This is a genomic window from Emticicia aquatica (assembly GCF_923079645.1).
Classification (GTDB): Bacteria; Bacteroidota; Bacteroidia; order Cytophagales; family Spirosomataceae; genus Emticicia; species Emticicia aquatica.
In genome coordinates, this window is sequence record NZ_CAKLPY010000001.1 from 1952055 (window position 1) to 2009725 (window position 57671).

Genomic DNA, 57671 nt, shown 5'->3' on the forward strand with positions numbered 1-57671 from the left:
TGCACTTGCAACTGGCCATGCAGCAGCATCTCCAAGTGGGCAAATAGTATTTCCTTCTATTTTTTTGGATACATCAACCAATAAGTCAATATCACTCATATTACCTTTTCCATGTTCGATTCGGTTCAATACTTTCTGCATCCAGCCTGTTCCTTCTCGGCATGGTGAACATTGTCCACAAGATTCATGCTCATAAAATCGAGAAAAATTCCAAGTATTTCTCACAATACAAGCAGTTTCATCAAATGCAATAAATCCACCAGAACCAAGCATTGTACCACTTACAAAACCACCATCTGAAAGCGATTCATAAGACATTAATCGGTCCTCCCCATTAGCTGTCTTTAGAAATAAAGCTCCTGGCACAATTGGAACAGAAGAACCACCTGCAACAACAGCTTTTAAACGATGACCAGCTCTAACACCACCACAATATTCATCTGAATTCAGAAATTCATCACAAGAAAGGCCCAAAGTAATTTCATAAACTCCTGGGTTTTTGATATGGCCAGAAGCAGAAATTAATTTTGTACCTGTACTTTTACCAACTCCAACAGCGGCATAAGCTTCGCCACCATTGTTGATAATCCATGAAACCGTTGCAATTGACTCAACGTTGTTTACAACAGTTGGCGATTGATAAAGTCCTTTAACAGCAGGAAATGGCGGTTTATTTCTTGGATTTCCACGTTTCCCTTCTAATGACTCTAGCAAGGCGGTTTCTTCTCCACATATATATGCACCACCACCTGGATGAACCACTAATTCGAGGTCATAGCCGCTACCTAGAATATTTTTACCAAGAAAGCCAGCTGCTTTTGCTTCTTCAATGGCTTTTTCAAGAATGCGAATCACATACATTAATTCACCACGAACATAAATAAATGATTTATTTGCTCCTAAAGCATAGCTTGAAATAATCATTCCCTCAATCAATAAATGAGGCATATTTTTCATCAAGTAATGATCTTTGAATGTACCAGGTTCAGATTCATCGGCATTACAAACCAAATAACGGGGAATTCCTTCTGGCTTAGCTAAGAAAGACCATTTCATTCCCATTGGAAATCCTGCTCCTCCTCTACCACGGACACCTGATTTTTTTACTTCTTCTACGACCTCGTCGGGAGTCATTTTTTTAATGGCTTTCTCGACAGCAGTATAACCACCTTTTTTACGATAAACTTCAAAGGTTTCAATACCAGGGGTACTTATATGTTCGGTTAAGATTTTTGTTGCCATTTTTTTACTTGGAAAGTTCTTCAATTATCTCGTCAACTTTCTGATTATTCAAGTGCATATAATATTTTTCACGAATTTGGAAACATGGTCCCCATCCACAAGCAGCTAAACATTCTACTTCTTTTAAAGTAAAAAGTCCATCAGCAGTAGTTTCACCTTTTTTTATACCCAATTTATTTTTTAAATGGCTGAAAACCTCTTCTCCACCCATCAAAACGCACGGACCAGTACGGCAGTATTCAATCACATGTTTACCAACAGGTTCTAGATGAAACATTGTATAAAAAGTAGCAACTTCATATACTTCAATTGGAGTAATATCTAGCAAAGAAGCTACATAATCCATTACATCTTGGCTCATCCAAGCAAATTGCTCCTGGGCCAAGTGCATAATTGGCATAATTGCTGACTTTTGTTTACCGTCAGGATAACGAGCAATCATTTCTTTGGCTTTAGCCAAACGTTCGGGAGTAAAACTTATTTTGGTATTAGTATCAGTCATTTTATAATCAAATTATTAGGCATCTAATTCACCTGCAATTACATTTAAACTACTCATAATCGCAATTGCATCCGAAATCGCAACTCCTTTACACATTTCTGGATATGCTTGATAGTATATAAAGCTTGGACGACGGAAATGTAAACGATAAGGAGCTCTTCCTCCATCACTCACTAAATAAAAACCTAATTCGCCATTTCCACCTTCAACTGCATGATATACTTCTCCAGCAGGTGCATCAATTTCACCCATGACAATTTTGAAGTGATAGATTAATGCTTCCATGTTTTTATAAACATCTTGTTTTGGAGGCAAATAGTAGTGGTCTTCATTAGCATAATATGGTCCTTCGGGAAGATTTTCAAGGGCTTGCTTGATAATCTTCATACTTTCCCACATTTCTTGGTTACGAACCATAAAACGGTCATACGTATCTCCATTATGCCCAATCGGAATATCAAATTCGAAGTCTTCGTAAGATGAATAAGGCTCCATCACTCGAACATCATAATCAATGCCAGCTGCTCTAAGATTTGGCCCGGTAAAACCGTACTCTAATGCACGTTCTCCTGTGATTGGACCAACATTTACAACTCTATCAATAAAGATTCTATTACGATTAAAGAGTTTTTCAAATTCTGCCAATGTTTTTGGCAAATCATTATAAATTAAATCTTTGATTTTCTTGATTGCGGTTGGAGAAAGGTCTCTTTCCATTCCACCGATACGACCCATGTTTGTCGTAAGCCTTGCCCCACACATTTCTTCATAGATTTCGTATATTTTCTCACGCTCCTGAAACAAATATAAAAAGCCAGAGTAAGCTCCTGTATCAACACCTAAAATAGAGTTACAAATCAAGTGGTCAGCAATACGTGCTAATTCCATCATAATAACACGAATATATTGAGCACGTTTTGGGACTGTAACACCCAAAAGTTTCTCAACTGTCATGTGCCAACCCATATTGTTAATTGGCGATGAACAGTAATTCATTCGGTCTGTAAGCGTAGTAATTTGATAGAATGGACGACGTTCAGCAATTTTTTCAAAAGCTCTATGAATGTAGCCAATTGTTTGCTCACCAGAAACAATTTTTTCTCCATCCATTTTCAAGATATTCTGAAAAATACCGTGAGTGGCTGGGTGAGTTGGCCCAAGATTTAGGGTTGTATATTCTACATCTTCAACAATCGGCCTATTAAACGCCAATGCATCAGTGGTATTTTTTGGTATTATTACGTTTTCCATACCTCTATTCCCAAGAAGGGAATTATATTGAAATAACTTTATTAATATAACTTGTTACCCTTTTAGTTTGGGTAAATTATCTTCCAAACAAAGCATCAACTTTATCTTGGCGTGTTGCATCTTCTAATGGATATTCTTTTCTCATCGGGAAATAATCCATTTCTTCGATATTTAAAATTCTGATTAATTTTGGATGACTATCGAAAATGATTCCAAAGAAATCGTATGTCTCTCTTTCCATCCAATTCGCAGAAGCATGAACTGGTATGGCCGTTGGAATATGCAAATCATCCTGAGAAAGAAATACTTTGATTCTCACCCTAACGTTATTTTCAAGGCTGTGAAGGTGATATATAACTCCAAATTCAGCTCCTTCATTATCAGGAAGATGAATACCTGTTAAGTCTGTTAAAAAGTTAAAACGAAAAGTTTCATGTTTTTTGAGATATTCAAGCAACGAGATGATGTTTTGACGATTGGTTGTAAAAGTCAGTAGCCCCCAAGGTTCTTCAAAACTATTTACATTTTCGCCATACTTGACTAATAAATCTTCCGCTATTTGTTGATTTGTCATTCCAATTTTGAAATTTGAAAATTTGAAATTATAATAGTTACTTCCAAATTGACTTATTGAATATTGTACGATTCTAATAAAGCTTGATACTCATCGGTATTTCTTCTACGAAGCGATTCGTTAACTGCAAGCTTCTGAATTTCCATCAGTCCGTCTAAAATTTGTTCTGGGCGAGGTGGGCAACCTGGCACATAAACATCAACTGGAATTACACGGTCAATACCTTGTAAAACGGAATATGTATCAAAAATACCACCGCTTGAAGCACAAGCACCAACCGCAATTACCCAACGTGGTTCAGCCATTTGTAAATAAACTTGCTTTACAATTGGAGCCATTTTTTTAGCGATTGTACCCATCACCATCAACAAATCAGCTTGGCGAGGAGAAAAACTTGGTCGTTCCGAGCCAAAACGTGAAATATCATAATGAGAACCCATTGATGCCATGAATTCGATACCACAACAAGAAGTGGCAAAAGGCAATGGCCAAAGTGATTTGCTTCGAGCAATACCTATTACATTTTCAAAAGAAGTTGCAAAAAAGCCAGAACCTTCAAATCCTTCTGGTGCGTCTATTAATTTTACTGGATTGCTCATATTTTTAAAATATCAATCAATAACTGCTATTACAATTATTATTATTTCAACTATGTGTTTGGATAAATTGTTTTTTTTTAATTTTATCGAAAAAAACTTATTTTCGATAAAACAGGTTTCAATCTTTATCCCAAGCTAACACTCCTTTACGAATAACATAATAAAACCCTGCCATCAAAAGCCCTAAAAATAAGACCATTTCAACAAATCCGAACCAGCCTAATTTCATAAAGTTTACAGCCCAAGGATACATAAATATTACCTCTACATCAAAAAGTACAAATAATATGGCAGTCAGAAAATATTTAATTGATATTGGTGTCCGTGCATCACCTTCGGAGTCAATTCCACATTCAAAAGGAGCATCTTTTAGTTCACTATTTCTTTTAGGACCAATCGAATGGGTTACAATCATTGTAACAACAATAAAACCAATGGCAGCACCTAGCTGCACCAAAATAGGGAGAAAATCTGAAGGCAAAAATTCTTTCATAAATCAATAATTAACAGTAGCACGAATATGAGTTAAATATACATTTGATAACTTTTAACTAATCTCCTACTTTTCTGTTTCAAAATTACTACTGTTATGTTTAGAAACAAAATAAAAAAGGGGTGAAAATATTTAGAATCTCTTAGTATTTGAGATTTACTCTTGCGGATTCACTAAATGAGCCGCTTGACACTCTAATTATATAAGTTCCAGATTCGAGCATTCTCAAATCTACAATTCTTTTTTCTTTAAAATCTGTAATTTTTCCAGTAAAAAGTACCTTTCCTGCCAATGTGTAAACAGAAACTATCGATTCTGGATTATCTTTTATTGTTTCGATTGTAAAAATACCTGAAGTATTTGGATTTGGATACACTCTTAAACCTTTATCCAGATAAGGAATAAATAAATTGGTTATATTCGAAAAAGGCGAATAACAAATTAATTCTTTATTATTTGGAACAGAATATTTTAAAACTGTACGAACCGAAAAGTTTCCACTTTCACTTGCTTTATAGAAAGATGAGACAGTTGAGAGTAATTGTTCATCTTTTTTCCAGTTAAAATACTGTCCAGGTAAACTCGAAGCAGGAATTGCTTCCAATTGAAAAGCTCCATCAATATTTATTGAGGGCTTTTGAGGACTATTTTTCACAAATACATCAAAAAAAACAGGTTTGGACTCACAGTTTTTTTCATCTTTTATCTTCAAACTATATGTTCCTGCTTTACTAACAGAAAGCTCTTTGGAAACTGATCCATCATTCCACAAGTAATTAAGGCTGCTATTAGCATTTAATACGATTGTTTCTCCTTCACAAATTGTGTTTATATTATCAATTGTTGAAATAGATGCTAATGGTGATGGGATATAAGATAATTTAATAGTGTCAGGTATTGACTCACACCCATTTTTGTCTTTTATTTTCAAGGAATAAATCCCTTCTTTCTCAATTTTAACCACTTTTGTTGATTCTCCTGTGCTCCATTTATAAGCTACTGCCGAATCAAAATCGGTGGATAAAGTTACTACATTTCCCTCGCAAAACTTATCAACATCTGTTGCTTGAATTTTGATTGCGGGTAAAGCATTTACTACTATATTTTTACTAATTGTTTCTGAGAAACAACCAAAATTATCTTTTACTTTCAGGCTATAAGTTCCTGTTTCTGTTACCTTTATTTTATTTTCTGTCAATCCATTGCTCCAAATGTACGATTGAAATACGCCATTAGCAGATAAATTAACGCTTCTGCCTAAACAAAAGCTAGTTGGTCCATCTGATATAATTGAAGTTGTTGGCCGATTTCTAAAAGTTACATCAAAAAATGATTGAGATTCACATCCATTATTTCCTTTTAGTGTCAGACTATAAGAACCTGAATTTTGAACCACGATTTTTTGCGAAGTTTCATTTGTATTCCATCTATAACTTACTACATCAGTATTTGATGAAAATAACTCTAATGTTTCATCAGGACAAATAGGCAAAACTTTTGATGACTGAATGATATTTAATGGAGATTGTTTTACATCTATATTTATTACCGAAGAACTTGGTGACTGACAGCCGTTTAATGAATAATTGACGACACTGTAATTTCCACTATTTCTAACCACAATTGATTGCCCTCGTTCGCCATTATTCCAAACATTTCCTCCATTTATATTAGAAGTTAATTTTATCGTTTCACCATCGCAAAAACTTGTATTGCCACTGGCAGTTATTGAAGGTTGTGAAACATTATTATTGGTTGAAATTGTGAATGGTTGAGAGAAAACGGTATTTCCTGCATCATCAATAGCCTTAAATGAAAATGTTCCATTACTAACAGTAATCACATTTGAAGTTCCACCATTACTCCATTTATAAAAAGGATAACCTCCAGTAGTTATGGTAAATTTATTGGTTGTATTATTGGGATTACAAGCAATATTTACGCTTGGTAACGAACGTGCTTGAAGTGGTTGTGAATTGGCAAAAAACTCATTATTTAACGAAAAACTCCAAAAATCAGCAGCAGCATTAAGTCCATCGTTATGAAAATGAATACCATCAGCTCTAAAATTTGCTCCAACAATTTCATCCGTAGTTGGGCCTGCAAAAACATTTGGTACACGCTGTATTGTAAAATTTTGTCCTGCAATAACATTATTTAGAATAAGAGGATTTCTCGAAGAACGAGCAACAACCCAAGCTAAATCGCCTTTTCGGGCATCAGAACGAGTTTTTTCAATAACAGTTTTTAAATTATTATAATATGTTTCCGAACTATATTCTCCATCACTTTCTCCTTGTTGCCATAAAATCGCCCTCACACCAGTTCTTGTAACATAATGTTGTAAAGTGGCTTTCATACTCCGATAAGGCATGCCAGGAACTTTGATAAACAAAGGAAATTCTTGTCTTAAATCTTGTCCTTCAACTGAGCGTCGCCAAACATCACAGCTTATTCCACCCAAAGAAGCACCATAAAATAAAACTGGAACGTTCAATCTTTGTACAAGTCTGTCTCCTAATTTAGCCCAAAACCAAGGAACATAATTATAAGGTGACATCTTAGTATTATTAGCCATCTGTGAAAACTGAAAAGGCAGATTGTCTTCATTCAGTAATGGTTCATAATAATTTATTGTAGAAACTCGGTCTTCGGTGGCACCGATATGACCACCCGAATAGACAGCATCTCCCTGAGCATTTGATTGACCGGCAACAATGAAAACTTCACCGACCCCTACTCTTTCAAGGGTTGAAGTTGTAGCGACAATGCCATTAGAATATCCTCTAACCTCAATATTATACCAACCGCCAGTCAAAAGCATAGTTCCGCTAAAAATCCCATTATTGTGAAATTCTTGGGCATCATTCCAGCCTGTTTCAGTTCCTTGGCCTTCATTCACAGGAACCGCTCTCATCTCAATTCGGTCAAGTTGCTGAAAATAGCTGCCAGCAATTGTTACATTAGCTTGATTTTGGTTATTCCGTTGGAATACAATCCGTGAAACCGGGAAGGTAATTTGTATTTGTGAGTAGCATTCAAATAAGATTGTACTCATCAACAAAATTAACCCATTCCTAAAATAATTCATTCTAATTTGGATTATGGTTTATCGAATTTTACAAAAATACAACAGTGTCAATCGATTAACAATAATCATTAACTTATTATTAATAAAAATGTTATTTAGTGGAAAAAATCTACGTTTTATTCAATATAAACCCGTTTTATTACATTAAAATCTTTTGCTTTAACTCCAACTAGAAAATTTCCTTTTGGAAAATCTGATAAATTAAAACTCTTTCGTGAGTCAAAAACATCCACTAAATATTCTCGAATTAATAATCCTTTCAAATCATAAATACTCACAGACGCATCTTTTAAATCATCGAGTGTTTCGATGTTAAGAATTCCTTTTGGCACAGGATTTGGAAAAATGGTTACTCCTTTATTTGATAAATCTATATTAAATTTATAAGGCATTGACGGTTCAGAATAACACCTTAGCGATTTCCCATCTTTCAATTGATAAAGAAGTGAACCCTTTACTTTATATACACCAGCCTCTTTTGCCTTAATTAAATTATTTTCATTTGATAGTTTTATATCATCTTTAAACCATTCAAATTGATTATCAAACAAACCATTCGTAATGCTTTCGAGGGTATAAGTGCCTGACTGTAAGATACTTAATCCTTGTGGATTAGGCTTAACTATTACCTCTACTGCATCAGATAATGGTGAAATACAGCCATTTTGGTCAATTGTTTTAACAGAAAATAACCCAGAAGTATTTACTATTTGTGTTTGTGTAGTTTTAGCATTACTCCATTGAAATGCTTTATTTTCTGTTGCAGCCAAAGTTACATTTTGACCATCGCAAAAAAATGTAGGGCCGTTTGCCGTTATAATTGGTTTTTCTGGAAGCGGATTTACAGTCACTTTTACCTCATCCGACACCGTCTCACACCCAAATTCATTCTTAGCTCTAACAAAAAAAACACCACTATTGGCAACTTTTAGACTATTATTTTGTTCTCCTGTATTCCATTTTATTCCATTTTCAACATTCGATAATAGTGTTAAACTTTTATCTGCACAAAATTCTGTTGGTCCATCCGGTGTAATAATTGGCTTTTGGGGCAGAGGATTCACTGTAATTGCAATCTTTGATGATGTATTTTCGCATCCAAATTCATTTTTTGCAGTAACAAAATAGTCTCCACTTTGGGTTACGGTAATTTCTTTGCTCAATTCTCCATTATTCCATTTATTCCCATTATCTCTATTTGATGATAGTGTTACGGATTTATCCGCACAAAAAATCGTTTCTCCTAATGCAGCTACTTTTATTTCTGGTTTAGGCAAAATTTGCACTTCAATCCCATTTGATGAAGTGAAACACCCTAAATAGTTAACTTGACTAACTGTATAATTTCCTTGTTGAGAAACTACGATTGTTTTACTACTTTCTCCAGTATTCCAAAATATGTCTTGGTCAACATCAGAAGTTAGTCGTACACTTTCTCCTTCACAAAAAGTAGTATTTCCTTCGGCTGAAACTTTTGGTTTATCACGGATACCCAATGAGGTGTAATTTGCAGTTGGAGTATAATAAACATTCCCTAAATAATCAATGGCACGCCCTCTATAAAAACCAGTAGTCGTTTCGATTGAGGCAGATTTAGCGATATCACTAAAACCATTTGTCCAATAATATTCTTTAAAACCATCAGGCATGAATATTCTGATTGGAGTTTTGGTATTTTCTGGGCTGCATCGTAAATCAAAAAATAGCGGAATTGAAGGTGGAATTGGACTTGAACGAGAGAAAAAACTGCTATTTAGCTTATCATTCCACGCTCGGGCTAACTCAATCAATCCATTGCCAAAAAAATGAACACCATCTGACCTTTCTCTAATCTCATCAGTCGCTGGGCCTTCAAAAGCGTTAGAATAATTTTGAATGACAAGATTTTGAGCGTCAATTACAGGTTGATATGTTCCCGAACTTACCCTACTCGCTCTACTAATCATCCAATTTATTTCTTTCCCAGTATCAATTCTGCTTCTATAAATTACATATTCAAGGTCTTGTCGGTATTTTTCAGTACTTGTTCGTTTATCATTATCAGTTTCTCCTTGATGCCATAGAACAGTTCTAAGCCCAAACATATTGATATAATAATGTAATGATTTTTTAAGGTTTTCATAAGGATAACCAGGTAACGCAAAATTACCTGAATAAAAATCTTGACCTCTTTCTCCATCAGCACTTTTACGCCAAGCTTCAATCCCCATGGCTTCAAATCCCGAATTTATAAACAAGATTGGAACGTTAAGTTTCTCAACAAGTAAATCTCCAAGTTTGCCCCAGCACCACGAACCATTACCAAATGGAGCAATTTTTACATTTTCAGAAATTTGAGAAATGACAGGAAAAGGCGGTTCGGTGGTCTGACCGTAAGAATAAAAGTTTGTTATACAATTAACTCTGTCATCGATAGCTGGCGGATTTCCTCTACCTTCGTAACCTTGAGCATTTGATTGACCCGAAATAACAAATACTTCACCAACACCAACTTTTTCTAAAGATGTAGTGCCAACAATATTTTCGCCTCGCAATGCTCTTATTTCAAGCTTATACCAGCCAGCTTGTGCATAAAGTCCACCAATGAAAGTGCCAAAATTAGGATTAATTGCAATTGGAGTCCAATCAACAAAAGTACCACCATTAATAGGAGTTAGTCGTGCATCAATTCTCTCTACTCGTGCTTGAAAAGTTCCGCCAATAGGAATCAGTCCTGTATTAGATGCATTTCTTTGAAAAATTGCTCTATTTACAGGAAATGAAATCGAAACTTGGGCAAAAACTGTAACATGCACCAGCAAAGATAAACTTAAAAAAGCTTTCTTCATGGCGAAAAATTTTATAATAAAAGTTCACTCTAAGCTAAATACTTGTCAATCTTATCATGTCAAGTAAGTTTAGATTTACATTGTATAATCTAATCTTAATAATAAAATAGATTTACAAATTTTGCCAAATCAAATCTTTCAAATCATCAATACCTTCATTGGTTACTGCTGAAAAGAAAACAAATGGTAAATCTTCAGGAATCTTAGTTTTAATTTTCTTGATCTGTTTTTCATCAATCAAATCAATTTTTGAAATCCCTAGCACTCTTTTTTTGTCTAATAACTCTGGGTTAAATAATTTTAATTCTTTGAGAAGGGTTTTGTATTCTTTCATTGGATTCTCAGCATCAGCAGAAACTACAAACAGCAAAATTGAGTTTCGTTCGATGTGTCTTAGGAAGCGTAAACCAAGACCTTTGCCTTCAGAAGCTCCTTCAATAATTCCAGGAATGTCCGCCATTACGAACGACCTAAAATCACGGTATGCTACTACGCCAAGGTTTGGAGTAAGTGTTGTAAAGGGGTAATCGGCAATTTCAGGTTTTGCAGCCGATACCGCAGAAAGCAGTGTTGATTTGCCAGCATTTGGGAATCCGACAAGACCCACATCTGCTAGTACTTTTAATTCTAATATTATCCAAGATTCTTGACCTGCATCACCTGTTTGATGATACTCCGGAGCTTGGTTCGTTGGGTTTCTAAAATGCCAGTTGCCGAGGCCGCCTCTTCCACCAGGTAATAAAATTACTTGTTGTCCATCTTCGGTAACTTCGCCAATAACTTCTCCAGTTTCTGCATCTCTCGCAATCGTTCCGAGTGGCACTTCAATCATTTCATCTTCGCCTTGTTTTCCAGAACGTTTCCCTCCCTCGCCAGCAATTCCATGTTGAGCTTTTATATGCTTCTGATATTTTAGATGCAAAAGTGTCCAGTATTGAGCATTTCCTCGCAAAACAATGTGTCCACCTCTTCCACCATCGCCACCGTCAGGCCCACCATTCGGAACGTGTTTTTCACGCCTAAAATGTCTTGACCCTGCTCCTCCATTTCCCGAAACACAATTTATTTTAACGTAATCAATAAAGTTACTTGTCATAGCTAATTTCAATATCTCAATGTACAATATAATCGCTAATGCGATTTTAAGCCTTAAAAATAGTATACTTAGTCTAATACATCTTTTTAAGATGAAAATTAGACTAAATAATATAAAAAAGGCTTAAATTCTGAATTTTTCAGAATTTTTTACTCAATTACTTAAAAACTGACTTAGCTTTTTGCTTCATCAATTGCGGCACAAATCATGCCAAAAATTGCTTCAACTTCACCAATACCATTGATTTTAACCACTTTACCTTGACTTTGGTAATAAGGTAATACATGGATTGTTTTAGTGAAATATTCATCAATTCGTTTAATCAATTTATCTTCATCATCATCCGCTCTTCCACTTACTTTTTTACGTTCAGCAATACGATTTTTTATTTCTGATTCTGTAACATCAAGTTGAAGAACCAAATCAATTTTTTCATTTTTACTTTCCAAAAAAGTATCTAACGCTTCTGCCTGTGGAACAGTCCTTGGAAATCCATCAAAAATAAAACCAGTTGCATCAGGGTTTCTTTGCACTTCTTCTTCAAGCATTTCAATCGTAATTGAATCAGGGACTAATAAACCATCAGCCAAAATTTGTTTAACTTTTTGTCCTAAAGCTGTATTTTGGCTGATATGCATTCTAAACATATCACCAGTCGAAATATGAGCTAATTTATAATTATCAATAATTTTGGCAGATTGAGTCCCTTTTCCTGCACCTGGAGGTCCGAATATTACTAGATTAAACATATTTTTTAGTTCTTAACAAATCAGGTTTACCTTGATTGCTTAAAATAACTTAGTTAGTAGTTAAAATTACGTTAAATGGCAAAAATAAAAGCAATTTTTAGAATTAACATCTTTTAAAGAAAATAATTTATTTGGTGGCTAATAAAAAAGCCTAACTTAATTGAAGTTAGGCTTTTTTATTACTAGGATATTATTAATTTTTTGGTTGAATACCTCCACCTGATGCTCCATTTGGGGCATTATTATTAGGCGGTGTTGTTGTTCCTGGCGTGGCTGGTGTTGCTCCCGACATGCTCTGTAATACTTGTTGAGCTTTCGTATTAGTTGGGTCAAACTTCAAAGCCATGTTCATATATTCAGTTGCTTTTACTGTATCCTTCTCAATCAGTAAAGCTCTATAACCTAAATATCCATAAGCTTCTGAGAAATACTTGGCATTTTTCACATCAGCTTTCATTGCGTCAGTTGACAATTTAATATATTTGTCATAGTATGGAGCAGCTGAAAAAGTCGTATCAGTTGGGTTTCCATACTGTCTTGCACGAGCCTTTTGCATATAAGGAAATAACCAAGAATCTTTATATAATTCAATAGCTTTTGAATAAACAGTATCCGCTTTAACATAATCTCTAGAACGCATATAAGCATCAGCTAAATTATAATAATCAGGAGCTGTACCACCTTTTTTTGATGAGGCAATATTTTTCTCATAAGCTCCAGCCAATTTTATCCAGTTTTTGCTAGCTCTATAAATATTAGCAATTGCGGTTGAATAATCAAAAGTAGAATCACCTTTTTCAATTGCAATCTCCATGTTTGATACTGCTAAAGAGTCATTCAATTTTTTAGCTGCATCATCTTTAATACAAGCATAAGCACGGCCTAACATTCCCCAGTCAGAAGCTAAATGACGCTCTTTTGATGCTTGACCTAAAAACTCTAAAATATTCTTTGCTCCGTCAGCACATTCACCTTTTTCAGTTTGAATATACCCTTTCAAACGAAATTTAATTGGGTCTTTCTCTGTATCAAAAATTTGATTTAATATATTCAATGCTCCGTCATAATCCTTACTAGCAGTTGCTAATTTGATATAACGCAATTTTGCTGCTGGCGTTGCTTCGCTTTTATTTAAAGCTTGTTTTGCATTTTCAGCAGCTTGTGGAAATTTACCAAAAGTTGTAAATAATGAACTAAGGTAATAATATGCGGGAGCGTATTCTGGGTCAGCTTTAATTGCCTCGTTAAATTCAGTTTGTGCCTTCGGATAATTTTTACCTTGATACCAAACTCGACCCATCAATGTACGAATTTTAGCGGTTTTTTGACCCATATTCAAGGCATTTTCCAATGCTGTCATTGCAGCACCACCATCGTTTTTAATCAAATTAGCCATTGCTATTGCAATGTAATAATCAGGATTATTTTTAACTTTTTGGATGTCTAAACCAGCTTGAATATTAATTACAGCTTCTGCGGGGTCGTTGATTTTATCAGAAAGCGTATAAGCTTCTCCAATTCTAAATAATACGTCTGCGTTTTTATTTTTTGTGTCTTTTTTGATTAGGTCAAAATCAACTTTTGCACCAGCTCTATCACCCGAAAGTAATTTTACTGTTGCTAAACCTACACGGCAAAGTGGGTCAGGCTTCTTTGCATCAAGTGCAGTACCCTTGGCAAAAGCCTCTTTAGCCTGAACTAAATCAACTTGACCATCTTGCAAATTCAGGTAATAATAACCTAGATAAAAATAATTTTCTGCTGTGGGAGCAATAGATGCCAATTGCTTGAAAGTTGTCTCCGCAGCGTTGTATCGCTCAGCATCCAAATTTCTCAGTCCATCCTGCACAGTTTGTGCCATTGTTTGGAACGACAACGCCAGTATCGCAACCGCTGATACCGACAAAGATTTCAAAATCTTGTTCATTTTCACTCTAAAAGTTAGGTTTACAGATTCTTATGTTAATAAAAATTAAGCAAAGTTAAATAAAATGTCGTTTAGATAAAAAAATATTTTAACTTAGGATACTTTTATTCTTTTGCCGTTCATTCATTGAGACAAATTTTCACCCAAAAAGTAAATAAAATAAATGTTAATGTTTCGTTAATTGATGTATTTACTTACAAAATGCATTTAATTGAAATCAAGGTAATTTACCAATTGGTTTCTTTTCGAGATAAATTTCTCTATTATAAATATAGTATGGTAACAGACCCGATTTTTCGACAACTAGCTGACCAATTTGAGCACAACAAAAACGAATAAATGCACTCGCAAGCCCATAACCTTTTCTTGTGTGCAATATAATTTTTCTTTCAAATGGGTATTTTCTAGCTTTTAATGACGCTGTTGTAGGAGTATAATAATCCGCTGCTGTAGCATTTTCTTTGTTTGAAATACCAATAACTTTTACACTATTTATAAAATTTTGGCTTTTCGAATCATCAATATCACTAATCCAGTTTCCTCCAATAATTCCTATTGCATTCGTATTTTTCTTGATATATTCAATTACATCTTTATTACCATTCGCTGCAAAAATATTCGCTTTTTTAACATCTTTTATACCTAATTTTTGAATCATATAGTTCAAATTACTTGAACTGCTATTGTCAAAAACTAATTTCAAATCTGAATTACTTTTCCCTTCAAAAATATTTTTAAGCTCAGTTACAGTAAGCCGAGAAATAGTATTATCCAAATTAGTAATCAGTGCTACACCATCAAGAGCCATTTTTGCAGGCAAATATGGTATATTATTAGTTGTATAAAACTCTTTTTCACCGGCAGTTGCTTCTCTAGTAACAATTGCAATATTAGCTGAATCATTCATCATCTTTGCCATAGCTTTTTGCTCTGGAACATAGATTACATTTATTTTGGCTTTGGGATAATGGGCATTATAAGCCATCACTTCGGCTTCGACAATTGGTTGAAGAGATTCATCAGCGGCAATCGTGATTTCACCATCATTAGGTAAGTCTTGTTTTTCTTGTTGAGTACACTGCCATAAAGACATAGAAAAAAACAGTAAAAGAAATGATTTCTTCATTGAAGTAATTTTTATAGTTTAAGTTTGAACCTTTTGAATGAATATTGTCAGTTTATCATTCCAAGATAATCATTGAACGAAAATTTATCATAAAAAGTTGAGTGTAGCTATAAAAAATATGCCACCTCGTCCAAACGAAGTGGCATATTTTTATATTTTCGTTCAGTCTTGAGACGATTCTGATAAAGCTTGATACGCCCGCCAACCTCTAAATGCCCCATAAATCATAAGTAAAATACCCATGGCATAAGACATAACTTCAGTTAAAGGGACTAATAACCACTGTCTTTTAATGACAAAACCACCCATTACAATGTATGCAAGGCCAGTAAATGCCATTACATACGGTGTAATCTGACTAAATCTATTAGGTTTACGCTTTGGTAACATTATTCAAGAACGAATGAAATTGGCATCGTAAAGAAAACCCTTACACTACGTCCATTTTGTTTTCCAGGATTCCATTTTGGCATTGATTTCAATACACGCTGTGCTTCTTCATCACAACCAAAGCCGATTCCTTTTAAAATTTGAACATCTCCAAGGCTACCATCTTTCTCTACAACAAATTTAGCAAAAACTTTTCCCGAAACATTTGCTCTTTGAGCAGCAGAAGGATATTTAAGATTCTTACCAATAAAACTGTACATTTCCTTAATTCCACCTGGGAATTCAGGGTTTTGTTCTACAGTTGTAAAGATTTCATCTTCTTTAGGTTGTTCAATTTCTACAGCCCTAGGAGCTTCAACTGGTGGTGGAGCAGCTGCTACCTCATCAGATTCTATACCTTCTTTTGTTTCGTTAGAAATAACTGCTTTTTCAATTTGCTCAACTGGTGGTGGTGGCTCTTCATTCTTAACTTCTTCATCTGGCTTAGGTTCAGGAGGCAAGAATTTGATAGTTGCAACTTCAGGTGGCTTTTGTTCTGGTGGTGGTGGTGGTGGAAGTTCTAATGGTTTTTCTTCCTTTTTTTCCTCTTTCAGCTTGGTCAAATCGATTTCAACCGCAACTTCTTTTTTCGCTTTTGGCGTAATAGAAGCATAAAGCATTGGAGCACCCACAGCCGCCAAAAATGCAATCGAGCCATACAAAAGAGAGCGGTTGACCGTCTTTTTATATGTTTTTCTTAAATCATATGCTCCATACGCCTTATTACGGGTTTCGAAGACCATATCATCTAAGGTAACATTGACATTATTTTTAGGGTCCATATTTTATTTAATTTTATTCATTAAAAGACTATTCAGATTTGAGATGAAAAGTATTATTTAATGATTATGCTTAATTACTGTTTTGGAGAAGCTATTTTTTGCTTATAAACTTCTAACTCTTCTTTTGAAGGATCAACGATTGCATAACGTTCGCATTTAGTAATTGACATTTCATCCAAAATGTCAACAGTATTTTTATAGGTAGCATCATCCGTTGGTTTGATAACTACTGTAAAAATATTTTGGTCTAAAGCGTTCACTTTTGCTTTTAAAATAGCTGTACGAATCCCATCTTTTGAATAATCAGATTCCATCAACAATTCTGGTGTCAAATCCTTAGCCGCTTTTTGATGATAGAAAATACGGTTATCTTTACCCATCACAATTGTTATCGTATTTGATACTTTAATTTCTTGTGTTTCTGGTTTTTGAGTCTCGTCTTTATCCTTTTCAGGCATATTCAACTTCATCATGTTGGGCTTACTAAACGTGGTAGTGAATACAAAGAATGTAATCAGTAAGAACCCTAAGTCCACCATTGGAGTCATATCAACTCTCGCAGACTGCTTTTTGGCCCGTACCTTACCATCACCTTTGCCACTATCACTGGAGGTATCCATTTCTGCCATTGTAATACAATGTTTAGATTGTTTGTAACTATATTTTCACTGAACTTAGTTTGGAGCATTTTCAACTCCAGTAATTAACTGAAATTTATTAATATCTCTTTTTCCTAGTTCATTTAGTACTTGTTTTACTGCTGGGTAATTGGTTGTAGCATCACCTCTGATTGCCAATTTCGCTGATGGATTAACTTCTTTTAAATAAGTAGTAACCCAATCTCCCAATTCACTTTTAGTACTATCATTTGGAATACCTGCCATCACAACATTTAATTGGTCTTCAGGTGGTAAATTCAAATATTGCTTTAAACCAGCAATACTAATTCCGAAATCTGATAATTTTTCAAAGCTTTTAAGGTCTCCATTATTAACGGATACACCATATTTTTGGGCCATTCTTTGAAATAACTCACCACGCTCTTTAGCATTTGCAATACCAAAGTAATATTTTCCTTTTGGGTCGATACTAATAGTAGCTACATTATTTTCAGGAATCTTCGTTTGCGATATTGACGAAGGAGTATCAATTGTTACTGACTCTTGACCTTTAAATTGAGTGGTCATGATAAAGAAAGACAATAACAAGAATGCCACATCACACATCGCTGTCATGTCCATGACAGGACCTTTACGTTTTGGTTTTATTGCTGGCATAACTTCTAAATTATTTAGATTATATAAAATTAACGAACACGCAATGATAATGTTTTATAGTAAATGAATTTATAAAATCATCAGCATTTAATGTGTTTCAATTAGTTATGAGCAGCGAAATTTTGTTGGATGCTCATACCAATTTCGTCAATTTTGTATGTCAACTCATCAATTTTTGATGTAAAGAAGTTATACATAATGATTGAGATTGCTGAAGTACCGATACCAAGGGCTGTATTAATCAAGGCCTCAGAGATACCAGTTGCCAAAGCAGCAGCATCAGGGGCACCACCACCAGCTCCAAGAGCAGAGAACGCACGAATCATACCTAATACAGTTCCTAACAAAGCGATTAAAGTTGATACTGTTGCTAAAGTAGAAAGGATTGTAAGGTTTTTCTCTAACATTGGAAGTTCTAATGAAGTAGCTTCTTCAACTTCTTTTTGTAGAGCAGCTAATTTTTGTTCTTTGTCCATAGAAGCATCAGTTGTTAATAAGCTATATTTTCCAAGAGCTGTTTTAACTACATTACCTACAGAACCTTTTTGTTTGTCACATTCTTTGATTGCATCTGCAATATTGTTTGAATCTAATAACGAACGAACTTTACGTACAAAAGCATCGATATTACCAGTTCCAGTTGCTTTATTGATTGTAAAGAAACGCTCAATTGAAAATACTAATACGCAAAGGAAACAAGTCATTAAAATAGGTACAACTACACCACCACTATGGATTAGACCAAAGAAATCGCCTGGTTTTGGTTTGTGTTTTTCAGCATCTAAGAAGTGACTTGCATCACCCAAGATAAATACATAAGTTAAGATTGCAATTGCAAGAAGTACAGGAATTGTAAATGCTGGATTTAATCCACCGCCAGTTGACTGTTTTGCTGCTGCTTTTGCTGCAGGGGCTGCTGTCTTTTTTTCCATTAGATTTGAAAATTTTAGGGTTTTAAAAAGTTAAAAAATGTTTTTTGTTAAATAAAAGTTTAAAAAATTAAAAAAACGAGCTATTTCAAAAGAAAATATTGCCAATCCAGTTAAAGTATTATTTTTAATTTTTTGACAATTTTATAGAAAATCAGTGAAACAAAAAAGTATAAATACAATTAATTTTTAAGCATAAAATCAAGAATTGAACTTTTTTGAGAATAATTAAGTAAACAAAACTCCCATTGTTCTTTCTTAACTTTTTAGCTATCAAGCATTTAGCACGCTTTTAACATTAATATTATTAAAATGAAAACTAAAGATTTCGTTAATATTTTTTTTTGATAATATTTGAGCCGAATCTCGCTATATGAGCTTAAAACCCATTATTGTTTGTTACTGTCCACTTTTATTCTTTCTTCTCGGTTTACTAATTCCCAAGCGGTTTGGAAAACTAAACGTGAAATCTGCTGGTATTTTGGAAATAATATTTTCTCAACATCATCTCCTGGACGATGATAATCTTCATGTACTCCTGTGAAATAAAAAATTACGGGAATTTTATTTTTTGCAAAATTATAATGGTCCGAACGATAATAAAATCTGTTTGGGTCTTTTGGGTCATTAAAGGTATAATCCAAATCAAAATTAATATATCTTTTATTAACATCTTCACTGATTTGATGTAATTCAGACGATAATTTATCAGATCCAATCAGGTAAACATACTCTTCTTTTGGGGCATGTTGTTTGTCTATTCGTCCAATCATATCAATATTCAGGTCACAAACTGTCTTTGCTAATGGAATAATCGGGTCTTTATCAGTATAATATTGTGAACCGAGCAAGCCTTTTTCTTCACCAGTAACTGTCATGAATAAAATGCTTCTACGAGGCCCATTTCCTTCCTGTTTGGCCTTGGCAAATGCTTCTGCGATTTCTAATACAGCACAAGTTCCTGAACCATCGTCATCTGCACCATTATGGATTTGTCCGTTTTGAATACCAACATGGTCATAATGTGCAGTAATTAGTATAACTTCTTCTTTTTTGTCAGTACCTTCCAAAAATCCCATAACATTTTGGGTTTCTACTGGTACTTCTCCTCTTTCTGCTTTGATTGAAATAGTTGATTCTTTTAATTTACTTGCCGAACTCACACCACTTTCTGTTAGCTCTTCATTAATTTTTTCTAGTTTCTTTGCTTTAATTCCTAGCATTGCAGACGCCATTTCATTAGAGACGAAAAAAGTAGGATTCGAGGTTGCTTTTTCTGTTGATGCTGCTGAATTAAAATTCAATTGATTGAATCTTGAAAGTACAGCTTTTCGCTCAGCCGCCAATGACGAAAACTTTTGTGAATCATTGCCAGAAATCACAAAAAACATTTTTGCTCCATGATTTATAGCAATATTTATTTTCTTTTGTAGTCCTGCTCTTTCAATCCATTCAGATTTTTCGTCTCCTTTCGTGAAAAGATACTTTCCTGTTTTGTCTTTTGGTTCACCTTCAAAAAAAACAACTGCTTTTCCCTCTACATTGATATTTTTATAATCGTTATAAGAATCTTGTTCAATGCCATAACCAGCAAAAACTACTGAAATTGATTGTTCATCAGGAATACTTGTTAAGCCATTTGGAAAATAATCCTTAAAAAACTCTTTTTTCTGGTTGCCAATCTTAATATAGGCGTCTTTCCAACCTTTTTGGTATAAATTAAAGTATTGAAAATAACCTTTCCCACCATCTTTGTTTGGAGCAATAGCTTGAAGCCCTAGTTTGGCGAAATGATTTGCAATATAATTTGCAGCCTTCTTTTGTCCTTCTGAGCCAGTATCTCGTCCTTCCAAACTATCAGAAGCTATATAAGTAAGGTGTTTTCTTAAATCTTGAGCAGAAATTGTTGCAGCATACTGTGTTGACTTATCGGCTATATTTTGCTGCGAATAAGCAACTAAATTGGCTGATAAAAAGGATAATAACAAAAATCGTTTAGTCATTTGTTTTTGTTGGTTTTTATTGATGAATCGAATAAAGATGTATTATCACTACTTTTTATTCAAAAATATTTTCAGTAAAAATAATATCTTTTCGGTTTAGATTTATCTTTATACTACTAATTTTGCCAAAATTCCTTTCACTACTATCCTAATGACTAAAGAGCAAGTTCTAAAAAAATATTTTGGCTACGATAAATTTCGACCGCTTCAAGCAGAAATAATTGAAACAATTTTAGCAAAACAAGATTGCATGGTACTGATGCCTACGGGCGGCGGAAAATCTATTTGTTTTCAAGTACCTGCTTTAGTGATGGAAGGAATCACATTAGTTATTTCTCCCTTGATTGCATTGATGCACGACCAAGTTCAATCTTTGCAAGCCAATGGCGTGCCTTCAGCATTTTTGAATAGTTCTTTGACTTCTGTTGAGCAACGAACTATTGAAGAGAAATGCAAATCAGGTGAATTAAAACTTCTCTATATTTCACCTGAAAAACTGTTTTATAATGATTATCTGAATTTCATTAAAACCTTAACAATTAACCAAATTGCAATTGATGAGTCGCACTGTGTTTCAACTTGGGGTCATGATTTTAGACCAGAATACACCAAACTAAATATCCTGAAAGAAACATTTCCTGAAATTCCTGTTGTGGCACTCACAGCTACAGCCGACCGAGTAACTAGAAAAGATATTTTAACCCAATTGGGCGTTCCTGATGCCAAAGTATTTATTTCTTCCTTCGACCGTCCAAATCTCACTTTATCGGTTTTACCAGGAAGAAATCGGCTCAAAATTCTTCAACAATTTATTTCTAAACGCCCCAATCAATCAGGAATCATTTATTGTTTGAGTCGAAAAAACACGGAAGATGTAGCCGAAGGATTGCGAAAACTAGGAATTACAGCAATGCATTATCATGCGGGCGTTGATTCTAAAACTCGTTCAGAAGTACAAGATGCCTTTATTAAAGATGAGATTCAAGTAATCGTAGCGACGATAGCATTTGGCATGGGAATCGACAAATCTAATGTTCGTTTTGTGATTCATTATAGTTTACCTTCAAATGTTGAAAGTTATTACCAAGAAATTGGGCGTGCAGGACGTGATGGCATGAAATCAGACACTTTACTTTTTTATAGTTTCGGTGATATTATTACTCGGAAAGAAATGATTCAAAACTCTGAGTTGCCTGACGACATGAAAGAAGTACAGCTCGCCAAATTAGACCGAATGAAGCAATATGCCGAATCGGAGATTTGTAGGCGAAGAATTTTGTTAAGTTATTTCAACGAAGAGGCTCAAAACGATTGTGGAAACTGTGATGTTTGTCAAAATCCACCCAAAAAATTTGATGCTACTATTTTTGCCCAAAAAGCACTTTCTGCCATTGCACGAACTGAAGAAAAAGTGGCTATGGGCTTATTAATTGACGTTTTAAGAGGTTCTCAAAACAGAAGTATTTACGACAGAGGCTACCAAACGCTCAAAACTTTTGGCGTTGGTAAAGAACTAAAATACGAAGAATGGGCTGATTATATTACACAATTATTAAATTCAGGAATAATTGATATTGCATACGATGAGCGTCATTCGCTAAAACTCAATGCAATTTCTTGGCAAGTTTTGAAAGGAGAAAAAAAGGTTGATTTAGTGAGATTTGAGGCTTATGAAGCTAAAAAAGCTAGATTAGATGAAGAAACTCCTCGTGAAAAAACTAAAAAAGAAGTAATCAAAGATGCTTTATTTGAAAAACTTCGTGTGCTTAGGAAAAAAATTGCTGATGAACAAAATGTACCTCCATTTATTGTATTTTCCGATGCTACACTTTCGGATATGGCTCAGAAGCGACCAATCAATAGATTCCAAATGATGGCTGTTTCAGGCGTGGGTGAACAAAAATTTAATCAATACGGGGAAGAGTTTATCAATGAAATTTTAGATTTTACAGGCAAAAACCCAAGCTTTGGTCGCCCAAAAGCAGAAAAAGGAATGACTTATCTTGAAACATTTGAAATGTATAAAACTGGGCTTTCAATCGAAGAAATGGCAATAAAAAGGGTTCTAAATCCTGTAACAATTATTAGTCATTTGGTCAAACTTTATCAAGATGGACAAGACATTGACTTAAAACAGTACATTATGACTTATGAATATAATCAGATTATTGCGGCCGCAATGAAAATAAATATTCAAAAGGGGGATGCACTAAAACCACTTTTCGAATCACTAGAAGGCGTTTATGATTATGGAAAATTACGAATTGCTTTAGCTATTTGGGAAAAATAACTTCAAGTATTATCTATTTTGTACTAATTTCAAAAGGCTAAACTTTTTTAGAATCTTTGGTCAATTCCATTCTCTAAACTTCGCTATTGTGTGTTTTAGCCAATGAAAAATTGATATTTCAATTAATTTATTACCAAACATTTTCTTAACTTTCCGAAAGCTGCTTATTTTCTAAAAAAAACGCAAAGTTTATCATCAATGTCAAATTTACTTTTACTCTTTATTTGTCTTTTTTTAGGAATAGTTTTACAAAAAATCAAAGGATTTCCAAAAGACGCTTATTTGGCACTAAATTCTTTCATTATTTATGTTTGTTTGCCAGCTTTAACATTACTTTATACAACCGAAATTCACTTTCAACAAAATCAGGCATTACCTATTTTAATGCCATATATATTGTTCGTTTCTTCATTTATTTTCTTTAAAATTTTAGCTCCAATTTTCAATTTTGATAGAAGTACCACTGGTGCATTAACAATTACGGCAGGCATAAGCAGCATTTCATTTGTTGGATTTCCAATTTTTGAGCTGCTGTACGGAAATGAAGGCTTGAAAATTGGTATTTTGATGAGTCAAGCTGGTTCGTTTGTTGTTTGTGGAACATTAGGAATTATGACGGCTTCTTACTATTCTTCATCCAACCCAACGGTTAAGAATATTTTCAAGAATATGTTTACATTTCCTCCATTTCTAGCCTTTTGTATTGCCTTAATTATCAATATTTTAGATTTTCATTTTCCTAGTTTTATTAAAGAAATTTTGCAAAAAACTGGTAGTCCATTTACTGTTTTAGCCTTGGTTTCTGTTGGATTACAGATTAAATTTAATCTTAAAAAGTTTGCAGAAAAGCCATTGTTAATTGGTTTATTTTTCAAACTATTCCTCGCTCCTTTGATAATCTTTCTAATATATCTTATCTTGCTTAAAGAAAATACGTGGTTAGGCAAAATATGTGTAGTTGGGGCAGGCCTTGGGTCAATGAATACGGCCACCATTATTGCAATTAATCATCGCTTAAACCCAGAATTAGCGAGTCTCATGGTAGGCATTGGGATTCCTTTATCATTAATTTCGACCATTTTGATACACTTTTTGTTACGTTATTTTTAACAAAACCAACCTCCTAAACTAAACATAAACCTATTTATTTAATGAAAAAATTATTTACTAACCTTACATTTTGGGTACTGACCGCCATCGTTTGTGGTATTTTATTAGGTCATTATAACCCAGAATTCGCTTTACATACTTTATTTGAGAAAGGTTTCAAGCAAAACTTAGTAATTTCAGAATTTGAAATAAAAAATACATTTAGCGAGTTTTTGAGTAGTATTTTTATCAGTACCGTCAAACTTTTTATAAATCCAATTATATTTTTAACCATTACTTTGGGAATAATCTCAATGGGTGATTTAAAAAAAGTTGGAAAAGTTGGGGCAAAAGCATTGTTATATTTTGAAGTTGTCACAACTGTTGCATTAATTATTGGAGTCGTTGTAGCCAATATTATTCGTCCAGGCGATGGCGTTGTTACAGATAATATAAAAGGAGGCGATATTTCAAAATATACTAAAAATGCCACCGAATTTAGTTGGATGAAATTCTTTTGGGACAATGTTACACTACAAGTTTTGGTAGTAGCCATTGTTTTAGGAATTGTTTTAAGCAATTATTCTGGACGCCAAAAAGTTGTTGATTTTCTCGCCCCAATCTCAAAGAAAGTTTTTTGGGCGTTGCACAAAGTAATGCTTTTTGCTCCAATTGGTGCTTTTGGTGGGATGGCTTTTACTATTGCAAAATATGGTATCAAAACGCTGCTTCCACTTGCCAAATTAATGGGTACAGTTTATACAACAATGGCAATTTTTGTATTTGTAGTGCTGTATTTTATTCTTCGATATTATAAAATCAGTCTTTGGAGTTTTCTAAGATTTATTCGAGAAGAACTACTTATTGTTCTTGGGACATCATCTTCAGAAGCAGCTTTGCCTTCATTAATGGAAAAATTAGAAAAAATGGGCTGTTCAAAGTCCGTTGTTGGCTTGGTTGTTCCAGCGGGTTATTCTTTCAACCTTGATGGTACAACGATTTATCTTTCTATGGCGGTAATTTTCTTGGCACAGGTATTCAATGTTCACCTTGATTTACAACAAATGCTGACAATTATTGGTATTTTGATGGTTACATCAAAAGGAGCTGCGGGAGTTACAGGCAGCGGATTTATAGTTTTGGCGAGTACACTTACGGCTCTCAAAGTAATTCCAGTTGAAGGTTTAGCCCTACTTTTAGGCGTTGATAGATTCATGTCTGAAGCCCGTGCTATTACAAATTTTATCGGTAACGGCGTTGCAACAATTTGGATTTCAAACAATGAAAACGAATTTGACAGAAACAAAATGGAACTAGCTTTTGCTCATGTAGCCGACTTTGAGGATATTGTTAAAGATAATCTCAAAAATGAATAAATGATTCAAAATCAATCCAAAACTCAAAAAAAGTAGAAATTTCTGTTACACTAAAATCTTTCTGCTTTACCTTCGCATCATCAAACAAACTTTATTCGAAAATGAGTAAGCAAAACTTAAAAGAAGAAGCCCTACATTATCACGCAAAAGGGCGTCCAGGTAAAATTGAGGTAATTCCGACCAAAGAGTATGCAACACAAAAAGATTTATCATTGGCATATTCTCCAGGAGTTGCTGACCCTTGTATGGCAATTTTTGAGAATCCAGAAGATGTTTATAAATACACTGCGAAAGGAAACCTCGTAGCAGTTATTTCAAATGGTACGGCTGTTTTGGGCTTGGGTGATATTGGCCCAGCAGCAGGAAAACCAGTGATGGAAGGAAAAGGGCTTTTGTTTAAAATTTACGCTGATATTGATGTTTTTGACATAGAATTAAATACAAAAGACGTTGACGAATTTGTACGAACAGTTAAAATTCTTGAACCAACTTTTGGTGGCGTAAATTTGGAAGATATTTCTGCCCCAGAATGTTTTGAAATTGAAGAACGATTAAAGGCTGAATTAAATATTCCTGTCATGCACGACGACCAGCATGGAACAGCCATTATTTCGTCAGCGGCTTTGTTGAATGCCCTTGAATTGATCGACAAAGATATTTCAACAATCAAAATTATTATCAATGGTGCGGGTGCGGCGGCTATTTCTTGTACTCGTTTGTACAATGCTTTAGGTGCGGACAAGAAAAATATGTTTATGTTCGATAGTAAAGGTTTGATTCATCCAAGTAGAACAAATCTTGATGGTAAAAAAATTGAGTTTGCCAACGATAATATGCCAGCAGAAACAACTTTGGCAGAAGCATTAGTAAATGCTGATGTATTTATTGGACTTTCAAAAGGCAATATTTTATCGCAAGATATGGTAAAATCCATGGCTAGAGATGCGATTGTTTTTGCGATGGCTAATCCAACACCCGAAATTTCGTACGAAGAAGCAACTGAAGCCCGTAAAGATATTATAATGGCAACTGGCCGTTCAGATTATCCAAATCAAGTGAACAATGTTTTAGGATTTCCTTACATTTTCCGAGGTGCATTGGATGTTCGTTCGAAGGTTATCAATGAAGAAATGAAATTGGCCGCCGTTAGGGCTTTAGCCGATTTAGCTAAAAAACCTGTTCCTGATAGTGTAAATTTAGCTTATGGAGAAACAAACCTTTCGTTTGGACGAACTTATATTATTCCTAAACCCGTTGACCCACGTTTGTTAACAACAGTTGCTCCTGCGGTTGCTAGAGCTGCAATTGAAAGTGGCGTTGCAAAGTTTCCAATATCAGATTGGGAAGCTTATGACACCCAATTATCGAAACGTTTAGGTTTAGATAATTCGCTCAAAAAGGTAATTACAAATAAGGCAAAATTAAATCCGAAACGTGTAGTTTTTGCAGATGCAGAAAACTTGGCTGTGCTGAAAGCAGCTCAGGAAGTGCAAGACGAGAAAATTGCAACCCCTATTCTTTTAGGAAATGTTGCTAAAATAACAAAGTTATTAGAGGATAATTTCATTGATTTGCCTTACGCCGAAATCATTGATTCTCGCTCAATTGAGCAAGAAGAAAGATTAGCAAAATTCGGAGCGATTTTCTACGAAAAACGTAAACGTAAAGGTTACAACCATTTTGAGGCTACACAATTGATGCGAAACCGAAATTATTTCGGAGCAATGATGGTTGAAACCGGCGAAGCTGATGCAATGATTGGCGGTATGACAAGAAATTATCCTGAAACTATTCGTCCTGCTTTACAAATTATTGGTCAGCAAGAAGGCGTTAAAAAAGTTTCTGGGATGTACATTTTGATGAGTCGTTTTGGCCCACTTTTCTTGGCTGACACGACCGTAAATTTCAATCCTACCGTTGATGAAATCGTTGAAATTACAGAATTAGCAGCCAAAGAAGTTGAGAAATTCAATATCAAACCTCGCATTGCTCTATTGACATATTCTAATTTTGGAAGTGCCAATGGAGATGATGCAATCAAAATGCAAAAAGCTGTCGCTATTTTGAAGGATAAACATCCAAATATGGTTGTTGATGGTGAAATGCAAGCACATTTACCATTTGACATAGAGTTATTGAAAGAAAATCATCCATTTAGTGATTTAGTTGATGGAAGAGCGAATACCTTAATTTTCCCTAATCTTTCATCTTCAAATATCGCTTACAATATTGTGAAGGAAATTGCTAATATTGATAAAATTGGACCTATTTTGCTTGGAATGAAAAAACCAGTTCACGTTTTACAACTCGGTAGTACGGTACGTGAAATAGTCGATATGGTTGCTATCGCAGTGGTAGAAGCCCAAGGAAAATAAGGTAAAACACCTATCAAAACCATGCGAGCTTCCATGTCTTGCATGGTTTTTTTATATAAAACAAACTATATTTGTTACTGAAATGTTGATTTATAAATACACAAAAGTATGCATTTATAGACATTTTATTCAATAAAATACTTTCATCAACAATGATTATCGAACAAATTTACACAGGTTGCTTAGCTCAAGGAGCATATTATATTGAATCAGAAGGAGAAGTAGCAATTATTGACCCACTGCGAGAAGTACATTCTTATATAGCTAAAGCTGAGAAAAATAATGCTAAAATAAAATACATTTTTGAAACACATTTTCACGCAGATTTTGTTTCGGGTCATTTGGAATTATCAAAAAAAACAGGAGCTAAAATTGTCTATGGCCCTAATGCAAATCCAACCTTTGATTGTATTTTAGCCAAAGATGGTCAACTTTTTGAGATTGGTAAAATCAAAATAAAAGTCATCCATACTCCTGGACACACAATGGAATCGTCGTGTTTTTTATTAATCGACGAAAATAATTTAGAAAATTGTATTTTTACGGGAGATACCCTTTTTATTGGAGATGTTGGCCGCCCTGATTTGGCTCAAAAATCAAATCTAACAATTCAAGATTTAGCTGGATTTCTCTATACTTCGCTACACACAAAAATAATTTCATTGCCTGATAATTTGATTGTTTATCCTGCTCACGGTGCTGGTTCGGCTTGTGGGAAAAATATGAGCAAAGAAACTTTTGACACACTCGGTAATCAAAAAAAATCTAATTATGCTTTGCAACCACAGTCAAAAGAGCAATTTATTAGCAACGTAACCAACGGACTAACGCCTCCGCCCTACTATTTCCCGAAAAATGTCTTGATTAATAAAACAGGTGCTAAGTCAGTTGAAGATGTAAAAACGAGTGTACAAGCACTTTCACCAGAAGCTTTTGAAGTTGCAGTAAATGAACTCGGAGCTGTAATGATTGACACTCGTTCTGCCCAGATTTTTAAAGATGGTTTTATTCCAAACTCAATTAATATTGGTATAAAAGGTGATTTTGCACCATGGGTTGGTACTCTCATTACGGACATCGAACAGCCCATTTTGTTTATTGCCGATGAAGAAAATATTGAAGAAGTAATCACTAGATTATCAAGAGTTGGCTACGATAATATCATCGGCTATTTAGATGGTGGATTGAAAAATTGGATTGAAAAAGGAAAAGAAACAGACACAATTGAATCAATTTCGGCTGAAGATTTTGCAAAAATATTTACAAAAACTGAAGGGAATATTTTAGTTAAAGACGTAAGAAAAGAATCTGAATACACAGCCGAACACGTTGATAATGCAGAATGTGTTACGTTAGCTTATTTGAGTAATAATATGGAGACTTTTTCAAAAAAAGAAATAAATTATCTTTACTGTGCAGGTGGTTATCGCTCAATGATTGCCGCTTCAATTTTGAAATCACGTGGCTTTGATAACGTTATTGATATTTCTGGTGGATTTGCTGCTATTGCAAAAACTAATGTTCTTCGCTCAAATTTTGTGTGTCAATCTAAGTTAAAAGTATAAATTTTGCCGATATAAAAACAAAAATTAAACGATGATAGAGTTTATTAAACAACCATGGCATTGGTCAATTGCTGGAATTATGATTGGACTAACAGTTCCAATTTTGTTACTTATTGGCAACAAAACTTTCGGAATTTCGTCTTCATTACGTCACATCTGTGCCGCTTGTTTTCCAGCAAATCTTTCGTATTTCAATTATAATTGGCGAAAGGAAATTTGGAATCTATTCTTTGTATTTGGGGTCCTCCTAGGTGGAATTATCACGAATCAATTTCTTTCAAATCCAAATGATATTATAATCAATGAAAATACTATCCGTGATTTGAAAGCACTCGGCGTAACTGATTTTTCAAATTTAATGCCTTCCGATATTTTTAGTGTTGATAACATTTTTACATTGAAAGGCTTAATTTTCTTTGTTATTGGTGGTTTTTTAGTCGGATTTGGAACTCGCTACGCGGGTGGTTGTACTTCTGGACATTCAATTATGGGTTTATCAAACCTCCAACTTCCGTCGTTAATTGCAACTATTTGCTTTATGGTAGGCGGTTTTGCAATGACAAACTTAATTTTACCTTACATTTTCAAATTATTTTAAGCCATGAATAATATAGAAAAACAAAAAATTGAAGAGTTTGTTTGTGACGCACCAAATAATCAAGTTGCAAGCGAAAGTTTTGTCAGCAATTTGAAATATTTGTTCGTAGGCATTGTATTTGGAATCGTATTTATAAAAGCCGAAATTGTTTCTTGGTTCAGAATTCAGGAAATGTTTCGTCTTCAATCTTTTCACATGTATGGAGTTATTGGAACAGCTGTTGTAGTCGGAATGATTTCTGTACAAATAATAAAACGTTTTAAAATAAAAACAATCAGTGGAGAAAGTGTTGTAATTCCCAAAAAACCATTCAATAAAGGTCAAATTTACGGAGGATTAATTTTTGGCTTAGGCTGGGCAATTACAGGAGCTTGCCCAGGCCCATTATTTGCACAAATTGGCTATGGATTTTTGGTGGTTGGAGTTACTTTTCTAAGTGCAATTGCAGGAACATGGGTTTATGGTGCTTTGCAAAGTAAATTACCTCATTGACAAATTTGCGAAAATTATTAATTTTAGATAATCTACAAATAATATAGTAGTTTTACAGTAAAGTTTTTGAATAAGTAAATTGTCCTATTAAATTAATAGAAAAGCCTACGAAATCTTTCGAAAATAATCGGAAATTTGTATTAATTTCTAAATCGTTGTAAATAATCATATCAATAAAATGTTCGGAAAAGGCTCAAGGTTATATAGTATTTTTGCGATGAAATGTCCTAGATGTCACGAAGGTGATATTTTTGAAACCAAAAATCCATACAAAAAAATGTCTGCAATGAAGCAAACTTGTTCTCATTGTGGTCTTCGTTATGAAAAAGAAATGGGCTTTTTTTTCGGAGCAATGTATGTAAGTTATATGCTCAATATTGCACTGTTTGTAACTTGTATTGTGGCCTATTTTGTACTTTTAGACCAATATATTGAAGGTTGGCTATTAATGACAATTTATGTTTCACTCACCGTCATTCTGATTCCAGTATATTACCGCCTTTCACGAATGATTTGGATAAATTTTTTTGAAAGCTATCATCCTGAAAAACGAGGAACAAGATAATGAAAAAAGGAGACTTTCGTCTCCTTTTTTCATTATTACTAATTGGCATTTACAACTATCGATTTTGCCAACATATCATGAAATGTTTGTCTTTTGCTATTAAAAAGGCATATTAACCACAAGAAGATAAAAACACAACCTGTAATAAATTTTAAGGTTGTACGTAGAAATGATTCAAAAATGCTCAATGAATCTCCTTCAATTCTAATAACTTTTATGCTAAACAACATTTTCCCTAAAGTACCTTGTTTTGGAGATGCAATCATTAACAAATCATAGAAAAAGCCTGTAAGAAAAATAACTACAATTACTAATAATAAAACACCCGCAGCTCCAAATCCAGCCATCAAAATTTCGAATGCCCCTTTGACCAAATCTTCTCCAAATTGAAAATCTTCTAATCCAATAATTCCTAAAACACCGCCAAAAGGTTTCAGAATTATCGTAGTTAAAAATAATGAAACAATAAATACAAGTAAAAAATCAATGATAAAAGCAAAAAAACGCTTAAAAAATCCTGCAATTTTTACATTTTCCATAAATAATATTTTAGTTTTAGAGGTTAGAATTAACTATATTTTTCACAAGTAATGAAGTTTTTTAGATAATCACAAATTAGGTTCTTAAAATCATCTTTTCATTCATATCAACAATTCCACTCCTAATTTGTAACTTTGCATTCATACTTAACCGAATTTAAAGGATTGATTCGACAAAAAAATCAAATTGATTCTCATTCTAATAAAATCATAAACAAATGCTTGATTTAAACGGCAAATCAATACTCATTACTGGTGGAACTGGCTCATTTGGCAAAAAATTAGTTGAAACTATTTTTCACCGATTTCCAGATGTTAAAAGAGTGGTAATCTATTCTCGTGATGAATTGAAACAGTTTGAAATGCAACAAACTTACCCTCATCACAAATATCCAAATATTCGTTTTTTCATCGGAGATGTTCGTGACGGAGAGCGTTTAAAACGTGCTTGCGAAGGCATAGATTATATTATTCACGCTGCTGCTTTAAAACAAGTTCCCGCCGCAGAATACAACCCAATGGAATGTATTAAAACGAATGTTTTTGGAGCTGAAAATGTGATTAATGCTGCTTTAGCAAATAATGTTCAGAAAGTTGTAGCTCTTTCGACTGACAAAGCTGCTGCTCCCATTAATTTATATGGTGCAACAAAACTCTGCTCAGATAAGCTTTTCGTTGCTGCCAATAATATGAGAGGCAGCCGAAAAATCACTTTTTCTGTTGTTCGTTATGGCAATGTAATTGGTTCTCGTGGCTCAGTAATGCCATTTTTCTTGGAAAAAGCTAAGACTGGTGTGTTGCCAATTACGGATGAACGTATGACACGCTTTAATATTTCGTTGGAAGATGGCGTTGAAATGGTACTTTATGCTTTAGAAAATGCTTGGGGAGGGGAAATTTATGTTCCTAAAATTCCATCGTATAAAATTATGGATGTTGCAAAGGCAATCGGTCCAAATTGTGAGTTTCCAAATGTTGGTATTCGTCCTGGTGAAAAGCTTCACGAAGAAATGATTACTGAAACCGACTCATTAAATACTATTGAAACAAAGAAATATTACGTTATTATGCCATTTTCGCCAATTTGGAATATTGATGAATATCTCGCTACATTTAACGCAAAATTTGTACCTGAAGGTTTTAAATATAATTCTGGTACAAACGACGAATGGTTGACAGTTGAGCAAATTCGTGATGAAATAAAAACCCACATTGATGCTGATTTTCAGCCGAAATAATTATACGAATGATTCCTTACGGAAAACAACATATTACTGACGAAGATATTGCAGCGGTTATCGAAACGCTGAAATCACCATTTTTGACTTCTGGACCAAAAGTAGCTGAATTTGAGGCTGCGTTCGCTCAATATATTGGCTGTAAATATGCCGTTGCAGTAGCCAATGGAACTGCTGCTTTGCATATCTCGTGCTTGGCCTTGGGTGTAAATGCAACTTCTAAAGTGATTACTTCGCCGATAACATTTTCTGCATCAGCCAATTGTGTCCGATATTGCGGAGGTGAAGTACATTTTGTTGATATTGACAAAGAAACCATTTTGCTCGATATTGATAAAGTACGAGATTTACTTGAAAAACACCCAAAAGGCACTTTCCAAGGCATTATTCCAGTCGATTTTGCAGGCTATCCTGTTGATATGGAGGCTTTTAGAAAATTAGCCGATGAATTTGGGCTTTGGATTTTAGAAGACGCTTGCCATGCTCCTGGTGGCAATTTTACTAATATTGATGGTAAAAATCATCTTTGTGGTGATGGAAGTTTAGCTGATTTAGCTATTTTTTCTTTTCATCCTGTCAAACATATTGCTACTGGTGAAGGCGGAATGGTCACAACAAATGACGAAGAACTTTACAAAAAACTAAAACAATTTCGTTCTCATGGAATGGTTTATCAAGGAGATTCCGCTTTGATTGAAAATCATGGGGGTTGGTACATGGAATTGCAAGAATTAGGTTATAATTATCGCATGCCCGATGTACTTTGTAATTTAGGTATTTCGCAATTGAAACGTGCCAATGAGGGTTTTATCAAAAGACAAGAAATTGCTAAACGGTACGATAAAGCTTTTGCCAATTCAAATGTAAAAATCATTGTTCCAAAGGAAAATTTTAGTCATGCCTATCATCTTTACGTGATTCAAGTTGAAGACAGAAAAGGCTTGTATGACTATTTACGAACGAAAGATATTTTTGCACAAGTACATTATGTTCCTGTTCATTTAATGCCTTATTACAAAAATTTAGGTTCAAAAAAAGGGGATTGCCCGAATGCCGAAAAATACTATGAGCATTGTTTGAGTATTCCGATGTACCCTACGCTGACTTATGAGGAACAAACATTTGTGATTCAAGAAATTTTAAATTTTGTTGGCTAAAGCAAATTATAGAGTCATTTAAAAAAATAACTCTATAATTTCTCATTTACTTCATCTAGCCAAATTTGCTTCCCATCGCAGTTCCAATGCGTATCTCCAATATCATAAAGCATTTTCTTTGATTTTTTGAAAGGAGTATAAACATCAAAAAATGGCATTTTTAGACTCGAATGCTGCTGTATTCTATCAATTAAATGATTATATTTCCCTAAATCTGTTCCTAAAATAGATGTTTTATTAGGAGCAATTGTCAAATAAACTTCATCAAAACCAAGCTTTTTATAATGTTGGTAAGTTAAATTCAGATTTTCAACCATTTTGGTAACTTCATTGTCCGAGATTTTATCAAAACTTGAATGAATTCCTGAAGATTGTGCATCAGCATAATATAAAATATGTTTTTTATCTTTCGATAGCATTACATTTTTGTCCACTCTATTAAAACAATGCCAATTGACCCAAGCTTTCCATTCTTTAAAAGTCAAGAAAAAATTGGATGAAAATAGCACAGATTCATGTCTTTCGGCACTATAAGGAATGTGTCCTTTTATAATTCTTTCCAAAATACTTCTCCCATCAATTTTACCCGTATCAGACTCATTATCAACCAATTGCAAGTTCATATACGGCTTGACAAAACGCTCTCTAAAATGTCTTTCTACTGTTTCGATTATCAAAATATTTCGTTTTGTCGTATCTATTTTTATTCTGATAGTATCGGTAATAAAAAACCTTTGATAATTATCAAGGCCTTTAAAATGATTTTTCTCAATTCGCTCATTTTCAGTAAAACTATCACCAAGTAGAATTAATGAAGTATGATTTGATTCAGTTGTTTCAGGAATATTACATTTTTGTAAAGGCACTTTAAATTGAGCTAAATTTGACATTCGGTAAAGGTCTCCATATCGGTAATCGCTAGGGATAACTTTATTTAGAGCAAGCCATTTTGCAAAATCTTCCGAAAAACCCAAAAACCATAAAAATGAGAATAAGGTCAAAAAGCCAAATTTTATCATTTTTTTATTTGATAATCCTATGATATTCATAAAATATTGCATCTAATTTCGAGATTTTTAAAACTGAAAATAAATAAACTGATTAGAACTAAACACACCCAAAAAATAGCAAAGCAACAATAAACCAACAAATTTCAAGTAAAATTGGGGTGTTTTTTGTGTCGAAATTTTCATCATTAATTTATCTTTCAGCAAAAGAATTAAAATCAACACCCAACAAAATATCATTTCATTGGTATTCAATGGCGTTGCAATAGAATCGTAATTTGAAAAATTGAATATTTTCTGAAAAATAATCATTGAATTTGTAAAGCCTTTTGCACGAAAAAAAACCCAAGTAAACATTACTAAGACAAACGTAAAAACAAGATTAAAACCATTTATCAGGTTTTCGGAAAACACCTTATTAAAAGAAAATTTAAAGTATTTATCACGTATTTGTGCTAAAACCAAGTAAATTCCGTGTAATGCCCCCCAAATAATAAATGTCCAAGCAGCTCCATGCCAAAATCCGCTCATCATAAAAACGAAGAATACATTAAAGTATCTACGAAATTCTCCTACCCTATTTCCGCCTAACGGAATGTACAGATAATCACGAAACCAACCAGAAAGTGAAATATGCCAACGACGCCAAAACTCGCTAATTGATTTTGAAAAGTAAGGTGCGTCAAAGTTTTCCATCAGTTTAAAACCCATCACTCTTGCCGCACCAATGGCTATATCTGAATACCCAGAAAAATCACAGTAAATTTGAAAAGTAAAAAATAGCGTCGCAACTAAAAGAGTTAAACCATTATGATTTTGTGGATTATCATAGCAATAATCTACAACCATAGATAGACGGTCTGCAATTACTACTTTTTTAAACATTCCCCAAGCCATTCTCATCAAACCCTCTTTCAGATTTTCAAAATCATACTTAAAACTTGAATGAAATTGCCAAAGTAAATTTTGCGGACGCTCAATTGGGCCCGCGACTAACTGGGGGTAAAACATCACATAAAGTGCATAAATACTAAAATCTTTTTCGGCTTTTTGATTTCCTCGATATACTTCAATTGTATAACTCATTGCCTGAAAAGTATGAAATGAGAGTCCAATCGGTAATAATATTTTCAATAATTCAAGATGCGTTTCTGAGCCAAGTCTAAAATAAACATTATTGATGTTTTCGATAAAAAAGTTATAATATTTAAAATAAGCTAAAAAACCAATATTAGAGATAAGACTTATGATTAGTAGCCATTTTCGTTTATTACCAGAAGCTTCGGCAATCCAAATTCCAGCAAAATAATCAACCACAATTGTAACAAAAAGAATAAGAATATAAATTGGTTGAAAAACAGCATAGAAATAACAACTAGCCAAAAGTAAGAGCCAAACTCGTCCACGATGTGGCAAACTAAAATAAGCCAATGTAACAACTATAAAAAAAAATATAAATTGAAGAGAATTAAATAACATTGATGCTGCGAGGTTCAGAGTGCATTATTTTAATTTCAAAGTTCAGCCTAATTATTAAAGTTTCAAAGCGTTTTTGCATAGAATCCTGAAATTTCAGGAATTGTTAATGTTTTTTCTGAAGTAAATTTGACTTTTAAAAACTAAGGTGCTATCTTTGCAAAACTAATTCGGTCCCGTAGCTCAGCTGGATAGAGCAACAGATTTCTAATCTGTGGGTCACAGGTTCGAATCCTGTCGGGATCACAAAACTGCTACAAACCTCTCAAATTTCATTCTGGGAGGTTTTTTGTTTAAAATAACATGATAAACTATTGTGTAATTAATTTTGACAAGAATTCACCTCTTTTTAATTAAATCCTAATATATATTTTTTTAGCATTATTTTTGCTTACAATTATTGTAAATCTTAGCTCATTCATATTTATTGCATTCCTAAAATACTAATAATGAAAACAAGAAGAATTATTTTTCAGTTGATTCTTATTATTGTCAATTCTTCATTTATTTTTGGTCAACAAGTCACTACCCTTGGCATGGGTAATACCAAAAATATTAATGTATCTTCTAGTTCAACCGCAACCAATGGGCAAAATACACTTTCCAGTATTGGTTTTTTACCAAATCAGGTTGCTGCATCAAGATTTCTTTCTCAGGCTACATTTGGAAGTACTTACACAGAAATTCAGAAAGTTGCTACTCAGGGGATTGAAAAATGGTTGAACGACCAGTTAGAAATGCCCAATAGTTTCAAGTTAGAAACTTACGTACAAAGTCTTCACCAATCTATTGTAGATTCTCTCAACATCAAAAATGGTGTTAATACATACAACCTCAATAATGTTTTTTTAAGTAATTGGCATTTTGATGCCACTTGGTTTCAAGGATGTATGACTGCTCCAGATTTACTCAGATGGCGAGTTGCTTTTGCACTTAGTGAAATTTTTGTTACCTCACGTGTATCAGCTTTTGATGGTAATCCTTATGCTTTAGCAAGTTACTATGACATGTTAATGGATAATTCATTTGGTAACTATCGTACTCTAATTGATAAGATTACCTATCACCCAACAATGGGCGTATATCTCACTTTCTTGAATAATCATGCTACTGACAATGTAAAACAAATTTATCCAGACGAAAACTATGCAAGAGAAATTATGCAACTTTTTTCGATTGGACTATATAAATTAAATATTGACGGTTCAGAACAAAAAGATGTTAATGGCAATTCTATTCCGACTTATAATAATGATGATATTGCTAATTTAGCCAAAGTATTCACGGGTTTGTCATGGGGTGATGGAGATTATTTAGGAATTTCAAGCAAAAATTATTGGAGTTATACGAAGCGTTTAAAGTTTTATGGCTTAGATTCTAGCGATGCGAAACGAAATCCTTGGAAAACAACACCAAGAATAGTTGACGGACATGAGCGTGGCACAAAAGTATTTCTAAATTCCACAGTTGACCCAAGTGCTAGTCGCACAGCAATGCAAGGAGAACAAGATATTCAGGATGCACTAAATATAATCTTTAATCACCCAAATGTGGGACCATTCATTGCAAGAAGACTCATACAAAGATTGGTTACATCTAATCCTAGTCCAGCCTATATTCAACGTATCGCAACAATTTTCAATAATAATGGAAGTGGTGTAAGAGGTGATTTAAAAGCTGTAATAAAAGGCATATTACTTGACCCAGATGCAAGAAATTGTTGTGGTGATGGTACTGAAGCGGTAGGTATGTTGAGAGAACCATTTATAAGATACATTAATCTCGTAAAAGGGTTAAATCTTCAAGCCCAAGGAGGAATTTATCGAAATGCTATGGCAAGAGTCTATGACAAAACGGAACAAAGACCACTAAGTTCAAATTCTGTTTTTAATTTTTTTAGCCCAGATTATAGACCAAACGGAGTTTTAAAAGATGCGGGAAAGGTCGGGCCAGAGTTTCAATTATTAAGTTCGCAGACACTTACTGGTTATTTTAATGCTCTTAATGATTGGTTAATAAATGATTACACAGTTGAATACTATGGATTATTTAATAATGAAACTTACAAGTCAGAACAAAATGCTAAATTTGATTTAACAGGCGATTACGTTCTAACTAGAAATGACAGAATTCCTCAACTTTTAGATAAATATAATCTCATTCTCGCAAATGGGCAATTATCTGCTGAAAGTCTAAAAATTATTGGAGATGCAGTAAAAAGTATGCCTTATGCAGAGGATATAAATGGTGTTCCAACAACCAATGAAGCATCTCGCCGAGTAAAAATGACTATATTTTTAATTATGACTTCACCCGACTACTTAATCAGCAAATAAAATAAGCCATGAATAGAAGAGATTTTATTAGACAAGCAAGTTGTAGTGCCATGGGTTCTACAACATTATTGAGTACTTTAACAAGCCTTGGAGCTGTAAATGGTGCCTTGAGTGGTAGTGCTTCAAAACTTAATTCTGCAGAAGATTACAAAGCATTAGTTTGCATTCTATTTTCGGGTGGATTAGATTCTTTCAATGTACTTATTCCGTCTGGAACCACAGTTGGAGGAGATAATGGCTTTAATGATTACAAAAATGTACGGTCAGATATTGCCATCCAGAATAGTGCGTCACTGTTATCTTTGAATAATCCACAATGTTCTGGATTTCGTGGACAGCCCTGCAATTACGGTTCATTTGGAGTTCATCCTACAATGACAGGTGTAAGAGATTTGTTCAACACTGGAAAACTAGCATTTATGTCAAACATTGGAACTTTAGTTGAGCCAATTATGAATAAAACAGAGTTTGAAAGTGATTTAAAAAAGGTTCCACTAGGAATTTATTCTCATTCTGACCAAATTATGCAATGGCAAACTTCAGTACCCCAAAGTAGAGACGCTTTAGGAGTTGGGGGAAGGCTTGCAGATTTATTACACGCATCAAATACAAATGCCGGTGTATCAATGAATATCTCACTTGACGGTAGGAATTCATTTCAAAGAGGAAAGGATTTTGCAGAATATTCTATCAGCGAAAATGTTGACCCTAATAATGTAGGTATTACTTCCCTTCCATCATGGTGGAATAATACTGGCATATTAACAGACACCAGAAATAATGCAATTGATAGTTTAGTTTCAAAAACGTATGCTAACCTACTTCAAAAAACGTATAGTTCAACTACTAAAAGTTCAATTGCATCATTTCAAGTTTTCAAGGATGCTCTCAAAAGAGTTCCAAGTATGTCAACAGTTTTTCCAACAAGTAGCCTTGCAAAAGACCTTCAAGCGGTTGCAAAAGTGATGAGTGTTCGGCAAGCATTAGGGGCTAAAAGGCAGATTTTCTTTGTAAATTATGGTGGTTGGGATATGCACGATAATTTAGTAAATGGTTTAAATCAAAGATTACCAATTATAAGTGATGCTATTAAAGCTTTCTATGATTCAACTGTCGAATTAGGCATTGCGGAAAACGTAACCACATTTACAATTTCAGATTTTGCAAGAACAATTACTTCCAACGGTTTAGGTTCAGACCATGCTTGGGGCGGAAATTCCATGGTTATTGGCGGTGCAGTTAATGGAGGGAAAATATATGGTACATTCCCAAAAATGGATGTAAGCAACAGTAATACACAGAATATTTCATTTAGAGGAAATTTTATACCATCAATTTCAACGGATGAAATGTATGCAGAAATGGCCTTATGGTATGGTGTAAGTCCTTATGACCTTTGTTATGTTTTACCAAATTTGAGTAATTTCTATTCATATTCACCCAATAATTATCCAGTTGGATTTATGAATTTTAACGCAACAACTATTTCAAATGAAGATAAACCACAAACTTGTCTGACCTATTAATACTGATACCATGATTAAGCATATTAAATTTCTATCTTTAATAACAGTATTTTTGTTATTTGCCAATTCTACTTTCTCACAGAGCTGTGTTGGCACGGCTGGACAAGTAAAATGGAGTTATTGGACTGGATTCAGAAATTATCCAGATAGTTCCCACCTGTTTGCATTAGAAAATTACCCAAGTCACCCTGATGGATTTCAAATGCTGGGTTTCTTACAAACCCCGATTAATTATACAGACTATTATGCCTCAATGATTCGAGGATTTATAAAAGTACCAACTACTGAAAATTATATTTTCAATATCACTGGAGACGATAGATCAATTTTTTATTTAAGTACAACTCAATCTCCTTCAAACAAAATTAAATTGGCTGAAGTTCTAACATATAATACAAATCCAACAGAGTACGACAAAGAGCCAAATCAGACCTCTCAAATAGTTCAATTAATTGGGGGACAGTATTATTATTTTGAATTATATAACTTTGAAGGTACAGGTGGCGATTTTATAAGTTTACAGTGGAGAAAAGCTGCTGCAAGCCCTGTTGTGTGGACTATCATTGACTCAAATTTTATTTATGACTATACTTGCGGTCAAGATTGCCCAATAAGAGGTACTACTTGTAATGATGGTAATCCACTTACTACAAATGATGTGCAAGATGGTTTTTGTAATTGTGTTGGAATTGCTCCCACCACTAACACGTGTGTTGGAGAAAAGGGTATTATTGATGCTTACTATTATGACAACATACCCGGTAATTACGTTGAAAATGACCTAATCAATGCCCCTAAATTCCCTTTAACACCAGATAGGAGAGAAAAGTTAAAAGGAGCATATGGTCCACTTTCAACCACTTATGCTCAAGAAAACTATGGTACGCTTGTTCAAGGATTCTTAACTGTGCCGGTCAGTGGGAATTATGAGTTAAATATCACAGGCGATAATCAAACTTTCTTTTTTATGAGTGATAATGACCAGATTGAAAACAAACAAGCTCATCAAGCTTTAGTGATGTATGGAGTCGGCGAAACACAGCATAACAGCTCCATTTTTCAAAATATTGGACCTTTGTTTTTAGAAAAAGGCAAATACTATTATTTTGAATTTCGTCACAAAGAAAGCAGTGGACGTGACCACTTTAATCTCTATTGGAAAACGCCTTTCCATGAAATAAGAACATGGAAACGAGTTCCAAATTTTTATTTATACGATTATAAATGTGAAATTTCATGTATTGCATTAAATACTCCATGTGATGATGGCAATCCATTTACTAACAATGACAAAATAAATGCTCAATGTGATTGCGTTGGTACCCCTTGCTCAGGACCCGATTGTAATGATGAAGCTGCAAGATACAAAACCTATGATTCTTGTAGTCCAACTCAAAATCTATCAACTTTAAAAGAAGCATCTTGGGTATCTTGTACAAGTACCCTTAATCCAAATCCAAACCCAGCTAGAGCAGCCAATACTCATTGGATTAAGTACGATTTTACAGACAGATATAACTTTACAACTTCAAGGGTTTGGAATTATAACGTTGAAAATGAAACTGATAAAGGATTTAAAACAGTAACTGTTGATTATTCAACAGATGGTACTACTTGGCAAGCTTTAGGAAACACTTATTCATGGCCACAAGCTCCTGGTTTAGCTGATTATTCGGGTTTTGGTGGCCCAAATTTCAATAATATAAAAGCCCGTTATATCTTAATTTCAGCGGTGAATAACTGGGGAGCAGGTTGTTCTGGCATTGGAAAAATGACATTTGATGCAATTCTTTGTAATCCTAGTGGCACACCTTGCGATGATAAAGACCCGCTCACTTCCTATGATAAATTTGACAATAATTGTAATTGTAGAGGGATAAATATAAACTGTGCTAGCGATACTTTAAAGCTTGAAAAAATATCTCTAGCAAACGGAGCTTTTCAAGCAAAAAAAGTAATTGAAACACAAAGTTTAGTCCCAAATACTCAGGATATATCTTTTACAGCTGGAAAAAGCATCGTCTTGTTGCCAGGTTTTGAAGTTAAAAGTAATGCTGTCTTTTCGGCAAGTATTACCGATTGTATTCAAGCAGCATTCGTAGCAAATCAAAAAATAGACAAAGCTTCAATTACTACTGATAGCTCTGAATTTGCTACAAATGATACAGAAAATTCAAAAATTAAGGAAATTATCTTCAGAATAAATAAACCTGGTTATGTAAAATTATCATTAAAAGACCAAAATGACCAAGTTATTGTAACACTTATCGACCATTTCTCTGAAACATTAGGTACACAAATCAAATATTTGCCAACAAATAAACTAAAAAAAGGCACTTATTGGGTAGAACTTGAATTAGATGGAAAAAAACTAAGACAAGAATTCACAGTTAGTTCTTAGATTTTAGTAATTCAGTATAAAAAAGCGTGAAACTTGAAAATTTCACGCTTTTTTATTGTTACAGTTTCAAATATTAAGATTCCACAAAGGTAAATACAGGAATATCCGCATGATTGACAACATCTTCTGCAATACTACCTTTAAAAAAGTGACTAAAACCTGTACGTCCGTGTGTGTACATTACTAACAAATCTGCATCAATTTTTTCTGCATATTCCAAAATTCCATGTTCAACTGTCGTAGATTCATGAATTTCAAACTGACAATTTTTAAAACCTAGTTTATCTGACAGTTGATGCATCTTATCTATCCTTTCTTGATAATTAATCACTTTTAAGCCAGTATCGACATGTAAAAAATGTAATTCAGCATCTTTTAATGGCAAATTAAAAATTGCCTTTTTGAGAAAATGTTCATGCGTAAAATCTACTGTAAACACTACCTTTTGTGGTGCAAATGTTTTTGGGTCGCCTTTAACAACCAAAACTGGACAAGAAGCCATTCTTACGATTTCTTCACTATTTGAACCCACAAAAAACTCTTTCAATCCAGCCGCACCATTCGACCCCATTACAATCAAATCTGCCTTATGGTTTAGCACTGCTTCAACAAAGCTATCGCCTCTTTCTTCAATCAACGGCTTAATAATTACATCTTCATATTTACTTATAAGTTCTTTCATTTCACTTTTTGCTTCTTTCAAAACATCTTTCCAAGCATCATCAATCGTAATTCCTGAAGCACCATAAAGTGAATAGTAGGTATTTATATCCTGAACTGGATAAAATTTCACATTAAGTAATTGAATCACAGCACCATTAAATCGTGCAATTGTTACAGCAACATCAAGGGCATTATTGGCAATTGGACTTAAATCGGTAGGAACAAGTATTTTTTTCATAATTAGATATTATTTAGATGAGTTATTGTCTTAACTTTTATGTAAAATTTCTATAATTATCCAAATAATAATATGACAAAAAATAGGTTTTAATATGATATATTAAGATCTTAATGAAGCTGTTCTCATTTTCGATACCTCAAATAATGATTATTCCCAATTTGGAATTATCGGAAATAGTTTCTTTTTTAAAAGTCAGATAAAAAGAATAAATTGAATAAATTTTCAAAATCTAACATCAAATTATCACTTATATTATTCAATAATGAAAAGAAATATATTAATATCACTTTTGTTCTTATCTAGTTTCATTACTTATGCACAACCAAAATCAAGTTTCGATAAAAAAACATGGGTTTTCATGGTTGGTGTTTTAGAATGGGCCGATTCAAATAATTTTGCTTCATTCGAGAAAAAAGACCGCCTTGATAATAAAATCATGAGTTTTTTTCAAAATAATGGTGTTCCTAGCAACCAAATTATGTATTTAAAAGATAAACAAGCCACTACGAAAGCTGTTCGTGAAGCTTTTGCTCCTTTCTTGAAAAAAGCCCAAAAAGACGATGTGCTATTTTTTTACTACTGCGGTCATGGCTATAAAAATGATGCGAATAAAGTTTGTTTCGCAAATTATCAAGGTGCAGATTGGACTGTCGAAGAAATTGTTCGCACTGTCAATGAAAATTTTGCAGGAAATACTGCATTTTTTACCGCAGATTGCTGTAATTCTGGAGGATTAGCACTGGAAGCTCAAAAATATAAGACAAAAAACTACACTGCTCTCAATTCGGTGGTGCCAACAAATGTTTCAACAGGCAATTGGACTTTCTCAAACGCTTTACTCTATGCTCTTCAAGGACAAAATTTTGTCGATACAAATAATAACGGTCAAATTACGCTGAATGAATTAACTACTTACATTGACCAAGAAATGGCAGTAGTCGAAGGTCAAAAAGCATCATATTTTGTACCTGCAAAAATGTCAAATTGGGCAATTACAAGTAATATTTCTAAAAAAAGCGACACTCGCATCGGTGAACGTGTATTCGTAAATTATGATGGAGAAGATTGGCTTGGTTTTATTGTTGAAGCAAAAAAAGCAGGAAAATACAAAGTTCGTTTTTATAGTTATACCAATAACGAAACCGATTGGGTCGAGGAATCTCGGATAAAATCATTCACTTGCAAAAAAGAGTTTCCAATTGGAGCTTCTGTAAAAGTCTTCTCTGTATCGGATAAAAAATGGTATCCAGCAAAAGTTCTCAAGAAGTTTTCTTGTTTACATTACATTCATTATAAAGATTATGATAGTGAATGGGACGAATGGGTTTCGCAAGAGAATATTAAATAAATCGATCTGATTTTAGTGCGACCAACTGAAATCAGATTAAATATTGATGTGTAATCATTTATAAATAATATTATCATTATATTTTACATTTTTCAAAAATAGCAAAATGGCTCTTATTTTACCAGTAAAAGGAAAACTACCTCAAAATGGCGAAAACTGTTGGTTCGCTCAAAATGCAACTATTGTTGGGGATGTAACAATGGGAAAAGATTGTACAGTTTGGTTTAATGCAGTTGTTCGCGGCGATGTAAACTCTATCATTTTGGGCGACCGAGTGAATATTCAAGATGGAGCTGTCATTCACTGTACTTATCAAAAGTCAAAAACAATCATTGGAAACAATGTCAGTATTGCACACAATGCTGTTGTGCATGGCTGCACAATTGAAGACCAAGTATTGGTTGGAATGGGAGCAATCATAATGGATGGAGCTGTAATTGGCACAGGTTCAATCATTGCTGCGGGAGCAATTGTAACACAAAACACAATTGTGCCTGCGGGAAGTATTTATGCAGGAAATCCAGCCAAATTTTTAAAAAATGTAAGTCCAGAACTTGGTGAAGTTTTTATGCGAACGGCTAATAATTACGTAATGTACGCAGGCTGGTTTCAAGAAAATAATGAAAAATAAAAAAAGGCATTTCCAATTTATTTTCGGAAATGCCTTTTTTTATTACATATTATTCAATTCTTTTTTTGCATTCAAATAGCCACGAATCACTGTAAAAGTTGTAATTCCTAAAAAGAAAAAGATGATGTATTGAACGTAGTCAACAATCCAAGGAAATTTCTCACCAAAATAAAATCCCCCTCCTACTAAAACTATTGTCCAAATAGCACCGCCAAGAATATTAAAAATCATGAATTTGTAAAATTTCATTTTTACAATTCCTGCCAAAATTGGTGAAAAAGTACGTATAACAGGCAAAAAACGAGCAATTACAAGTGTTTGACTTCCATATTTTTCAAAATATTTTTGAGTATTTTCGATATATTTTTTCTTAAAGAAAAGAGAATCAGGTCGATTTTGAACACTATCACCAAAAAATCTTCCAATAATATATCCTAAAAGTGAACCTAAAACGGCCGCCGAAAAAACACAAAACATCAATAATGATACTGGTACATCAAGAAGTTTAGTACCACAAAATACTCCCGAAAGAAATAACAGGTAGTCGCCAGGAAGAAAAAAGCCAAATATTATTCCATTTTCAATAAAAATAATCAAGGTGATTGTAATCAAGCCTCCCGTCCGAATAAGTTCTTCGGAATCCATCAAATATTTAAACCACTCGTTCAGTTGCTCCATTGGAATATATTATAAAAAGACAGTTTTTACACAATCTTCAATTTGTCTGGTTGGAAGTGAAATCAATACTTTTACTCAACTTTTGGCTCATTTAATTCGATTACATAACCATCTGGGTCAGTAACATAAATTTGAAAAGCACCATCAAATCGTTTTTGACGAACATAAGGTAAGCCTTTTTCTTTCAAAAATGCCTCAATTTTATCTGCTGAATTTTTCGGAATTGTCAATGAAAAATGTCCACCATTTTTATCATTATTTGTTACTGGTTCATTTCTACCAAGCAACAAATGTAATTGCTGATTTGGTGCAATCTGAAACCAACGACGAATAGCAACTAAATTATCAGGCACATCTACTGGTTTTAAACCAATAATTTCACGATAAAACTTGGCACTTTCAGGCAAATTTTTCACGTATAGTCCAACATGATTATACCCTAAAATCTCAATTGCACTTTGGCTTTGAGCGAAACTAGTAAAAGTTGCTAATAACAAAAAAACAGTTGTCAGTCGAAAATAATTCATTGGTAAAGAGGTTGAAGGTTGGAATTATATTGTAAACTTTTCAAAATTTTGGTTTAAATCAATTCAGACAATTCTAACCATCGAAGTTCCTTTTCAGAAATTAGTTCAGAAACATTTTCAAATTCTTTTGCCCATGCTGCTAGTTCTTCATGCGAACCGTCGCCTGAATTCATTTTTTCAACTAAAATTGCCTTTTTCTTTTCTAGATTTTCTACTTCCGCTCCTATTCCTTCATATTCCTTTTGTTCCTTGAATGTCAGCTTTCGCTTAGTTTCCACCATTTGAGGGGTTGCTATTGGAATTTCAATAACATTTTTTGCATTTGAAGAAGGTTTTGCATTCATTGCTAATTGCTCCTGCTCTTCTTTATCCTCTTTCCATGAACGATAATCGGTATAATTTCCTGGAAAATCACGAATGTAACCATCTCCTTCAAATACAAAAAGGTGGTCAACCAACTTATCCATAAAATATCGGTCGTGAGAAACAACAAGTAAACAACCACCAAAATTCAATAAAAAATCTTCTAAAACATTCAAAGTAGCAATATCCAAATCATTGGTTGGTTCATCCAAAATCAAAAAATTTGGATTTTGAACCAAGATTTTCAACAACTGCAATCGACGTTTTTCGCCTCCACTTAATTTACTCACGAAGCTATATTGCATTGCTGGAGGAAACAAAAATAAAGTTAAAAAATTAGAAATTGAAAGTTCCGTCCCGTCAGCCATTTTTACATATTCTGCAATGTCACGAACCACTTCTATAACTCTTTGGCTTTCGTCAAAATCTAACCCACCTTGTGAATAATAACCTATTTTTATTGTATCACCTTTAACAACTCTTCCAATATCGGGTTTTATTTTTTCAGTAATAATTTCGAGCATCGTACTTTTGCCCATTCCATTTTTACCTACAATTCCGATTCGGTCGCCACGTTTGAAAGTATAATTAAATTCAGCAATGATTTTTTTATTGTCAAACGACTTGCTAATGTGTTGAATTTCGATGATTTTACTACCCATTCGCTCCATTTTCATGCTTAATTCAAGCTTTTCATCTGGACCTTTTTTGACAGTTTTTTCTTTTAAATCATAAAAAGCATCAATTCTACTTTGCGACTTTGTACCACGAGCCTTTGGTTGACGACGCATCCACTCTAATTCTTTCCGTAAAAGATTTCGGTAATTTTTTTGAGTGGCCGCATCAACTGCGTCTTGTTCTTCTTTTTTTTCTAAGTAGTAGGCATAGTTTCCTAAATACTTAAATACCTTTCCATCGGCCAGTTCCAAAATTCTGTTGCAGGCTTTATCTAAAAAATAACGATCGTGAGTAACCAAAAGTAAGGTAATATTTGACGATGAAAGATAGCCTTCTAACCATTCAATTGTGTCAAGGTCAAGGTGATTGGTTGGTTCATCCAAAATCAAAAAATCAGGTTCTTCAATCAAAACTTGTGCTAGTGCAACACGCTTTTTTTGTCCACCAGATAAATTCTCAATCAATTTCTCAAAATCTTCAATACCTAATTTTGCTAAGATTTGCTTCACTTTTGCTTCATAATCCCAAGCTTTTAGGTTATCGACTTGTTCCATTGCATTGGCAATTCGATTACCATCACCTGATTCAAGAGCCAAATCGTATTCTTTGATTGCTAAGGTATTCGAGTTTTCGGAAGAAAAAATTGTTTCAATGACTGTTTTTGCAGGATTTAGGTCAGGATTTTGACCCAAATAACCATATCTAATATCTTTGCGGATACTAATTTCTCCGCCATCAATATCAGCATTTCCAGTAATCATGTCTAGCATTGACGATTTTCCAGCACCATTTGCTCCTATCAATGCTACTTTTTCACCTTGTAAAATACCAAATGTTAAATTTTTAAAGAGCCAACGTTCGCCCAAATTTCGCCCTATATTCTCTGCGGATAAGTAGTTCATATTCTGTTTTAAGCATCTATTGATAATTTTTTAGCAATTACCAATTTTATAATTTCGTGCAATTTAACACTTTAAAATAACAATTAAATGTTTTGACAGATTAACAAAACTGTTTCTTTTGACTTCATTCATCAAATTCATCAACAAAATCGTTCTACTAAGATTTCCCATTCTTCTTCTAGCGAAATTTTTGGCATTGATTCTCCACAACGCCTATACCAATAATTTGCATTGAATCTGTCGCCTTCTTTTCGATGCAAATAAGCGTGTAATTGGTCAAAACTAAGTGTACCTTCTTTGCTTTGTGCAATATTATGGGCTGCTTCCCAATTTCCTTTCGCATCATACCAAAGTGCTTGCAATAACACAGAGAAATGATGTGGAACTAATGTTTCAGAAAGTGTATTTTTGAAGTTTTCTAAAGTCATTTTCTATATTTTTATTCGTTAAACAGAAACTTAGCACTACATTTCCTTTAACTTTGCGATTAAATTAACAATTGATTTATGTATTTATTGGTTTGGTTGAAACGGCTTTCTTGGTTACTAATTTGCTATTTTTTTCTAAGATTTTTGTTTCTCATTTTTAATATTAAGTCATTCCAATACGCTGATTTTCAACAAATTAGCTTTGCTTTTGTCTATGGCATAAAGTTTGATTTATCGGCTATTTTTATAAGTAATATCCTATTCACAATCACATCTTTATTACCATTTCGTTTCATTGAAAAACAAAGCTACCAAACTTTCCTCAAATACATTTATTGGTTACCAAACATTATATTTTTTTGGAGCAATATTGCAGATTTTGAATATTATAAATTTATTGGCAGAAGAACAATCTTTGAAGTTTTTGGTATCATGGGAGATGTTTTAGAGCAGTCTTTCAGTCTTTTGACTAGCTATTGGTTCTTACTTTTACTTTGGATTTTATTAAGTTATGTTTTCGTTAAATATACACCAAACCCAAAAATTAGTGATAAAAAAACGCCTTTTTCACTGCTTTTAAGAATATTCATTTGGTTACTTTCTATCGGCTTTACCATTTTATTTTTTAGAGGTGGTTTTCAAGAAAAACCGCTTCGTATTAATCAAGCATTCGAGCAGCACGACAATAATTTAGGAAATCTTACGCTCAATACCACCTTTACTTTTCTGACAACCATTGATGCTAAAGGAACTGAAAAAGCAAACTACTTTACTGATAACAAAGTAGTTACTAAATTAATTGAGCGAAATAGAAAGCAAAATTTATCCTTAAATTTAAAAAATCAAAATGTAGTAATCATCATTTTGGAAAGTTTTGGCAAAGAATACATGGGCTATAAAAATCCGTATAAAGGTTATACACCATTTCTTGATTCTTTGTCAAAACAAGGGGTTTTTATGGAAAACTGCTTCGCAAATGGGCGAGAATCAATCATTGCGATGCCTGCTATCACAGCTTCTATTCCGCAATTAATCGAAGAACCTTTCATCACTTCAAGTTATCAATCAAATAAGTTTTGGGGTTTAGGCTCAATTGTCAAACAACATGGCTATACCTCTTCATTTTTTCATGGAGCAAGAAATGGTTCAATGGGCTTTGAAGGGTTTTCACAATTAGCTGGCTTCGATAAATATTATGGCATCAACCAATATCCAAAAGAGTTATTTGAACGAGATTTTGATAAAAATTGGGGAATTTTTGATGAACCTTATTTTCAATATTTCGCTTCAGAACTGACTAAAGAAACAAAGCCTTTCGTGAGTTGTATCTTTACTTTGAGTTCGCATCACCCCTACCCAATTCCAAACAAATACAAAGGAAAATTCCCGAAAGGAAAAGCTGAAATTCATGAAAGTTTAGGTTACACCGATTTGGCTCTAAAAAACTTTTTTGCCTCAGCAGCCAAACAACCTTGGTTTAAACATACACTTTTTGTAGTTACAGCCGACCACACTCAGTTTAATACAGAACCGACTTATGCCTCTGCAACTGGTGCTTACCGAGTGCCATTAATATTTTACCACCCTGATAATCAAGTACTTAATGAGATAAAAATAAGTGTAAACTCACAAAAAATCTGTCAACACACCGATATTCTACCAAGTGTTTTAGATTTTCTTAACATTCCACAAAATCAGATTTTACCTTTTGGAGAATCAGTTTTTGCTAAAAGTGAAGGCAAAGCTTTACAATTTAATTCGGGTATTTTCAGAATGATTTCGGGTAATAATTATGTAGAAATGAGTCTGGATGGCAAAGCAAAAAACTTCGATTTATTATCCAATCAATCATTGAAAGAGGCCGATAAAAGTCAATTGAAAGCGTTCATCCAATATTATAGAAATGGCCTGATTGAGAATACTTGGGTAAAATAATATGTTTTTTAGCGAACAAACAATCATATTTATTCGCTAAAAAAGCCTTTTCAATCATTTGGTTTTTCTCGAAACTTACGATAAGCTTTTGCAGCAAAAAACAATGTCATTCCAAAAGCTAAAACACCCAAGAATAAATACACAAAATTGAGCAAATCTTTTACTACTGCTAAAAGTACAATCAGCACTAAAAACAATGTTGGCAATTCATTTAACAAGCGAAATTGAAACGAGGTAAAAGTATCTTTTCCAGTTTCCTGTTTCTTTATAATACCTTTGCAATAAAGGTGATAAAGTGTCAAAAGTATCAAAAAGACCAGTTTTATTTGCATCCAGCCTTGTTCAAGAAAATATGGCGAATTGATAAGCATCAAAATTCCACAAGTCCATGTAATCATCATTGCAGGATTACAAATAATTTTATACACCCGCCATTGCATGACAGTATATTGTTTTTTCCAATCTTCTTGCAAGGCTTCGGGCTTATCGTTCGCTTCAGAATGGTAAACAAACATTCTGACTAAATAAAATAATCCTGCAAACCAAGATACAAAACCGATTATATGTAGAGATTTTAGGTATAAATGAAGCATCGTTTTATTGGAAATAAATATACAATTGAAATCTAAAAATAGCTAATTAACTGAATAAATGCATTCAAATTTCATTCATTCGTGATTACTAATAATTTAATTACGATGCAAAGATAACAATGAATTGTTGCTGAACGTTTTAATTCATATTTTCAAAACGAAATTTATGCAAAAAATCTTTACTGTTATATTTCTTTTTTTGTCAATAAATATCTTTGCCCAAAACTCAAAATTGGACGCTGAAAAAGCTAAAGAATTTTATAATAAAGCTCTAAAAAATATCACAGAAAGAAAAACTTCCGAAGCTATTGAAAACCTCTTAAAAGCAATTGATAAAGATTCTACTTTTAGTGACCCATATTTCAAATTGGGACAAATCAACGAAGCCGCTCGCAGCCAAGAAAATGCTATAAAATATTACAAAAAAGCAATCGAATTAAGACCAAATGACCCATTATTAACGCAAGGTTATACTTATATTGGCACTAGACTCATAAAATCAGGAAATTACACGCAAGCAAAAGAATATTTAAGTTTTTCGATTAAAAACGTGCCGCCTAATAGTCCTGTAATGAAGCAATTAACCAAGCAATTGGAGTTATGCAAGTTTGGTGAAGAAGCACAAAAAACTCCTTTGAATTATATTGCTGCTGAAATGGGTTCAACCATTAATTTTAAAAATAAACAATATTTCCCAGTATTAACGGCTGATAATGAAACACTTATATTTACCGCTCGCTCTGAAGACGGCGACGAAAATTTATATATATCTCAATTAGTAAATAATGTTTGGACAGCCCCAAAAAGTATTTCACCGAAAATCAATTCAACAGCAAATGAAGGTACTTGCAGTATTTCGGCCGATGGACGAACTTTGGTTTTTACAAGTTGTGACAGTCGCAATAGTTTAGGTAGTTGTGATTTGTACATTTCAAAGAAAATAGGTGATGAGTGGAGTACGCCAGAAAATCTAGGCGAAAATGTCAATTCGCCTTTTTGGGAAGCACAACCTAGTCTTTCAACCGATGGCAGAATTTTGTATTTTTCATCAGATAGACAAGGTGGTTACGGTCGTAAAGACCTATGGGTAAGTCAATTATCTGAAAATAATAGCTGGACAAAAGCTATAAATTTAGGTCCAATTGTGAATACTAATAATGATGAAATTTCACCATTTATACACGCCAACGGTCATACTTTATTTTTTGCTTCTGATGGACATTTAGGGATGGGTGGATTAGATTTATTTATGACTGAATCAAAAATTGGCGTTTACTCAAAACCCGAAAACTTAGGATTTCCAGTCAATACTTTTGAGGACCAAGTAGCACTTTTTATTTCAGCTGATGGTAAAAAAGGTTATTATTCATCAGATGTAAAAAATACAATCAAACTCTTTCAATTTGATATTCCGAAGGAGCTTTCTGAAAAATTTAAAACAACTTATTTTGTTAAAGGAATCGTAAAAGATGCTCAAAATAAGAAAAATATTGCAACAACTATTGAGTTAGTAGATTTGAAAACGAACTTGGTTACTGAAAACGTAAAATCGGATTCAATTACAGGCGAATATACTGCGGTTTTACCAAATGGAAGTAAATACGGCCTTTTTGTAAATAAAAATGATTATTTCTTCAAAAGTCTATCTTTCGATTTCTCAGAAAAAAACGAATCTGCAAATAAAATCATTGATATTTACCTTGAACCCATCAAAAAAAATGTCAAAGAAGTTTTAAATAATATATTTTTTGATTCGGGGAAAACCGATTTGCGACCAGAATCATATACTGAACTTGAAAAATTGGTTGTATTATTTAAACAAAATCCAAGTTTGAAAGTAGAAATTTCTGGTCATACCGATGATATTGGCAAAGATGTTGAAAACCAAGTTTTATCAGAAAAACGTGCTTTATCAGTGACACAATATTTAGTACAAAAGGGGGTCAATGCACTTAATATCAAGTCCGTAGGATTTGGAAAAAGCAAACCAATAGTACCAAACAATTCTGAGGAAAATCGTCAAATTAACCGCAGAATCGAAATCAGTATTTTGTAAACTTGTTGATTACCTCTTTTTTGACGAACTTTGCAGATAGGAAATAGGTTTTAATTGATTACGTAAATTAATATTTTAATATAAAAACCTTTTGAGGTTAGGGTTATATGCAAGAAAAAGTAGAAGTTTTAATTTTGGGTTCAGGCCCAGCAGGTTATACAGCAGCTATTTACGCAGCAAGAGCAGGTCTAAAACCAATGATGTATCAAGGTGGACAACCAGGCGGTCAATTAACAATTACGACTGATGTTGAAAACTTCCCTGGTTATCCAGAAGGCATTCAAGGCCCAGAAATGATGGAAGATTTCAGAAAACAAGCCGAGCGATTTGGACTTGATAACCGTTATGGAATGGCTACAAAAGTTGATTTCTCAACTCCTGGCAATCATAAAGTAACAATTGATGATTCGATTGAAATTACAGCGAAAACTGTTATTATTGCCACAGGTGCATCGGCAAAATGGCTTGGTTTGGAATCTGAACAACGCTTAAATGGTTATGGTGTTTCGGCATGTGCTGTTTGTGATGGATTCTTTTTCCGTGGACAAGAGGTAGCAATCGTTGGTGCAGGCGATACAGCTTGTGAAGAAGCTCATTATTTATCAAAACTTTGTAAAAAAGTATATATGTTGGTGCGTCGTGATGAATTCCGAGCATCAATTATCATGCAAAACAGAGTAAAAAACACACCAAATATTGAGATTTTATTCAATACAGAAACCGTTGATGTATTAGGTGAAGATGGAGTTACGGGTGCAAAAATAAGAAATACTGTAACAAAAGAAGAAAAAACTATTGATGTAACTGGTTTTTTTGTAGCTATTGGTCACCAACCCAATACCCAAATTTTCAGCGATTTTATTACGTTGGATGAAGCTGGATACATTGAAACCGAAAAAGGAAGTAGCAGAACAAACATTGAGGGTGTTTTTGCTTGTGGTGATGCACAAGACAAAATCTATCGTCAAGCAGTAACCGCAGCAGGAAGTGGTTGTATGGCCGCTCTCGATGCAGAGAGATATTTAGCAGCTCAAGGCTTGCATTAAACATAAGTTTTTCATAAAATTGTTATTAAAAGAAGCCAAAAACTCATTTTGGCATACTTTTAGTAACAATTTGTGAGCTGCCTTCAAACAAAAAACAAATAAAGCATGAAAAAGGCTCTATTACCAATTCTATTAGCTTTGTCGATTTCAAGTGCAACTTTTGCTCAGCGAGAGCGAGGTTCAAAACTGAATAAGCCAAATATTCCTACCAACCAAAAGGATTCAAAAGCTAAAGAAAAAAACTTTAATAAGCAACAAAAAGAAGATGATGAATTTAGTTTTGAAGAAGAACCGAAACTAAGATTTGTCAATGAATTTGAAACTACGAAAGTAGTTGAATCGGCACCCTCAGTAAAAATTGAACCAATAAAAGATTTAAATACTGCCGTTCATGAAGATACATCTAGCATTGATGAAGGGCAAGTACAAATTGTTGAAATAGAAGATGAAGCCCAATTTGTAGGAAGTGATGACATGATTAAAATTGCCAGTTATTTCTCAGTTTGGGATACAGATTCTGTTGACCCTTATGGTATTGATGCCAAGGAGTTTGATGACGTTGTACCGATTCAATTATATGACATTTCGCAAGGAAGATATTGGGCTGGCCCATTAAGTAAAGGTGTTACGAACTCAAATTTTGGCTGGCGTTGGAAACGTTGGCATACAGGGCAAGACTTGGATTTAGAAACAGGTGACCCTGTTTATGCTGCTTTTGATGGCATTATTAGGGTTGCTAGTACTCGTGGAGCTTATGGACGTTGTGTTGTAATCCGTCATTATAATGGGCTTGAAACCTTATATGGTCACTTATCAAAAATTAATTTTGAACCCAACACCATCGTAAAAGCTGGAGATGAAATTGGCAAAGGTGGAAGTACAGGTCGTAGTTCTGGCCCTCACCTTCATTTTGAAACACGCTATGAAGGAAATCCGTTTGACCCAAGAAATATTTTCACATTTAATCCAAGTCAAATCAATATTATTTCTCAAGACTTCTTGATGACATCACGAGTTTATGATTATTTACGTGGTGGTGCAGGAAAAAGTGATTTTGAATTTGACGAACCAGTAGCTGTAAGTCGTAAAGTTTGGTATAGAGTTCGTTCGGGCGAAACTCTTTCTGAAATTGCTGGAAAATTTAATTCAACTGTTACGGAATTAGCTAAGTTAAATAAAATAAAATCTTATACCCGATTAAAAGTTGGATATAGACTGAGAGTTAAATAGATAAAATCATAATGTTTATTGCGACGTGAAACTTTTTACGTCGCTTTTTTTTTATATTAAATATACTTTTAATGTTTTAGAAATATGAAATTAGATATACTTGTAATGGCTGCACACCCAGATGATGCAGAAATGTCGACTGGTGGCACAATTGCTTCTGCAATAGCAAAAGGCAATAAAGTTGGAATTGTTGACTTTACTAGAGGTGAGCTAGGTACGCGTGGAACACCCGAAATTAGAGCCGCAGAAGCAGCAGCAGCCTCACAAATACTCAATGTTTCAGTGAGAGAAAACCTAGGTTTTAGAGACGGTTTTTTCAAAAATGATGAAGAACATCAGATGCAGTTAATTGCGGCGATACGCCGTTATCAACCTGAAATCGTTTTAGCAAATGCCATCGAAGACCGCCATCCAGACCATGGAAAGGCTGCTGCAATTGCCGTTGATGCCTGCTTTTTATCAGGCTTACGAATGATTCAGACACATGATTTTGATGGAACTATACAACAAGCTTGGCGGCCAAAAGCATTATATCATTATATTCAAGACAGATTTATAATACCTGATTTGGTGGTTGATATTTCTAATTATTGGAATCTTAAAGAAGCTTCAATCAGAGCTTATAAAAGTCAGTTTTATGACCCAAATAGTAAAGAACCTGAATCTTATCTGACCAGTCCAGAATTTTTAGAATTCTTAAAAGCTCGTTCGCAAGAAATGGGGCATAAAATTGGGGCAAAATTTGGAGAAGGTTATACAAAAACCAAAATGATTGGTGTAAATGACTTATTTAACCTAATATGACATTTTTAAGAAAAAAAACTAAAAAATACTAATAAATAAAGCTATTTTACCCAAAATCATTCATAAAAAGACTCTCATATAATGCTTTTTGTACGCAGTTTTGACTAATTTATAGTACCATTTAACAATTTAATTGGCTTTTTTATAAATTTCTAGACAGTCTTTTGTATTTTATTGGTTTCATTTAGTAAATTTGTACTTTATTTAGAATTATTTATTTCGATTATTGAATTATATGAAAAGAGCATTAGTTTGTGGAGCAGGTGGTTTTATTGGTGGCCATTTAGTTAATCGCTTAAAAAATGAAGGATATTGGGTTAGAGGAGTAGATTTAAAATATAATGAATATGGTAACGGCAATGCCGATGAGTTTGTTATCGGAGATTTGACTGACCCAGTTATTTGTCGTCAAGTTACAGAAGGAGGATTCGATGAGGTTTACCAATTAGCTGCTGATATGGGTGGAGCTGGATATATTTTTACAGGTGAAAACGATGCTGCCGTAATGCACAATTCGGCCCTTTGTAACCTAAATATGCTTCATGCAGCACATTTGGCTGGTGTAAAGAAGATTTTCTATTCATCATCAGCTTGTATGTATCCTGAATACAATCAGCTTG

Annotated in this window: 48 protein-coding genes and 1 tRNA gene (2 of these 49 cut by a window edge); 22 read left to right on the top strand and 27 right to left on the bottom strand. The window is 33.8% G+C overall.

The window, feature by feature from the left end; genetic code table 11:
- The 18 genes from nuoF to MJQ71_RS08515 all read right to left on the bottom strand — a co-directional run.
- Nucleotides 1–1242, bottom strand: the 5' portion of a protein-coding gene (gene nuoF, locus MJQ71_RS08430; RefSeq protein WP_238806133.1) for an NADH-quinone oxidoreductase subunit NuoF. The gene continues 99 nt to the left of window position 1, outside the view; the window shows 1242 of its 1341 coding nt (coding positions 1–1242); the start codon lies at nt 1240–1242; the stop codon falls past the left edge of the window.
- Nucleotides 1243–1246: 4 nt separating this feature from the next.
- Entirely contained in the window at nt 1247–1744 is a 498-nt protein-coding gene (locus MJQ71_RS08435) for an NADH-quinone oxidoreductase subunit NuoE family protein (RefSeq protein WP_238806134.1), read from the bottom strand.
- 15 nt (nt 1745–1759) lie between these two features.
- Entirely contained in the window at nt 1760–2995 is a 1236-nt protein-coding gene (locus tag MJQ71_RS08440) for an NADH-quinone oxidoreductase subunit D (RefSeq protein WP_238806135.1), read from the bottom strand.
- A 76-nt stretch (nt 2996–3071) separates the two neighbouring features.
- Complete coding sequence (locus MJQ71_RS08445) at nt 3072–3569, bottom strand: NADH-quinone oxidoreductase subunit C (RefSeq protein WP_238806136.1); 498 nt, start codon at nt 3567–3569, stop codon at nt 3072–3074.
- A 53-nt stretch (nt 3570–3622) separates the two neighbouring features.
- Entirely contained in the window at nt 3623–4168 is a 546-nt protein-coding gene (locus tag MJQ71_RS08450; protein WP_238806137.1) for an NADH-quinone oxidoreductase subunit B, read from the bottom strand.
- 118 nt (nt 4169–4286) lie between these two features.
- Nucleotides 4287–4661: an NADH-quinone oxidoreductase subunit A gene (locus MJQ71_RS08455; RefSeq protein ID WP_238806138.1), complete on the bottom strand. Its 375-nt coding sequence runs from the start codon at nt 4659–4661 to the stop codon at nt 4287–4289.
- Nucleotides 4662–4803: 142 nt separating this feature from the next.
- The gene (locus MJQ71_RS08460) at nt 4804–7752 is read right to left on the bottom strand and encodes a T9SS type A sorting domain-containing protein (RefSeq protein WP_238806139.1); all 2949 of its coding nucleotides are present in this window, start codon (nt 7750–7752) and stop codon (nt 4804–4806) included.
- Between the two features lie 116 nt (nt 7753–7868).
- Nucleotides 7869–10580 (bottom strand): sialate O-acetylesterase, encoded by a 2712-nt coding sequence (locus MJQ71_RS08465; protein ID WP_238806140.1) that lies wholly within the window; start codon nt 10578–10580, stop codon nt 7869–7871.
- A 112-nt stretch (nt 10581–10692) separates the two neighbouring features.
- Nucleotides 10693–11676 carry a GTPase ObgE gene (gene obgE, locus MJQ71_RS08470; RefSeq protein ID WP_238806141.1) on the bottom strand — a complete coding sequence of 328 codons (984 nt, stop codon included), beginning with the start codon at nt 11674–11676 and terminating at the stop codon, nt 10693–10695.
- A gap of 173 nt (nt 11677–11849) precedes the next feature.
- Nucleotides 11850–12425, bottom strand: coding sequence for an adenylate kinase (locus tag MJQ71_RS08475; protein ID WP_238806142.1), 576 nt, complete (start codon nt 12423–12425; stop codon nt 11850–11852).
- 193 nt (nt 12426–12618) lie between these two features.
- The gene (locus MJQ71_RS08480) at nt 12619–14352 is read right to left on the bottom strand and encodes a tetratricopeptide repeat protein (protein ID WP_238806143.1); all 1734 of its coding nucleotides are present in this window, start codon (nt 14350–14352) and stop codon (nt 12619–12621) included.
- 217 nt (nt 14353–14569) lie between these two features.
- Complete coding sequence (locus MJQ71_RS08485) at nt 14570–15478, bottom strand: PstS family phosphate ABC transporter substrate-binding protein (protein ID WP_238806144.1); 909 nt, start codon at nt 15476–15478, stop codon at nt 14570–14572.
- Between the two features lie 162 nt (nt 15479–15640).
- The gene (locus MJQ71_RS08490; RefSeq protein ID WP_238806145.1) at nt 15641–15868 is read right to left on the bottom strand and encodes a hypothetical protein; all 228 of its coding nucleotides are present in this window, start codon (nt 15866–15868) and stop codon (nt 15641–15643) included.
- Nucleotides 15868–16689, bottom strand: a complete 822-nt coding sequence (locus MJQ71_RS08495; protein ID WP_238806146.1) for an energy transducer TonB — start codon at nt 16687–16689, stop codon at nt 15868–15870. Before MJQ71_RS08495 ends, MJQ71_RS08490 begins: the two co-directional genes overlap by 1 nt.
- 74 nt (nt 16690–16763) lie before the next feature.
- The gene (locus MJQ71_RS08500) at nt 16764–17318 is read right to left on the bottom strand and encodes a biopolymer transporter ExbD (protein ID WP_238806147.1); all 555 of its coding nucleotides are present in this window, start codon (nt 17316–17318) and stop codon (nt 16764–16766) included.
- Between the two features lie 45 nt (nt 17319–17363).
- A complete protein-coding gene (locus MJQ71_RS08505) occupies nt 17364–17966 on the bottom strand; it encodes an ExbD/TolR family protein (RefSeq protein WP_238806148.1) in 603 nt (200 codons plus the stop codon).
- Nucleotides 17967–18067: 101 nt separating this feature from the next.
- Nucleotides 18068–18898, bottom strand: coding sequence for a MotA/TolQ/ExbB proton channel family protein (locus MJQ71_RS08510; RefSeq protein WP_238806149.1), 831 nt, complete (start codon nt 18896–18898; stop codon nt 18068–18070).
- 386 nt (nt 18899–19284) lie between these two features.
- Nucleotides 19285–20898, bottom strand: coding sequence for a M28 family peptidase (locus MJQ71_RS08515; RefSeq protein ID WP_238806150.1), 1614 nt, complete (start codon nt 20896–20898; stop codon nt 19285–19287).
- Nucleotides 20899–21049: 151 nt separating this feature from the next.
- Between MJQ71_RS08515 and recQ the strand changes: the two genes are divergently transcribed.
- The 8 genes from recQ (at nt 21050) to MJQ71_RS08555 (ending at nt 31248) form a co-directional block, all read left to right on the top strand.
- Complete coding sequence (gene recQ, locus MJQ71_RS08520) at nt 21050–23188, top strand: DNA helicase RecQ (protein WP_238806151.1); 2139 nt, start codon at nt 21050–21052, stop codon at nt 23186–23188.
- A 198-nt stretch (nt 23189–23386) separates the two neighbouring features.
- Nucleotides 23387–24298 carry an AEC family transporter gene (locus MJQ71_RS08525; protein ID WP_238806152.1) on the top strand — a complete coding sequence of 304 codons (912 nt, stop codon included), beginning with the start codon at nt 23387–23389 and terminating at the stop codon, nt 24296–24298.
- A gap of 41 nt (nt 24299–24339) precedes the next feature.
- Entirely contained in the window at nt 24340–25653 is a 1314-nt protein-coding gene (locus MJQ71_RS08530) for a cation:dicarboxylate symporter family transporter (protein WP_238806153.1), read from the top strand.
- Between the two features lie 101 nt (nt 25654–25754).
- Nucleotides 25755–28028 (top strand): NADP-dependent malic enzyme, encoded by a 2274-nt coding sequence (locus tag MJQ71_RS08535; RefSeq protein ID WP_238806154.1) that lies wholly within the window; start codon nt 25755–25757, stop codon nt 28026–28028.
- Between the two features lie 152 nt (nt 28029–28180).
- On the top strand, nt 28181–29593 hold the full coding sequence (locus MJQ71_RS08540; RefSeq protein WP_238806155.1) for an MBL fold metallo-hydrolase: 1413 nt from the start codon (nt 28181–28183) through the stop codon (nt 29591–29593).
- A gap of 31 nt (nt 29594–29624) precedes the next feature.
- A complete protein-coding gene (locus tag MJQ71_RS08545) occupies nt 29625–30191 on the top strand; it encodes a YeeE/YedE family protein (RefSeq protein WP_238806156.1) in 567 nt (188 codons plus the stop codon).
- Between the two features lie 3 nt (nt 30192–30194).
- Nucleotides 30195–30683, top strand: coding sequence for a DUF6691 family protein (locus tag MJQ71_RS08550; RefSeq protein WP_238806157.1), 489 nt, complete (start codon nt 30195–30197; stop codon nt 30681–30683).
- A gap of 178 nt (nt 30684–30861) precedes the next feature.
- Nucleotides 30862–31248: a DUF983 domain-containing protein gene (locus tag MJQ71_RS08555; protein WP_238806158.1), complete on the top strand. Its 387-nt coding sequence runs from the start codon at nt 30862–30864 to the stop codon at nt 31246–31248.
- 38 nt (nt 31249–31286) lie between these two features.
- On the opposite strand, the gene MJQ71_RS08560 is transcribed toward MJQ71_RS08555, so the two are convergent.
- Nucleotides 31287–31787 carry an RDD family protein gene (locus MJQ71_RS08560; protein ID WP_238806159.1) on the bottom strand — a complete coding sequence of 167 codons (501 nt, stop codon included), beginning with the start codon at nt 31785–31787 and terminating at the stop codon, nt 31287–31289.
- Nucleotides 31788–32005: 218 nt separating this feature from the next.
- On the opposite strand from MJQ71_RS08560, the gene pseB reads away from it, so the two are divergent.
- On the top strand, nt 32006–33025 hold the full coding sequence (gene pseB, locus MJQ71_RS08565; RefSeq protein WP_238806160.1) for a UDP-N-acetylglucosamine 4,6-dehydratase (inverting): 1020 nt from the start codon (nt 32006–32008) through the stop codon (nt 33023–33025).
- An 8-nt stretch (nt 33026–33033) separates the two neighbouring features.
- A complete protein-coding gene (gene pseC, locus MJQ71_RS08570; RefSeq protein ID WP_238806161.1) occupies nt 33034–34182 on the top strand; it encodes a UDP-4-amino-4,6-dideoxy-N-acetyl-beta-L-altrosamine transaminase in 1149 nt (382 codons plus the stop codon).
- A 32-nt stretch (nt 34183–34214) separates the two neighbouring features.
- Here pseC and MJQ71_RS08575 read toward each other — a convergent pair whose 3' ends face one another.
- Together MJQ71_RS08575 and MJQ71_RS08580 are read right to left on the bottom strand one after the other, a co-directional pair.
- Complete coding sequence (locus MJQ71_RS08575) at nt 34215–35201, bottom strand: hypothetical protein (protein ID WP_238806162.1); 987 nt, start codon at nt 35199–35201, stop codon at nt 34215–34217.
- 57 nt (nt 35202–35258) lie between these two features.
- Nucleotides 35259–36668, bottom strand: a complete 1410-nt coding sequence (locus MJQ71_RS08580) for an MBOAT family O-acyltransferase (protein ID WP_238806163.1) — start codon at nt 36666–36668, stop codon at nt 35259–35261.
- A gap of 169 nt (nt 36669–36837) precedes the next feature.
- Between MJQ71_RS08580 and MJQ71_RS08585 the strand changes: the two genes are divergently transcribed.
- The 4 genes from MJQ71_RS08585 to MJQ71_RS08600 all read left to right on the top strand — a co-directional run bounded on the left by MJQ71_RS08585 (nt 36838) and on the right by MJQ71_RS08600 (nt 42928).
- A tRNA-Arg gene (locus MJQ71_RS08585) sits at nt 36838–36911 on the top strand.
- A gap of 203 nt (nt 36912–37114) precedes the next feature.
- Nucleotides 37115–39001: a DUF1800 domain-containing protein gene (locus MJQ71_RS08590; protein ID WP_238806164.1), complete on the top strand. Its 1887-nt coding sequence runs from the start codon at nt 37115–37117 to the stop codon at nt 38999–39001.
- Nucleotides 39002–39009: 8 nt separating this feature from the next.
- Nucleotides 39010–40527, top strand: coding sequence for a DUF1501 domain-containing protein (locus MJQ71_RS08595; protein ID WP_238806165.1), 1518 nt, complete (start codon nt 39010–39012; stop codon nt 40525–40527).
- A 10-nt stretch (nt 40528–40537) separates the two neighbouring features.
- Nucleotides 40538–42928, top strand: a complete 2391-nt coding sequence (locus MJQ71_RS08600; RefSeq protein ID WP_238806166.1) for a PA14 domain-containing protein — start codon at nt 40538–40540, stop codon at nt 42926–42928.
- A 73-nt stretch (nt 42929–43001) separates the two neighbouring features.
- On the opposite strand, the gene MJQ71_RS08605 is transcribed toward MJQ71_RS08600, so the two are convergent.
- The gene (locus MJQ71_RS08605; RefSeq protein ID WP_238806167.1) at nt 43002–43829 is read right to left on the bottom strand and encodes a universal stress protein; all 828 of its coding nucleotides are present in this window, start codon (nt 43827–43829) and stop codon (nt 43002–43004) included.
- Nucleotides 43830–44094: 265 nt separating this feature from the next.
- Between MJQ71_RS08605 and MJQ71_RS08610 the strand changes: the two genes are divergently transcribed.
- Both MJQ71_RS08610 and MJQ71_RS08615 read left to right on the top strand, forming a co-directional pair.
- Nucleotides 44095–45180 (top strand): Tudor-knot domain-containing protein, encoded by a 1086-nt coding sequence (locus MJQ71_RS08610; RefSeq protein ID WP_238806168.1) that lies wholly within the window; start codon nt 44095–44097, stop codon nt 45178–45180.
- A gap of 106 nt (nt 45181–45286) precedes the next feature.
- Nucleotides 45287–45811 (top strand): gamma carbonic anhydrase family protein, encoded by a 525-nt coding sequence (locus MJQ71_RS08615; protein WP_238806169.1) that lies wholly within the window; start codon nt 45287–45289, stop codon nt 45809–45811.
- Nucleotides 45812–45853: 42 nt separating this feature from the next.
- Here MJQ71_RS08615 and MJQ71_RS08620 read toward each other — a convergent pair whose 3' ends face one another.
- The 4 genes from MJQ71_RS08620 to MJQ71_RS08635 form a co-directional block, all read right to left on the bottom strand.
- The gene (locus MJQ71_RS08620; protein WP_238806170.1) at nt 45854–46489 is read right to left on the bottom strand and encodes a DedA family protein; all 636 of its coding nucleotides are present in this window, start codon (nt 46487–46489) and stop codon (nt 45854–45856) included.
- A gap of 71 nt (nt 46490–46560) precedes the next feature.
- Nucleotides 46561–47016 (bottom strand): VOC family protein, encoded by a 456-nt coding sequence (locus MJQ71_RS08625; protein WP_238806171.1) that lies wholly within the window; start codon nt 47014–47016, stop codon nt 46561–46563.
- 53 nt (nt 47017–47069) lie between these two features.
- Complete coding sequence (locus MJQ71_RS08630) at nt 47070–48959, bottom strand: ABC-F family ATP-binding cassette domain-containing protein (protein ID WP_238806172.1); 1890 nt, start codon at nt 48957–48959, stop codon at nt 47070–47072.
- Between the two features lie 140 nt (nt 48960–49099).
- A complete protein-coding gene (locus MJQ71_RS08635; RefSeq protein ID WP_238806173.1) occupies nt 49100–49387 on the bottom strand; it encodes a hypothetical protein in 288 nt (95 codons plus the stop codon).
- A 144-nt stretch (nt 49388–49531) separates the two neighbouring features.
- On the opposite strand from MJQ71_RS08635, the gene MJQ71_RS08640 reads away from it, so the two are divergent.
- Nucleotides 49532–51322, top strand: a complete 1791-nt coding sequence (locus MJQ71_RS08640) for an LTA synthase family protein (RefSeq protein ID WP_238806174.1) — start codon at nt 49532–49534, stop codon at nt 51320–51322.
- Nucleotides 51323–51372: 50 nt separating this feature from the next.
- Here the strand turns inward: MJQ71_RS08640 and hemJ are convergent, their stop codons facing one another.
- Nucleotides 51373–51915 (bottom strand): protoporphyrinogen oxidase HemJ, encoded by a 543-nt coding sequence (gene hemJ / locus MJQ71_RS08645; RefSeq protein WP_238806175.1) that lies wholly within the window; start codon nt 51913–51915, stop codon nt 51373–51375.
- A 166-nt stretch (nt 51916–52081) separates the two neighbouring features.
- Here hemJ and MJQ71_RS08650 point away from each other — a divergent pair, with 166 nt between their 5' ends.
- From MJQ71_RS08650 to MJQ71_RS08670, 5 genes are all read left to right on the top strand, one after another.
- Nucleotides 52082–53971 carry an OmpA family protein gene (locus tag MJQ71_RS08650; protein WP_238806176.1) on the top strand — a complete coding sequence of 630 codons (1890 nt, stop codon included), beginning with the start codon at nt 52082–52084 and terminating at the stop codon, nt 53969–53971.
- Nucleotides 53972–54078: 107 nt separating this feature from the next.
- A complete protein-coding gene (trxB, locus tag MJQ71_RS08655; RefSeq protein WP_238806177.1) occupies nt 54079–55017 on the top strand; it encodes a thioredoxin-disulfide reductase in 939 nt (312 codons plus the stop codon).
- A 105-nt stretch (nt 55018–55122) separates the two neighbouring features.
- A complete protein-coding gene (locus tag MJQ71_RS08660; protein ID WP_238806178.1) occupies nt 55123–56247 on the top strand; it encodes a M23 family metallopeptidase in 1125 nt (374 codons plus the stop codon).
- Between the two features lie 84 nt (nt 56248–56331).
- Nucleotides 56332–57051, top strand: coding sequence for a bacillithiol biosynthesis deacetylase BshB1 (gene bshB1 / locus MJQ71_RS08665; RefSeq protein WP_238806179.1), 720 nt, complete (start codon nt 56332–56334; stop codon nt 57049–57051).
- Nucleotides 57052–57286: 235 nt separating this feature from the next.
- A protein-coding gene (locus tag MJQ71_RS08670; protein WP_238806180.1) for an NAD-dependent epimerase/dehydratase family protein crosses the window boundary here: on the top strand, nt 57287–57671 show its beginning. The gene runs 590 nt beyond the window's last position; only the first 385 of its 975 coding nucleotides appear in the window; it begins with the start codon at nt 57287–57289; its stop codon lies off the right edge, out of view.

Excerpts from the sequence above, each read along its gene's own strand:
- MJQ71_RS08435 (WP_238806134.1), bottom strand. The coding sequence starts at position 1,744 with ATGACTGATACTAATACCAAAATAAGTTTTACTCCCGAACGTTTGGCT.
- MJQ71_RS08440 (WP_238806135.1), bottom strand. The coding sequence starts at position 2,995 with ATGGAAAACGTAATAATACCAAAAAATACCACTGATGCATTGGCGTTT.
- MJQ71_RS08445 (WP_238806136.1), bottom strand. The coding sequence starts at position 3,569 with ATGACAAATCAACAAATAGCGGAAGATTTATTAGTCAAGTATGGCGAA.
- MJQ71_RS08450 (WP_238806137.1), bottom strand. The coding sequence starts at position 4,168 with ATGAGCAATCCAGTAAAATTAATAGACGCACCAGAAGGATTTGAAGGT.
- MJQ71_RS08455 (WP_238806138.1), bottom strand. The coding sequence starts at position 4,661 with ATGAAAGAATTTTTGCCTTCAGATTTTCTCCCTATTTTGGTGCAGCTA.
- MJQ71_RS08460 (WP_238806139.1), bottom strand. The coding sequence starts at position 7,752 with ATGAATTATTTTAGGAATGGGTTAATTTTGTTGATGAGTACAATCTTA.
- MJQ71_RS08465 (WP_238806140.1), bottom strand. The coding sequence starts at position 10,580 with ATGAAGAAAGCTTTTTTAAGTTTATCTTTGCTGGTGCATGTTACAGTT.
- obgE (WP_238806141.1), bottom strand. The coding sequence starts at position 11,676 with ATGACAAGTAACTTTATTGATTACGTTAAAATAAATTGTGTTTCGGGA.
- MJQ71_RS08475 (WP_238806142.1), bottom strand. The coding sequence starts at position 12,425 with ATGTTTAATCTAGTAATATTCGGACCTCCAGGTGCAGGAAAAGGGACT.
- MJQ71_RS08480 (WP_238806143.1), bottom strand. The coding sequence starts at position 14,352 with ATGAACAAGATTTTGAAATCTTTGTCGGTATCAGCGGTTGCGATACTG.
- MJQ71_RS08485 (WP_238806144.1), bottom strand. The coding sequence starts at position 15,478 with ATGAAGAAATCATTTCTTTTACTGTTTTTTTCTATGTCTTTATGGCAG.
- MJQ71_RS08490 (WP_238806145.1), bottom strand. The coding sequence starts at position 15,868 with ATGTTACCAAAGCGTAAACCTAATAGATTTAGTCAGATTACACCGTAT.
- MJQ71_RS08495 (WP_238806146.1), bottom strand. The coding sequence starts at position 16,689 with ATGGACCCTAAAAATAATGTCAATGTTACCTTAGATGATATGGTCTTC.
- MJQ71_RS08500 (WP_238806147.1), bottom strand. The coding sequence starts at position 17,318 with ATGGCAGAAATGGATACCTCCAGTGATAGTGGCAAAGGTGATGGTAAG.
- MJQ71_RS08505 (WP_238806148.1), bottom strand. The coding sequence starts at position 17,966 with ATGCCAGCAATAAAACCAAAACGTAAAGGTCCTGTCATGGACATGACA.
- MJQ71_RS08510 (WP_238806149.1), bottom strand. The coding sequence starts at position 18,898 with ATGGAAAAAAAGACAGCAGCCCCTGCAGCAAAAGCAGCAGCAAAACAG.
- MJQ71_RS08515 (WP_238806150.1), bottom strand. The coding sequence starts at position 20,898 with ATGACTAAACGATTTTTGTTATTATCCTTTTTATCAGCCAATTTAGTT.
- recQ (WP_238806151.1), top strand. The coding sequence starts at position 21,050 with ATGACTAAAGAGCAAGTTCTAAAAAAATATTTTGGCTACGATAAATTT.
- MJQ71_RS08525 (WP_238806152.1), top strand. The coding sequence starts at position 23,387 with ATGTCAAATTTACTTTTACTCTTTATTTGTCTTTTTTTAGGAATAGTT.
- MJQ71_RS08530 (WP_238806153.1), top strand. The coding sequence starts at position 24,340 with ATGAAAAAATTATTTACTAACCTTACATTTTGGGTACTGACCGCCATC.
- MJQ71_RS08535 (WP_238806154.1), top strand. The coding sequence starts at position 25,755 with ATGAGTAAGCAAAACTTAAAAGAAGAAGCCCTACATTATCACGCAAAA.
- MJQ71_RS08540 (WP_238806155.1), top strand. The coding sequence starts at position 28,181 with ATGATTATCGAACAAATTTACACAGGTTGCTTAGCTCAAGGAGCATAT.
- MJQ71_RS08545 (WP_238806156.1), top strand. The coding sequence starts at position 29,625 with ATGATAGAGTTTATTAAACAACCATGGCATTGGTCAATTGCTGGAATT.
- MJQ71_RS08550 (WP_238806157.1), top strand. The coding sequence starts at position 30,195 with ATGAATAATATAGAAAAACAAAAAATTGAAGAGTTTGTTTGTGACGCA.
- MJQ71_RS08555 (WP_238806158.1), top strand. The coding sequence starts at position 30,862 with ATGTTCGGAAAAGGCTCAAGGTTATATAGTATTTTTGCGATGAAATGT.
- MJQ71_RS08560 (WP_238806159.1), bottom strand. The coding sequence starts at position 31,787 with ATGGAAAATGTAAAAATTGCAGGATTTTTTAAGCGTTTTTTTGCTTTT.
- pseB (WP_238806160.1), top strand. The coding sequence starts at position 32,006 with ATGCTTGATTTAAACGGCAAATCAATACTCATTACTGGTGGAACTGGC.
- pseC (WP_238806161.1), top strand. The coding sequence starts at position 33,034 with ATGATTCCTTACGGAAAACAACATATTACTGACGAAGATATTGCAGCG.
- MJQ71_RS08575 (WP_238806162.1), bottom strand. The coding sequence starts at position 35,201 with ATGATAAAATTTGGCTTTTTGACCTTATTCTCATTTTTATGGTTTTTG.
- MJQ71_RS08580 (WP_238806163.1), bottom strand. The coding sequence starts at position 36,668 with ATGTTATTTAATTCTCTTCAATTTATATTTTTTTTTATAGTTGTTACA.
- MJQ71_RS08590 (WP_238806164.1), top strand. The coding sequence starts at position 37,115 with ATGAAAACAAGAAGAATTATTTTTCAGTTGATTCTTATTATTGTCAAT.
- MJQ71_RS08595 (WP_238806165.1), top strand. The coding sequence starts at position 39,010 with ATGAATAGAAGAGATTTTATTAGACAAGCAAGTTGTAGTGCCATGGGT.
- MJQ71_RS08600 (WP_238806166.1), top strand. The coding sequence starts at position 40,538 with ATGATTAAGCATATTAAATTTCTATCTTTAATAACAGTATTTTTGTTA.
- MJQ71_RS08605 (WP_238806167.1), bottom strand. The coding sequence starts at position 43,829 with ATGAAAAAAATACTTGTTCCTACCGATTTAAGTCCAATTGCCAATAAT.
- MJQ71_RS08610 (WP_238806168.1), top strand. The coding sequence starts at position 44,095 with ATGAAAAGAAATATATTAATATCACTTTTGTTCTTATCTAGTTTCATT.
- MJQ71_RS08615 (WP_238806169.1), top strand. The coding sequence starts at position 45,287 with ATGGCTCTTATTTTACCAGTAAAAGGAAAACTACCTCAAAATGGCGAA.
- MJQ71_RS08620 (WP_238806170.1), bottom strand. The coding sequence starts at position 46,489 with ATGGAGCAACTGAACGAGTGGTTTAAATATTTGATGGATTCCGAAGAA.
- MJQ71_RS08625 (WP_238806171.1), bottom strand. The coding sequence starts at position 47,016 with ATGAATTATTTTCGACTGACAACTGTTTTTTTGTTATTAGCAACTTTT.
- MJQ71_RS08630 (WP_238806172.1), bottom strand. The coding sequence starts at position 48,959 with ATGAACTACTTATCCGCAGAGAATATAGGGCGAAATTTGGGCGAACGT.
- MJQ71_RS08635 (WP_238806173.1), bottom strand. The coding sequence starts at position 49,387 with ATGACTTTAGAAAACTTCAAAAATACACTTTCTGAAACATTAGTTCCA.
- hemJ (WP_238806175.1), bottom strand. The coding sequence starts at position 51,915 with ATGCTTCATTTATACCTAAAATCTCTACATATAATCGGTTTTGTATCT.
- MJQ71_RS08650 (WP_238806176.1), top strand. The coding sequence starts at position 52,082 with ATGCAAAAAATCTTTACTGTTATATTTCTTTTTTTGTCAATAAATATC.
- trxB (WP_238806177.1), top strand. The coding sequence starts at position 54,079 with ATGCAAGAAAAAGTAGAAGTTTTAATTTTGGGTTCAGGCCCAGCAGGT.
- MJQ71_RS08660 (WP_238806178.1), top strand. The coding sequence starts at position 55,123 with ATGAAAAAGGCTCTATTACCAATTCTATTAGCTTTGTCGATTTCAAGT.
- bshB1 (WP_238806179.1), top strand. The coding sequence starts at position 56,332 with ATGAAATTAGATATACTTGTAATGGCTGCACACCCAGATGATGCAGAA.